General features: G+C 61.9%; 44 protein-coding genes (1 of these 44 running past the window's edge). 28 read left to right on the top strand and 16 right to left on the bottom strand.

Going from position 1 to position 57,671, the window contains the following annotated elements:
• Positions 1-1,086 carry the 3' portion of an HNH endonuclease signature motif containing protein gene (locus tag HMPREF2943_RS11205; RefSeq protein ID WP_070711640.1) on the top strand. 288 nt of this gene lie to the left of the window's left edge, so 1,086 of the gene's 1,374 nt are visible here — the last part of the coding sequence; its start codon lies beyond the left edge, outside the window; the stop codon is at positions 1,084-1,086.
• 86 nt (positions 1,087-1,172) lie between these two features.
• Here HMPREF2943_RS11205 and HMPREF2943_RS11200 read toward each other — a convergent pair whose 3' ends face one another.
• The 4 genes from HMPREF2943_RS11200 to HMPREF2943_RS11185 all read right to left on the bottom strand — a co-directional run bounded on the left by HMPREF2943_RS11200 (position 1,173) and on the right by HMPREF2943_RS11185 (position 7,180).
• Positions 1,173-2,396 carry a pyridoxal phosphate-dependent aminotransferase gene (locus HMPREF2943_RS11200; RefSeq protein ID WP_070448124.1) on the bottom strand — a complete coding sequence of 408 codons (1,224 nt, stop codon included), beginning with the start codon at positions 2,394-2,396 and terminating at the stop codon, positions 1,173-1,175.
• A gap of 10 nt (positions 2,397-2,406) precedes the next feature.
• Complete coding sequence (locus HMPREF2943_RS11195) at positions 2,407-3,018, bottom strand: DUF1707 SHOCT-like domain-containing protein (protein WP_236659372.1); 612 nt, start codon at positions 3,016-3,018, stop codon at positions 2,407-2,409.
• Positions 3,019-3,037: 19 nt separating this feature from the next.
• Positions 3,038-4,267, bottom strand: a complete 1,230-nt coding sequence (locus tag HMPREF2943_RS11190) for a cation:proton antiporter (RefSeq protein WP_070711639.1) — start codon at positions 4,265-4,267, stop codon at positions 3,038-3,040.
• A gap of 69 nt (positions 4,268-4,336) precedes the next feature.
• Entirely contained in the window at positions 4,337-7,180 is a 2,844-nt protein-coding gene (locus tag HMPREF2943_RS11185; RefSeq protein ID WP_070711637.1) for a (Fe-S)-binding protein, read from the bottom strand.
• A gap of 112 nt (positions 7,181-7,292) precedes the next feature.
• On the opposite strand from HMPREF2943_RS11185, the gene HMPREF2943_RS11180 reads away from it, so the two are divergent.
• Genes HMPREF2943_RS11180 through HMPREF2943_RS11170 form a run of 3 tightly spaced genes read left to right on the top strand, consistent with a single transcriptional unit; the run spans position 7,293 to position 8,923 of the window.
• The gene (locus HMPREF2943_RS11180; protein ID WP_049154769.1) at positions 7,293-7,865 is read left to right on the top strand and encodes a DUF6230 family protein; all 573 of its coding nucleotides are present in this window, start codon (positions 7,293-7,295) and stop codon (positions 7,863-7,865) included.
• Positions 7,855-8,319, top strand: a complete 465-nt coding sequence (locus tag HMPREF2943_RS11175; protein WP_246817310.1) for a DUF6114 domain-containing protein — start codon at positions 7,855-7,857, stop codon at positions 8,317-8,319. Before HMPREF2943_RS11180 ends, HMPREF2943_RS11175 begins: the two co-directional genes overlap by 11 nt.
• Positions 8,312-8,923, top strand: coding sequence for a hypothetical protein (locus tag HMPREF2943_RS11170; protein ID WP_070448114.1), 612 nt, complete (start codon positions 8,312-8,314; stop codon positions 8,921-8,923). The genes HMPREF2943_RS11175 and HMPREF2943_RS11170 overlap by 8 nt, the downstream gene beginning before the upstream one ends.
• Before the next feature lie 57 nt (positions 8,924-8,980).
• Here the strand turns inward: HMPREF2943_RS11170 and HMPREF2943_RS11165 are convergent, their stop codons facing one another.
• From HMPREF2943_RS11165 to HMPREF2943_RS11155, 3 genes are all read right to left on the bottom strand, one after another.
• The gene (locus tag HMPREF2943_RS11165; RefSeq protein WP_070711636.1) at positions 8,981-10,918 is read right to left on the bottom strand and encodes an ABC transporter ATP-binding protein; all 1,938 of its coding nucleotides are present in this window, start codon (positions 10,916-10,918) and stop codon (positions 8,981-8,983) included.
• Positions 10,919-12,637 carry an ABC transporter ATP-binding protein gene (locus HMPREF2943_RS11160; RefSeq protein ID WP_070711634.1) on the bottom strand — a complete coding sequence of 573 codons (1,719 nt, stop codon included), beginning with the start codon at positions 12,635-12,637 and terminating at the stop codon, positions 10,919-10,921. It lies immediately after the preceding gene.
• Positions 12,638-12,826: 189 nt separating this feature from the next.
• On the bottom strand, positions 12,827-13,243 hold the full coding sequence (locus HMPREF2943_RS11155) for a methylenetetrahydrofolate--tRNA-(uracil-5-)-methyltransferase (RefSeq protein ID WP_070711632.1): 417 nt from the start codon (positions 13,241-13,243) through the stop codon (positions 12,827-12,829).
• 162 nt (positions 13,244-13,405) lie between these two features.
• On the opposite strand from HMPREF2943_RS11155, the gene HMPREF2943_RS11150 reads away from it, so the two are divergent.
• Genes HMPREF2943_RS11150 through HMPREF2943_RS11140 form a run of 3 tightly spaced genes read left to right on the top strand, consistent with a single transcriptional unit; the run spans position 13,406 to position 16,379 of the window.
• Positions 13,406-14,188 carry a phosphoadenylyl-sulfate reductase gene (locus tag HMPREF2943_RS11150; RefSeq protein WP_070711630.1) on the top strand — a complete coding sequence of 261 codons (783 nt, stop codon included), beginning with the start codon at positions 13,406-13,408 and terminating at the stop codon, positions 14,186-14,188.
• Positions 14,188-15,084 carry a sulfate adenylyltransferase subunit CysD gene (cysD, locus tag HMPREF2943_RS11145; RefSeq protein WP_070564002.1) on the top strand — a complete coding sequence of 299 codons (897 nt, stop codon included), beginning with the start codon at positions 14,188-14,190 and terminating at the stop codon, positions 15,082-15,084. The genes HMPREF2943_RS11150 and cysD overlap by 1 nt, the downstream gene beginning before the upstream one ends.
• Positions 15,084-16,379 (top strand): sulfate adenylyltransferase subunit 1, encoded by a 1,296-nt coding sequence (locus tag HMPREF2943_RS11140; RefSeq protein ID WP_070711627.1) that lies wholly within the window; start codon positions 15,084-15,086, stop codon positions 16,377-16,379. Before cysD ends, HMPREF2943_RS11140 begins: the two co-directional genes overlap by 1 nt.
• Positions 16,380-16,422: 43 nt before the next feature.
• On the opposite strand, the gene HMPREF2943_RS11135 is transcribed toward HMPREF2943_RS11140, so the two are convergent.
• Positions 16,423-17,046 (bottom strand): hypothetical protein, encoded by a 624-nt coding sequence (locus tag HMPREF2943_RS11135; RefSeq protein ID WP_070448097.1) that lies wholly within the window; start codon positions 17,044-17,046, stop codon positions 16,423-16,425.
• 35 nt (positions 17,047-17,081) lie between these two features.
• Positions 17,082-17,966, bottom strand: a complete 885-nt coding sequence (locus HMPREF2943_RS11130) for a hypothetical protein (RefSeq protein ID WP_070448094.1) — start codon at positions 17,964-17,966, stop codon at positions 17,082-17,084.
• A 353-nt stretch (positions 17,967-18,319) separates the two neighbouring features.
• Between HMPREF2943_RS11130 and HMPREF2943_RS11125 the strand changes: the two genes are divergently transcribed.
• The gene (locus HMPREF2943_RS11125; protein WP_246817309.1) at positions 18,320-19,297 is read left to right on the top strand and encodes a hypothetical protein; all 978 of its coding nucleotides are present in this window, start codon (positions 18,320-18,322) and stop codon (positions 19,295-19,297) included.
• Here HMPREF2943_RS11125 and HMPREF2943_RS11120 read toward each other — a convergent pair.
• A complete protein-coding gene (locus HMPREF2943_RS11120) occupies positions 19,294-19,908 on the bottom strand; it encodes an LppP/LprE family lipoprotein (protein WP_070711620.1) in 615 nt (204 codons plus the stop codon). The genes HMPREF2943_RS11125 and HMPREF2943_RS11120 overlap by 4 nt on opposite strands.
• A gap of 51 nt (positions 19,909-19,959) precedes the next feature.
• The gene (locus HMPREF2943_RS11115; protein ID WP_070711618.1) at positions 19,960-20,448 is read right to left on the bottom strand and encodes an LppP/LprE family lipoprotein; all 489 of its coding nucleotides are present in this window, start codon (positions 20,446-20,448) and stop codon (positions 19,960-19,962) included.
• Between the two features lie 111 nt (positions 20,449-20,559).
• On the opposite strand from HMPREF2943_RS11115, the gene HMPREF2943_RS11110 reads away from it, so the two are divergent.
• Positions 20,560-21,138, top strand: a complete 579-nt coding sequence (locus HMPREF2943_RS11110; RefSeq protein WP_070711617.1) for a nucleosidase — start codon at positions 20,560-20,562, stop codon at positions 21,136-21,138.
• Positions 21,139-21,261: 123 nt separating this feature from the next.
• Here HMPREF2943_RS11110 and HMPREF2943_RS11105 read toward each other — a convergent pair whose 3' ends face one another.
• Both HMPREF2943_RS11105 and HMPREF2943_RS11100 read right to left on the bottom strand, forming a co-directional pair.
• Positions 21,262-22,536: an AI-2E family transporter gene (locus HMPREF2943_RS11105; protein WP_201829018.1), complete on the bottom strand. Its 1,275-nt coding sequence runs from the start codon at positions 22,534-22,536 to the stop codon at positions 21,262-21,264.
• Positions 22,537-22,571: 35 nt separating this feature from the next.
• Complete coding sequence (locus HMPREF2943_RS11100; RefSeq protein WP_070711616.1) at positions 22,572-26,015, bottom strand: bifunctional proline dehydrogenase/L-glutamate gamma-semialdehyde dehydrogenase; 3,444 nt, start codon at positions 26,013-26,015, stop codon at positions 22,572-22,574.
• A 509-nt stretch (positions 26,016-26,524) separates the two neighbouring features.
• Here HMPREF2943_RS11100 and dnaK point away from each other — a divergent pair.
• The 5 genes from dnaK to HMPREF2943_RS11075 all read left to right on the top strand — a co-directional run bounded on the left by dnaK (position 26,525) and on the right by HMPREF2943_RS11075 (position 32,694).
• Positions 26,525-28,369, top strand: coding sequence for a molecular chaperone DnaK (gene dnaK / locus HMPREF2943_RS11095; RefSeq protein ID WP_070448082.1), 1,845 nt, complete (start codon positions 26,525-26,527; stop codon positions 28,367-28,369).
• A 3-nt stretch (positions 28,370-28,372) separates the two neighbouring features.
• Positions 28,373-29,062, top strand: coding sequence for a nucleotide exchange factor GrpE (gene grpE / locus HMPREF2943_RS11090; protein WP_070644539.1), 690 nt, complete (start codon positions 28,373-28,375; stop codon positions 29,060-29,062).
• A 134-nt stretch (positions 29,063-29,196) separates the two neighbouring features.
• Positions 29,197-30,402, top strand: a complete 1,206-nt coding sequence (gene dnaJ, locus HMPREF2943_RS11085) for a molecular chaperone DnaJ (protein ID WP_070711614.1) — start codon at positions 29,197-29,199, stop codon at positions 30,400-30,402.
• A gap of 12 nt (positions 30,403-30,414) precedes the next feature.
• Complete coding sequence (locus tag HMPREF2943_RS11080; RefSeq protein WP_070448076.1) at positions 30,415-30,837, top strand: heat shock protein transcriptional repressor HspR; 423 nt, start codon at positions 30,415-30,417, stop codon at positions 30,835-30,837.
• Between the two features lie 336 nt (positions 30,838-31,173).
• Entirely contained in the window at positions 31,174-32,694 is a 1,521-nt protein-coding gene (locus HMPREF2943_RS11075) for an acetaldehyde dehydrogenase ExaC (protein WP_070644555.1), read from the top strand.
• Here HMPREF2943_RS11075 and HMPREF2943_RS11070 read toward each other — a convergent pair.
• Entirely contained in the window at positions 32,691-33,842 is a 1,152-nt protein-coding gene (locus tag HMPREF2943_RS11070) for an alpha/beta hydrolase (RefSeq protein WP_070644541.1), read from the bottom strand. The genes HMPREF2943_RS11075 and HMPREF2943_RS11070 overlap by 4 nt on opposite strands.
• Before the next feature lie 359 nt (positions 33,843-34,201).
• Between HMPREF2943_RS11070 and HMPREF2943_RS11065 the strand changes: the two genes are divergently transcribed.
• On the top strand, positions 34,202-35,011 hold the full coding sequence (locus HMPREF2943_RS11065) for a carbon-nitrogen hydrolase family protein (RefSeq protein ID WP_070448070.1): 810 nt from the start codon (positions 34,202-34,204) through the stop codon (positions 35,009-35,011).
• A gap of 51 nt (positions 35,012-35,062) precedes the next feature.
• Here HMPREF2943_RS11065 and HMPREF2943_RS11060 read toward each other — a convergent pair whose 3' ends face one another.
• Positions 35,063-36,262, bottom strand: coding sequence for an FAD-binding oxidoreductase (locus HMPREF2943_RS11060; protein ID WP_070711613.1), 1,200 nt, complete (start codon positions 36,260-36,262; stop codon positions 35,063-35,065).
• Between the two features lie 168 nt (positions 36,263-36,430).
• Between HMPREF2943_RS11060 and HMPREF2943_RS11055 the strand changes: the two genes are divergently transcribed.
• The 10 genes from HMPREF2943_RS11055 to HMPREF2943_RS11010 all read left to right on the top strand — a co-directional run bounded on the left by HMPREF2943_RS11055 (position 36,431) and on the right by HMPREF2943_RS11010 (position 49,692).
• Complete coding sequence (locus HMPREF2943_RS11055; protein WP_070644544.1) at positions 36,431-37,801, top strand: sodium/glutamate symporter; 1,371 nt, start codon at positions 36,431-36,433, stop codon at positions 37,799-37,801.
• 204 nt (positions 37,802-38,005) lie between these two features.
• On the top strand, positions 38,006-39,409 hold the full coding sequence (locus HMPREF2943_RS11050; RefSeq protein WP_070711611.1) for a TetR/AcrR family transcriptional regulator: 1,404 nt from the start codon (positions 38,006-38,008) through the stop codon (positions 39,407-39,409).
• A gap of 260 nt (positions 39,410-39,669) precedes the next feature.
• Positions 39,670-42,231: an ATP-dependent chaperone ClpB gene (gene clpB / locus HMPREF2943_RS11045; RefSeq protein WP_070644546.1), complete on the top strand. Its 2,562-nt coding sequence runs from the start codon at positions 39,670-39,672 to the stop codon at positions 42,229-42,231.
• 95 nt (positions 42,232-42,326) lie between these two features.
• Positions 42,327-43,178 carry a sulfurtransferase gene (locus HMPREF2943_RS11040; protein ID WP_070644547.1) on the top strand — a complete coding sequence of 284 codons (852 nt, stop codon included), beginning with the start codon at positions 42,327-42,329 and terminating at the stop codon, positions 43,176-43,178.
• Positions 43,179-43,242: 64 nt separating this feature from the next.
• Positions 43,243-44,490 (top strand): type III secretion system chaperone family protein, encoded by a 1,248-nt coding sequence (locus tag HMPREF2943_RS11035; RefSeq protein WP_070711610.1) that lies wholly within the window; start codon positions 43,243-43,245, stop codon positions 44,488-44,490.
• Positions 44,491-44,638: 148 nt separating this feature from the next.
• Positions 44,639-45,184: an orotate phosphoribosyltransferase gene (gene pyrE / locus HMPREF2943_RS11030; protein ID WP_070711609.1), complete on the top strand. Its 546-nt coding sequence runs from the start codon at positions 44,639-44,641 to the stop codon at positions 45,182-45,184.
• On the top strand, positions 45,171-45,851 hold the full coding sequence (locus HMPREF2943_RS11025; RefSeq protein WP_371325751.1) for a TrmH family RNA methyltransferase: 681 nt from the start codon (positions 45,171-45,173) through the stop codon (positions 45,849-45,851). The genes pyrE and HMPREF2943_RS11025 overlap by 14 nt, the downstream gene beginning before the upstream one ends.
• 63 nt (positions 45,852-45,914) lie before the next feature.
• On the top strand, positions 45,915-47,114 hold the full coding sequence (locus HMPREF2943_RS11020; RefSeq protein ID WP_010188694.1) for a glycoside hydrolase family 76 protein: 1,200 nt from the start codon (positions 45,915-45,917) through the stop codon (positions 47,112-47,114).
• Positions 47,115-47,296: 182 nt separating this feature from the next.
• Positions 47,297-48,331, top strand: a complete 1,035-nt coding sequence (gene fbaA, locus HMPREF2943_RS11015; protein ID WP_010188696.1) for a class II fructose-bisphosphate aldolase — start codon at positions 47,297-47,299, stop codon at positions 48,329-48,331.
• A gap of 140 nt (positions 48,332-48,471) precedes the next feature.
• Positions 48,472-49,692, top strand: coding sequence for an FUSC family protein (locus HMPREF2943_RS11010; protein WP_070711608.1), 1,221 nt, complete (start codon positions 48,472-48,474; stop codon positions 49,690-49,692).
• An 11-nt stretch (positions 49,693-49,703) separates the two neighbouring features.
• Here the strand turns inward: HMPREF2943_RS11010 and HMPREF2943_RS11005 are convergent, their stop codons facing one another.
• On the bottom strand, positions 49,704-50,624 hold the full coding sequence (locus HMPREF2943_RS11005) for a hypothetical protein (protein ID WP_070711607.1): 921 nt from the start codon (positions 50,622-50,624) through the stop codon (positions 49,704-49,706).
• A 194-nt stretch (positions 50,625-50,818) separates the two neighbouring features.
• On the opposite strand from HMPREF2943_RS11005, the gene HMPREF2943_RS11000 reads away from it, so the two are divergent.
• The 3 genes from HMPREF2943_RS11000 to HMPREF2943_RS10990 all read left to right on the top strand — a co-directional run.
• A complete protein-coding gene (locus HMPREF2943_RS11000) occupies positions 50,819-51,910 on the top strand; it encodes a hypothetical protein (protein WP_070711606.1) in 1,092 nt (363 codons plus the stop codon).
• A gap of 148 nt (positions 51,911-52,058) precedes the next feature.
• Positions 52,059-53,351 (top strand): adenylosuccinate synthase, encoded by a 1,293-nt coding sequence (locus tag HMPREF2943_RS10995; RefSeq protein ID WP_070711605.1) that lies wholly within the window; start codon positions 52,059-52,061, stop codon positions 53,349-53,351.
• Between the two features lie 598 nt (positions 53,352-53,949).
• A partial coding sequence (locus tag HMPREF2943_RS10990) for a YPDG domain-containing protein (protein ID WP_070711604.1) occupies positions 53,950-57,671 on the top strand: 3,722 nt, incomplete at its 3' end.

The following is a 57,671-nucleotide window of genomic DNA, read 5'->3' as shown; positions in this document are numbered from 1 at the left end:
GAGTTGTGCGGCATTGCTGGTGATGAAAAGGCCGTGGCCCGCTATGCGCGCAAGCGCATTCGTGAGCTCAACCCGCCGCCCGCGCCGAAGCCGGGCGTGACAATTCGCCGCGGCAAGGAACTGTCGAAGCTCACGCTCACGGCCCCGGCCGCGCTCATCGAGGACCTGCGTCCCAACATCGACGAAGACGATCCCGTCGGCTCGTTTACGGCTGCGTTTCGAGAAGGCCGCCTCGCCCGCCCCGTACCCCAGACCCTCGCCGTCATGGAGCTTCCCGAGTACGCCACAATCTTGGGCCGCTTGGGCGACCCGTCCACCCCGCGCCCCGACTCCGTAGAATCGAATGCGTCTTCCTCGGCACCTCTTTCCTGCACAACAGCGTCTTCTGCAGCCACAACTCCTGCTTCCAGCCAGCCCGCCGACGCATCACCGTCTAATGATTCTGACGAGCCTGCCATCGGAGAGACATCCGGCCACGACACCACAGCGTCCGGTGAGCGCACAGCGCCGGACCTTGGGGATATCGTGATTCAGCTATCCAACGGTGCCAAGATCACGGGCAAAGAGCTCATCGAGCGGGAGCTCGCGGAAGAAGGCCTCGTCATGCTCGTCGACCGCGTCAAAGGCCCCGTCGAACTCCACCGCACCCAGCGCGTTGCTTCGGAGAAGCAGCGCATCATGGCCAGCGGCGAGCAACCCACCTGTGCCTGGGGCCGTTGCCTGTGCGGCGCCGACTATTGCCAGATACACCACATCCAAGAATGGAGACACGGCGGCGAAACGAATCCTGAAAACCTCACCCCGCTGTGCAAATACCACAACGCTATTAACGGACTGCCGGGTCGTGGCCGCATCGTGCGGGAAAACGGCAAGGTTAAGTGGGTGCCGGCTGGTCCCCGCGATCCGCGGGAACCGGTACATCCGCACCGCGCACCACGCGCCCAGCGGATTCACGAAAACCGTCAAGACACAGTAAGCACCGTTGCGGTGCCTAGCACAAGCCGTCGCGCCCAGACCGCAAAGCCGGCCGAACCACCGACATCCACACGTTCTGAGCCGGGAAGCCCCGCCCCGCCGGAGCGCTAACGCTTGAGGCAAAGGGGGCGCATCCTGCACGCACGCTTTTGCGCCGAGTGCGCCTCTTTACGCGTGTCCGATCGTGGCAAGCAGGGCTACTGGCGGTAGCTCACCAGGAAGTTGCCGAGCCGCTCAATCGCGTTCTCCAGCTGCGATGCCCACGGCAGCGTAACCACGCGGAAGTGATCCGGCGTAGGCCAATTGAAGCCGGTGCCTTGCACCATGAGGATCTTCTCGGCGCGCAGAATGTCGAGCATGAGCTTCGAGTCATCGTGGATCTCATAGACCTCTGGGTCCAAGCGCGGGAAGCAGTACAGCGCGCCCATCGGCTTTACCACGGACACGCCGGGAATCTCGTTGAGCTTCTCGTAGGCAATATTGCGCTGCTTGAGCAAGCGCCCGCCCTCACCGGTGAGCTCATAAATGGACTGCCGCCCACCCAGCGCCACCTGGATCGCGTGCTGTGCCGGCACATTTGGGCATAGGCGCGTGCCCGCCAGCAAGTCCAAGCCCTCGATGAAGCCACGCGCATGGGACTTCGGGCCCGTGAGCACCATCCAGCCGGCGCGGTAGCCGGCCACGCGGTAGGCCTTGGACAAGCCATTAAACGTGATCGTCAGCAAATCTGGGGCCAGGGAGGCGATGGAAATGTGCTTCGCACCGTCATACAGAATCCGGTCATAAATCTCATCCGCCAGAATCAGCAGGTTATATTCGCGCGCTACATCCACGATTTTCTGCAGCGTTTCACGCGAGTACACGGCACCCGTCGGGTTATTCGGATTAATGACCACAATGGCCTTGGTCTTCTCCGTTACTTTCGCGCGAATATCTTCAATGGAGGGATTCCAATCGTCCTCCTCATCGCACAAATAGTGCACAGGCGTGCCACCCGCCAGCGACGTCGCCGCCGTCCACAGGGGGTAGTCAGGGGCGGGGATGAGAACCTCATCGCCGTCGTCAAGCAGCGCCTGCGTCACCATCGAAATCAGCTCGGACACGCCGTTGCCCAAGTACACGTCATTGACGTCGAAGCTGGGGAAATCCTCCAGCTCATAGCGGGTTACAATCGCGCGCCGTGCCGGGATAATACCCTTCGACGTGGAGTAGCCCTGCGAGGTCGGCAGCGCCGCAATCATGTCGCGCATGATGACATCCGGCGCATCGAAACCAAACACCGCCGGGTTGCCGGTGTTGAGCTTCAGAATGCTGTGCCCGTCGAGCTCCATGCGCTCGGCCTCCGTAGAAACCTCGCCGCGAATATCGTAGGCAACGCCCTGTAGTTTGGTGGATTGATCAAAAATCCGGTTCTGAGTCATGCCGGATATGTTACTTCTGGTTCCACTGTTCCAGCTTGCGTTTGGCCAGATTCATCGCATCCCCAGTAATTTCACTTGCTTGGCGACGCCTCTCCGCCCACTGCGCCTGCTCCAACGCCCGCATCTGCGCGCGTTCTTCAGCGCCGGCGGCTTTCAGCTCGCGCATGCGCTGGCGCTCGATCTGTCGCGGCGACGGACGGTGCCAGGACTCCGGCCCCACCTTGGCCACGTAGAGCATGATCCACAACGCGGGGATGAGGAAGAGCAATCCGGTGCCGGTGAGTGCGGCGGTGACGCCGGACAGAGCAGCGAAGGATGCAATCGAGCCGAAAAAGAGCCCTAGCGAGCCAACCAACGCGGTGGCCAAGCGGGGTTTCCGGGTTGATTGGTAGGCGCGGGCGACCTCACCTTGGGAGTAGATCTTGAGCTCGCTGCTGGCCTTGGTGGGGATATCCATGAAGACATCTGCCAGTTCGCGGCGGGTCGTTGCCTGCATCACCGCGTCGGTGCGCTCCTCAAACTCATCCATGGTGAGGCGACCTTCACCCAACGCCTGGGCGAGGTCATTGACGGCGTCGGTCCGTTCGGCGTCGGAAAGCCGCATGCTGAAAGGATTAGTCACATTGGCTATTTTAACAGCCTTAATCCTCTGCCTTTGCGGGTTCCTTTTCGCGCACAAGGCCGGAGAGGAACGGGAAGATTGCAACGGTGAGCGCGCCGCCGGCGATGAAGATCGAGGCGATCTCAGAATCGACGATGCCCGAATCCACCGCTAGCGTCATCACCGCCACGATAATGGGCAGGCCGGTCGCCGCGTAGAGGGCAACCTGGATGCGTTCGCGGGTGGTTTCGACGTTGGAGCCGGTTTGGTGAAGGTTTTCGCGTAGGAACACCGGCAGGCCGCGGGTCACCAGGATGAGCAGCGGGATGCCGAGGACCTTGATGGGCTCGTCCATGATGACGTTCCAGTCAATCGCCATGCCGGAGACCACGAAGAAGACGGGAATGAGCATGGAATAAAAAACCACGTCGAGGCGGTTTTCCAAGCCTTTATGGAACTCATCGGGAATGATGCGGTTGAGGATGATGCCCGTTGCAAAGGCGCCCAGGACGATGTCGAGTTCGAATACCGCCGTCACTGCCATGAGGATGGCCAACATCAGGATGATGAGACGCATGATGGTTTGGTTGGTGGAGCCCGCCCCGGAGATGAAGGCGTCCTTGAACCACGGCATGAGGGTGGTAATGGCGAAGGGCATAACGGCCACGGTGACCGCGATTGCGATGAAGGCGAGAAGAATCAGCATCGTTGTCCACGTGGAGCGCGTTCCCAACAGGAGCGCCATTGCAGTAATTGGCGCGACCTCACCGATCGCGCCGTGGATGACCACGGAATCGCCCACTCGAGTGCCCAGGAGTTTGTCCTGTTTGAGCATCGGTGTGATGGTGCCCAGAGCAGTCGAGGTCAAAGCGATGGCCATGACGATGGCGCTGGGGATGTCATCCATGAGGAAGTAGGCGCCGACGCCACACGCCACCACGCAGATGAGCCACGTGGATAGCCCTGTGGCGGCTTCCTTCGATTTCAGGGCGGCGAGGTCAATTTCGAAACCCGCAAGGAGGAACAGCGCGCCCACGCCGAGCTCCTTGAGCATGCCAATGCCGGGGTCTTCGTGCGCCAAGCCCAACATCGAAGGGCCGATGAGCATGCCGAAGAAAATAAGCAGCGCCACGGCCGGCATCTTCTTGCCTAGGGCATGGGATACCAACGGTGCTAGCAGCGCTACCGCCATGATCCATGCGAAGGACACCAGCGAGTCGGTGTAATTGCTTTCGCCCGAGGCGAGGACGTAGGTCACGTCAGTGTGCATGGAGTAGAGCGTACCTGTGGGGTATCAGGCACGCCTACCTTGCGCGGCGTTGATGTGGCCGACGTCGCACTAGTCCTCGCTTTCCGACGCCCCTTCCTCCGCAGCCTGCGGCGCAGCCGGAGCCTTCGGCGGGGGAATCGGCGCGGACGGAGCGGCGGGTGCTGCTGGCGCAGTCGGAGCTTTCGGCACCGAAGGAGTATCCGCGGGTGCTTGCGGTGCCGCGGGCGCCGCCGGAGCTGCGGGTGCTTGCGGTGTGTTTGGCGTTGTTGCAGCCTTGGGCGCCGCCGGGGGAATTGCTGGCGCTGCCGGAGCGCCGGGAACGTTTGGTGTTGTCGTAGCTTTGGGCGCCGCCGGGGCAGTCGGTACAGCGGCCGCGTTTGGCGTCGATGGTGCACCGGGTGCCTGGGGTGCGGCAGGTGCTGCGGGGGCGTTCGCTGGTGCCTGGGGCGCGGCGGGTGTGTTCGCTGGTGCCTGCGGTACAGCGGTTGCGTTCGGTGCCGGAGTGTTTGCAGATGGAGCCCCGGGCGCGTTCGGTGCGGGCGGTGCTGCAGGTGCTTTGGTAGCACTTGGTGCCGTAGGAGCAGTTGGAGCTCCTGCCACCTGAGGCGTAGTTGGGGCCTGCGGGGCACTGGGAGCCGTTGGCGAAGCCGCGCTGGGTGCAGTCGGCGTTGATGGCGCCTGCGGTGCGCTCGGCGCGGCGGGTGCTTGCGGTGCGCTCGGCGTGCTGGGGGCAGATGGCGCTGCGGGCGTGCTCGGCGCGTTGGGCGCGGATGATGACGCGGGCGTGCTTGGCGCTGCGGGCGTGCTCGGCGCGGTGGACGGGATGCTGGAAGCCTCCTCCGAGGCGGGCTTTTCTGGGACGGGTTCGCGGCGGGGCGTATCGAGGAAGGCCTTCTCGCGCGCGGCGGGAAGTTCGCCAGTGGGGGCAATGGCGTCGCGAAGCATGAGCGCCACATCGCTGACCTGAGTCTGCGGCGCGATGGACTTCACGCCACCCGTCAGCATGACATTGCAGAACGGGCAGCCCGTCGCAATCTGCTCCGCTCCGGTCGCCACGGCCTGCTCCGAGCGGAACTCATTAACCCGATTTCCCAAGTTTTCTTCCATGAACATGCGCGCGCCACCGGCACCGCAGCAGAAGGCCGCATCGCGGTTGTGGTCCATCTCCGCAAGCGATGCACCGGTCGCCTCGACGAGCTCACGCGGCGGGTCGAAGACCTTGTTGTGGCGGCCCAGGAAGCACGGGTCGTGATACGTGACGGGTCGGCGATTCTCCGGGGAACGTGGCACGGGCACGAGCAGCTTCTCCCGCACCAAACGGTTGAGCAGCTGCGTGTGGTGCAGCACATCGAAATGGCCGTCGAAGTCCGGGTACTCGTTGCGAATCGTGTTGAAGCAGTGCGGGCACGTCGTGATGATTTTGCGCTGGCCCTTCGGGACGCCGGCGAAGGCGTCGTTAAGCGTGGCAACGTTCTGCTCCGCCATCACCTGGAACAGGAACTCATTGCCGGCACGGCGCGCCGGGTCACCGGTACAGGTCTCGCCCGTGGCCAGCACACCGAACTTCACGCCGGCGGTGTGCAGCATGTCCACCACCGCGCGCGTCGTGGCGCGGCCCTTGTCGTCGTAAGCACCCGCGCAACCGACCCAGAACAGGTACTCCATGTCCGAGAAATCAGCGGCGTCCTCGCCGATGATCGGCACCTCGATGCCGTCGCCACGCGCCTCATCAATCCACGCGCGGCGCTCCGAAGCGTTGCGGCCCCACGGGTTGCCCTTCGTCTCCATGTTCTTAAACAGCCCGGTCAGCTCCGACGGGAAGTCGGACTCCGCCAGCACCTTGAAGCGACGCAGGTCCGCCACGTGGTCGATGTGCTCGATATCCACCGGGCACTGGTCCACGCACGCACCGCAGTTGGTACAGGACCACAGGACGTCATCATCAATCGTGCCCGCCATCGCCAGCACGTTGAGCCCCTCGTGTGGGTTGTAATTATCCAGCGCGCTCTGGCGCAGGTCCATCATGAGCTTCTTCGGGCTCAGCGGTTTGTTGGTGTTCCATGCGGGGCACAGGTCCTGGCAGCGGCCGCATTCGGTGCAGGAGGAGGCGTCGAGAAGCATCTTCCAGCTCCCTGGCTCGAGGTCCTCCAAGTCCGGCGTGGGGAGAGCGCCCAGCGCCTTCTCGCCGTCGGCGTTGCGTTGGAAGAAGATGTTGAAGAACGCCATGAAGCGGTGCCACATCACGCCCCATTGGAAGTAGTGGGCGATGCACGCGATGAACACCAGGCCCGTGAGCAGCTTCACCAGGGCAAAGAATTGCACCATGCTTGGCGACGCCTGCATAACCCCCGCCACACGCATCGTCAAGAAATCAGCCCACGGGGAGCCACCGCCGTACGTGGCGATGGCGGCGGCCTTGACGGCGAGCATGCCGAGGCCTTCGAGGAAGACGATGGCCTCCACCAGGCGTGCGGGGAAGACCTGCGAATTGTAGAAGCGGCTCCCGCGATCGGTGTGGCCGAGCTTCAGGCGCACGCCGATGAGGAAACAGATACCGAGCACGGTGCCGATGGCGAGGACCTCTTCGATGAAGTGGTACACCGGCCAGTCGCTGAGCCACGGCCAGCCCTTATCGGGCGCGAAGGTTTGGATATAGGCCTCGAACCACACGATGGCGCCGAAGAGGAAGCCCACCATGACGAGCCAGTGCGCGGCGTTGACCAGCGGCCGGCCTTTGAAGTGGGTATGGCCGAAGACTTCGATGAGCACGCGGCCGAGGCGCGCCATGGGGCGGTCGGTACGGTTCAGCTGTGTGGGCCCGCCGGAGCGGATGAACCGAAACAGCACCGTGAGGCGGTAGAAAAAGTACAGCCACACCGGGACCGATGCGGCGATGGCAATCCAGCCGAACATGAGCGCTCCTTTGATTGCTGCTGTGCGTGCTTCCTACCTTAAATCCTCGCCGTCTAAATCAGTGAGTCAGGATTCAGCTATCATCTTGAGGGCTAAGAATTCAGGAGGCGTTGTGGGCAGAATCAATGTTCCGAAGGCCGCAGTGGGCCTCGTTGCGGGCTTCGCAGCATTCGGAGTGGCCGGAGTTGCGGTTGCGCAGGGCGGTCTGACGGCGAATCTGGCGCTCTCGGGTACGTTCTTCAACGTCAACATTCGTCACTTGGAAGGCGATGGCTTTTCCTTGTTTGTGGATAGCGACAAGAAGGGCGAGGAGGATGTTCCCACCGCGCGGCTGAAGATGGAACACGCCGTGGCCTCGGATTTGTGTCTTTATGTCACCACTGACCTGCCTGCGGTGGGGGAGTCCACGCTCGCGCTCAAGGCGAAGGGCGATAACAGTGTGGAGGCCACTGGTCTCCTCGTTGGTGCGTCGAATATCGAGGGCTCGCTGGTCATGCAGGACGCGAACGTGGGCATCGACGCCAGCCAGCTGTCCCAGTCCGCCGACCCGGGGACGTGGGGCCTCTATGCCAAGCAGGTTTCGCTGACTGCCGACGACGTCCGTGCCACCTCCATTGGCGCGAAGACCTTGTCAGCGAAGAACGTGGGCGTCTCTGTGGAGCGGGGCCGCGGCAATGTCTGCTGATCACGCTGGGGATTCCGACGCAGCACTGCATGGAGCGGAAGCGCCGGATTCTCTCGATGTCGACCAGGCTGTAGCTCCCACGGCAGCCACAGGCGGGGTGTGGGCGCGGTTTAAGGCGTGGCGTGGCCGGCGGCCGTTCTTTCCGGGGTTGCTGCTCATTCTTTCTGGCGTTGTCATTGCCTTTCCCGCCTATTTCACGGTGCAGATTTCAGACCTGCTCGTCATGATTTCTACCGTGTCGGGTGTGTCCACGCTGCTCATCGGGGCGCTGTTGGTCATGTTTGGCCTCGGCGCGTGGTTCCGTCCCACCACGGCGACGTACCTGGGAGTGCTCGGCATCATCGTGGCGGTCATCGCTATTCCGACCTCCAACCTGGGTGGCTTCCTCATCGGCTCAGTGCTCGGGATCATCGGTGGCGCGCTGACCTTGGCCTGGGAGCCTAGCGATGGTTAATCGCCGTCGTTTGCGTTGGCATCAGAGCGTGGTTCGCCCTGCGCGCGTGAAGGCCGGGGCAGCCGTGCTCAGCGCGCTAATCCTGGGGAGTAGTGCGGGACTAGTTGGGGCGCAAGTTGCGCCCGCACAACCTTATTTCTCCACCGTGACGGCTGATGAGGTGACGCTGACGGGGAACGTGAAAGCCTCGCTGGGCACGATGCCCACCCGCGACGGGGAGGTGCGCGTCCTCGAGCTCACCGGGGACCGCCTCGTCGTGCGCGATTTGGCTATCACGCTGCCGGGCAACGCCGGCGATGGCCTGCTCACCACGGACGACGCCTTGACCGAAGTGGAGGGGTCAGTGCGTATCGTGGCGACGTCCCTGACCTCCACGCCCACCGTCGAAGGCGTGCGCACCGTGCCCGTCACGGCGGATCTCACCAGCGACGATATCAATGCCGTCCTCGATCAGCTCGGTATACCCCAGCCGAATCCTGTCCCTGATACTGAGCTTCCCGACGCCCTCATGGAGCACCTTTCCTTAAGCGACGTCACCCTTGAGTTGGCGAACCTCACGGGTGACACGTTCTCGGCCCCGACAGTGTCCATTACCGTCGAGTAACGGCGATGCGCCGGGGGCGTGGCGTCCTAGCTCTGCGTTATGCGCAACTGCGGCGCGTTAGTCTTCGCGGAACTGGTTCAGGCGCCAGTAGGCGCCGTGGGCGTCGAGAAGCTCGGCGTGGGTGCCCTGTTCGACGATGCGGCCTTCTTCCATGACGATGATGAGGTCGGCGTCGCGAATCGTGGAGAGGCGGTGCGCGATGATGAAGGAGGTGCGGTCCGCGCGCAGCGCATTCATGGCTTGCTGAACGAGCACCTCGGTGCGGGTATCCACGGATGAGGTGGCCTCATCGAGGATGAGCAGCGCCGGCTGCGCCAGGAAGGCGCGGGCGATGGTAATGAGCTGACGTTCGCCGGCGGAAATCGCGCCGCCATCCTGGTCAATCTTGGTGTCATAGCCGTCGGGGAGGGAATGGACGAAGCGGTCCACGTAGGTGGCCTTCGCGGCGGCAATGACCTCCTCGTCGGTGGCGTCGAGGCGGCCGTAGCGGATGTTGTCCATGATGGTGCCCTCGAAAACCACGGCGTCCTGCAACACCATGCCCACCTGGGAGCGCAGCTCGTGGCGGGACATCTGCGCGGTGTCGACGCCATCGAGGCGGATGGTGCCCGAATCGATGTCGTAGAAACGCATGATGAGGTTGACCAGCGTGGTCTTGCCAGCCCCCGTGGGGCCGACGATCGCCGCGGTCTGCCCCGGCTCCACGCGCAGGCTGAGGTCCTGGATCAGCGGCTTGTCGGGGTCATAAGCGAAGTCGACGTCTTCGAATGCCACGAGCCCCTTCGCACGCCCACCCAAGCGGGAGGTGGGCTCCTCGGCGGGCTCTTCTTCGGCGTCGAGGAACTCGAAGACGCGCTCCGCCGATGCCACGCCCGACTGCACCTGCTGCATCATGCCGCCGAGCTGGCCCAGCGGCTGGTTGAACTCGCGGGAATACTGGATGAAGGCCTGCGCGCCGCCCAACGTCAGCGAGCCGGAGGCCACCTTGAGCGCGCCCAGCACCGCGATGACCACGTACGACAGGTAGGAGATGAACTGCATGATCGGCATCATCATTCCGGCCAGGAACTGCGCCAGCGACGCGGAGCGGAACAGCTCCTCGTTGCGCTTATCAAACTCCTCCGTCATGGAATCGATGCGCCCGAAGACCGTCGCTAGGTCGTGGCCGGAGAAGGCTTCCTCGACCTGTCCGTTGAGATCACCGGTGGCTTTCCACTGCGCCTTGAATTGCTTCTGCGCGCGCGAGCCAATGACCGCAATCACCACCGCGGTCAGCGGCAGCGCCAGCAGCGCGACGAGGGCTAGCTGCCAAGACACGGTGAACATCATGACCGTGATGCCCACGACCATGAGCAGGTTATAAAACAGCTGCGAAATGGCCTGCTGCAGGGCGGACTGGATGTTATCGGCATCGTTGGTGGTGCGCGAGAGAAGGTCACCGCGCGACTGCGTGTCGAAGTAATTGAGCGGCAAGCGGTTGAGCTTGGCCTCGATGTTCTCGCGTAGGTCGAAAACCACCTTCATCACCAGAGAGTTGAGCAAAAAGCCCTGCCACCACTGGAAGAGAGAGGACACCACGTACATCGCAATCACGATGCCAATAATCGTGCCCAGCTTGGAAAAATCAATGCCGAAGCCGGGGTGCAAGTCCATTGCTGAGGCCATGTCGGCGAACTTTTCCTGCCCACCCGCGCGCAGCGCCGCGATCGCCTGGTCCTTGGTTACACCAGCGGGCAGCTGGCGGGAGATGACGCCGGAAAAAATAACGTCGGTGGCCATGCCCATGACCTTCGGCGCGGCCACGGCGAGGAACACGCAGATGATATTCATCGCCGCAATTGCCCAAAGCTGCGCCTTGAACGGCGCGAGGAGACCAAAGAGGCGCTTGGCGGAGGGCCAGAAGCTCTTGGCTTTGCGCGGGGCGTTCTCGCCGGTCTTCTCCTCGATCTCGGCAGTGGTGTCTTCACTCAACGTAGCGTTGTCCTGCTCAGTCATTTATGCCACCTCCGAGGTCTTCTGGGATTCCACAATTTCGCGGTACGTCTCGGAGGTCTCGAGCAACTCCCCGTGCGTGCCGCGGGCGACGACGCGTCCGGCGTCCATGACCAGAATCTGATCTGCATCCACAATCGAGCTCACGCGCTGCGCCACGATGATGGTTGTGGCTTCGGCGGTGTACTCGCGCATTCCGGAGCGCACGGCGGCATCCGTGAGCACGTCCAGCGCGGAGAAGGAATCATCAAAGAGATACACCAACGGGCGGGCAACGAGCATGCGCGCGATGGACAGGCGCTGGCGCTGCCCACCGGAGACGTTGGTGCCGCCCTGGGAGATGTGCATGTCGAGGTCCTCAACAAAGTCCGCCTGGGCCACGCGCAGCGCGTTCCACAGCTCCTCATCGGTGGCCTCCGGCGCACCCAGGCGCAGGTTGGAGGCCACGGTGCCGCTGAACAGGTAAGGCTTCTGCGGCACGAGGCCCACACGCTTGACGACGTCCTTCCGAGCCATCTCGGCGATATCGGTGCCGTCGAGAAGCACGCGGCCCTTCGTCGGGAGATAGAGGCGCGGGATGAGGGAGAGCGCGGTGGTCTTGCCGGAACCGGTTGCGCCGATGAGCGCGGTGGTGGTGCCGGGGGTGGCGGTGAAGGAGACGTCGTGAAGCACGGGCGCTTCGGCGCCGGCGTATTGGAAGGAGACGTTGTCGAATTCGACGACGCCCTCGGAGTGCTCCGGGGTACGGGGTTGAGCCGGCTCGGTGATGGAGGGTTCGTGTTCGAGGACATCGGTGATGCGGCGCGCGCAAATGATGGCGCGGGGGAGGATCATCGCCATGAAGGTGCCCATCATGACCGCGGCGAGGATCTGCAGCAGGTACTGCAGGAAAGCGGTCAGCGAGCCGACCTCCACGAGGCCTTCGTCCACGCGGTGGCCACCGAACCAGAGGACCGCGCCGGTGGCCACGTTGAGAATGACGGTGATGATGGGGAACATGAGGATGAACAGCTGGCCGACCTTGAGGGAGAGGTTGGTCAGGTCGCGGTTGGCGGTGCGGAAGCGCTCGGCTTCGTGCTCCTCGCGAGTGAAGGCGCGGACGACGCGGATGCCGGCGATTTGTTCGCGCAGGGTGCCGTTCATGACGTCGAGCTTGCCTTGCCAAGCGCGAAAGAGCGGCATGAGCCGGACGATGATGAGGGAGATGGCGGCCAGCAGCACGATGACGGACACCGCGACGAGCCAGGACATGCCGGCGTCTTCGCGGATGGCCATGATGATGCCGCCGATGGACATGATGGGGGCAGTGACCATGAAGTTGAGGATCATCATGTAGACCATCTGGATCTGCTGGACGTCGTTGGTGCCGCGGGTGATGAGGGTAGCGGTGCCGAAGTTGCTCATGTCTTCGGCGGAGTAGCGGGTGACGCGGCGGAAGATATCGGAGCGCAGGTCGCGGCCGAGGCCCATGGCGGTGCGGGAGCCGAACCAGATGGCGGCGATGGCGGCGATGACTTGGGCGAAGGCCACGATGAGCATGATGCCGCCGGTGTGCCAGATATAATCGATGTCTACTTGGGCCACGCCCCTGTCGATGATCTTCGCGTTGAGCGAAGGCAGGTAGAGCGTTGCCGCGGTGGATAGTGCCTGGAGGAGCAGTACCGCGATGACGTAGCCGGTATAGGGCTTGGAGCGGGATAAAAGGATGCGAACGAGTTCCATGTGCCAGCGTTTCGTGCATGTTGGCGGCCGCGCGGTTGCTGCGCTGGGCCGCTGAAGGGCATTGACCGCAAAAGTCTATCCGTTATGGTTGCGCGGGCGCTAGCCCGCGCGTCTAGCGAGTGCGGTGGTGCGAGGACTGGCAGCAGGCTTCCCTTTTAACGCGCGGGCGCTAGTCCGCGCGCTCGCGCGCTAGAAGCACACCGGTGCGCGCTGGGCCTGTTCCGTGACGGTGGCCCAATCTTCTACGTCGGCGGTGGGGTGGCAGAGGCCCTCCCATGTCGTGATGGCCACGCCGCGGGCCATGAGTTCCAGTAAAACCAAGTGGCGGTCGCCGGAGGCGGAAAGCTGGTTGAGATCCGAATGGTTGATGTCCGCGTCCGGGCCATTACCCACGCGCACGTTGCCGATAAGCCGCAGGCGCGGCGTGGTCCCCTTCGGGCATGGCGCGGCGATAGATTCTGCGCCGGAGAGCCCAGCGAAGCGTCGCAGCAAACCGAAGGGCGCAGGGCGCTGGCAGTACAGGTCCACGCACAGCCCGGCCCCGATGAGTCGCTCGGCGGTGGAGAGCGCTGCGGGGCCGTCCCCGACGATGGCTACACGCTGCATAAGAACCCCTTCAGTTCGGTAAAAATAGACTGTCTAGTCTGTAAATCTAGTCCGCTCGGTTCAGTCTGGCTAATTTTTATTCTCCCTACTACCCAAGCTCACAGCCCTCGCGCCCCTTAGTGGGGCTGCACACAAGCACAGCTGCCTTTAATGTGAGGAGTCATGACCGAACCGATTAACCTGCTGGACCGCGGCGACTACCGCGACCCCAGCATTAGCCCCGAAGGCACCCGCGACACCGCGCCGCTCGAGCCTGCCGTGGCCCAGCGCAACCAGGAACTCGTCGACAAGTGGGCCGATAAGCTCCACGATGCCTCCGCCGAAACGATTACCGCGTGGGCCGCCGAACACGCGCCGGGCCGGCTCGCCGTCACGATGTCCATGGAAAACACCGTGTTAGCCGAGCTCGCGCACCGCGCCCACTTAGACGCCGACCTGCTCTTCATCGACACCGGCTGGCACTTTCCGGAGACGCTCAAGGTGGCGGGGGACGTCGCCAAGCGCTATGCGGACCTGCCGCTGGTGACCGTGCGCCCACTGTTGAGCCCTGAGGAACAGGACAAGATTTACGGCCCGCGCCTCTATGCACGCGACGTTGCGGCCTATAACCGCATGCGCAAGGTGGAGCCGCTAAACATGGCCATGGACCCCTACGTCGGGTGGGTCACCGGCCTGCGCCGCGCCGATTCCGAGCACCGCGCCACCGCTCCGGCGCTGAGCCTGGACCGCACGGGACGGCTGAAGATTTCCCCGATTATTACCTGGGACCTCGATGACACCGACGCCTACATCAAGGAACACGATCTCATCATTCACCCCCTCACCCTGCAGGGCTACCGTTCCATCGGCTGCGCGCCGTTGACCTTCCCGGTAGGCGAGGGCGAGGATGCACGCTCCGGGCGTATTTTCGCTGACGGCAAGACAGAATGCGGGTTACACGAATAATGACTCTTTCACCACACCTTAAAGATTTAGAGAACGAATCCCTCCACATCCTGCGCGAAGTCGCCGGGCAATTCGACAAGGTAGGCCTGCTCTTTTCCGGCGGCAAGGACTCCGTCGTCGTCTTCGAGCTCGCCCGCCGCGCCTTTGCGCCGGCCACAGTGCCCTTCGAGCTCATCCACGTGGATACCGGCCACAACTTCCCGGAGGTCATTGACTTCCGCGATCAGCTCGTCGCCGAGACCGGCGCCCGCCTGCACGTGGCGCTGGTCCAAGACTGGATCGACCGCGGCGACCTCCAGGAGCGCCCCGACGGTACCCGCAACCCGCTGCAGTCCGTGCCGCTGGTGGAGACCATCGCGGAGCGCGGCTATGACGCCGTCCTGGGTGGTGCGCGCCGCGATGAAGAACGCGCCCGCGCCAAAGAGCGCATCTTCTCCATCCGCGATTCCTTCGGTGGCTGGGACCCGCGCCGCCAGCGCCCCGAGTTGTGGGACCTGTACAACGGCGGCAAGATGGCCGGCGAAAACGTTCGCGTCTTCCCCATTTCTAACTGGACTGAGTCCGATATTTGGGAATACATCGGCGCGCGCAACCTGCAGCTTCCCTCCATCTACTACTCCCACCAGCGCGAGGTATTTAACCGCAACGGCATGTGGCTGACACCAGGTGAATGGGGCGGACCGCGCGAGGATGAACCGTTGGAGACCCGCACCGTGCGCTACCGCACCGTGGGGGATATGTCCTGCACCGGTGCCGTGGAATCCACCGCCGCCTCGCCGGATGAAGTGCTCGCGGAAATCTCCATTTCCACCCTGTCCGAGCGCGGAGCCACCCGCGCCGATGACAAATTGTCCGAGTCCGCCATGGAGGACCGCAAGAAGGAAGGCTACTTCTGATGACGACCACCACCCTTGCGCCGAATGTCGGCGCCCTCAAACAGCGCGATACTCTGCGTCTGTGCACCGCCGGCTCCGTCGATGACGGCAAGTCCACCTTCGTGGGCCGTCTGCTTTATGACACCAAGTCCGTGCTCGCGGACCAGGTGGAGTCCATGGAGCGTTCCTCCGCCGACCGCGGTTTTGACGGCATGGATCTCTCTTTGCTGGTGGACGGCCTGCGTGCCGAGCGCGAGCAGGGCATCACCATCGACGTGGCCTACCGCTACTTCGCCACCGATAAGCGCACCTTCATTCTCGCCGATACCCCAGGACATGTGCAGTACACGCGCAATACGGTGACCGGCATGTCCACGTCCCAGGTGGTGGTGCTGCTTGTCGACGCCCGCAATGGCGTCGTCGAACAAACCCGCCGCCACCTCAACGTCGCAGCACTCTTGGGCGTGCGCCACGTCATCCTGGGCGTGAACAAGATCGATCTGGTGGACTATGACGAAGCAACCTTCCGCGCGATTGAGACGGAGTTCAACGACATTGCGGCGCGCTTGGGCATTACGGACTCTGTTGCCATCCCGATTTCTGCGCTCAAGGGCGATAACGTGGTGGAGCGCTCCACCACCATGGATTGGTACGAGGGGCCGACGGTCCTTGAAACGCTAGAGACCGTCCCCGTGGCCACCGGCCGCGCCGATGACTTGGACTTCCGTTTCCCTATCCAGTACGTCATTCGCGAACACGCCTCTGACTACCGCGGATATGCCGGCCGCGTGAAGGCCGGGCACGTGGCGGTGGGGGATGAGGTAACGCTCCCGGGCGGGCGCACCTCGACCGTCACCGCGATTGACACCACCGATGGCTCGCTTGCTGAAGACGAGGCGGCGCGCGCCGGCGACTCCGTGGTTCTGCGGCTGGCCGATGACATCGATTTGGCTCGCGGCGACCTCATCGCCGGCACGCAGCGCCCGGAGGAGGTGCGCGAATTCGCCGCCACCGCGGTGGTCCTCACGGACAAGGAGCTGCGCGCGGGACAGATGGTGAAGCTGCGGTATGGTGCGGCGCTGGTCAAGGCCCGCGTGGCGTCGGTGGAGCGCATCCTCGACCTCGATGGCGTGGCCGATGTTGAGGCGCCGGAATCAGCAGCCCTCAATGACATTGCGTTCATCACCATCCAAACCCAGGCGGAGCTTCCCGTGGAGGATTATGCCGCTCGCGGCGCGGTGGGCAATTTCTTGCTCATCGATCAGTCCAGCGGCAACACCCTTGCCGCCGGCTTTGTAGGCCAGCGCCTGCGCTAGTCCCCCCTTAACCCGCGGCTTTATGGCCGCGGGTTTCGGCGTTTTAGGCGGTCTTTTCGGCCTGCTTGCGGCCCAAGGTCTTGCGCAGGGACCAGATGAACTCCGCAATCATCAGGTAGACCGGGGTACCGCCGGCGACCATAAAGAAGAAGGCGCCGGCGGAGCTAGCCTCGTCGACGTAGTCATCAGCGCCGTACAGAAGCTCGATACTGCTGGCGTTGCCGACCTCCGCGAGGGCGCCGAGGCCGCGAATGGTGGAAATGATCCACATGAAGGCCAGCAGACCCCACACGATGCACCACTGAATCGACTGGGCACGCTGACGGGAGGGCTCCACGGGGAAGGAGAAATCAACGTTGAAGCTGGAGGAGCCGGAAGCCTGGGCGCTCGAAGGCTGCGGCATGAGCTGCACGCCCGAGCCGGAGTTGGCGATCTCACGGATGCGGGCGACGTCCACCTCGGGGCCGAAGGGATCCGCGAGTGCTCGGTCATACTGCTCGCGGCGGTCCTGGCGGGAGAAGATGCTGTGGGCGGTGGAGAGTTCGTCGTAAAGCGCGGCGTTGGACGGGTCCGTCGCGGAAAGGCGGCGTTCGATCTCCGAGGCCAAAGTCGCAGAATCAGCGGAAGGGTCAAGGTTGAGGGAGCTATAGAGGTTGTAGTGTGCCACGAGGCGAAAAATCCTTTCCAAACTAAGTTGTTGCCCTAGCAGGGGTCGCTGAAGTCTGCATCGTTATTGAGCGAACGGGCGTTGCCACCGTACCGCGCCTTGAGTTTACAGACCTCATCCACGCTGTGGCCGGCGTCGTAGTAAATGGCAAAGACCTCCTTACCATCGACTTCAGAGCGCAAGGAATTGCAGGCCAGTCCCGGCATCGACTTAGCACCAGGATGCTGGGCGAGTGCCTGGTCGACGTACGGTGTTCTGAGTTCGCCGTAGGGCACAAGCACACTGTCAACAATGAGGATGTAGCTTCCGTCACAGAGGTCGCCCAAGTAGCCTGGTTTTAGCTCTTTCTCTTGGTCAGCTGCGGCCAACTCTTCAGAGGAGCAGAGGGGAACGTCATCGACATATTGCTCTGGAAGGCCATCCTCAATCAATTCCTTTCGGTCATAGCAGTCCATGTGTGAGTCTGAAAATTCGCCGTCGGCCTCGTGCGGGATCCATGAGTTGCCTGCCCAGGAATGGAGGTAATACAGCGAGCTGTTTTCTTGGGCGAGGAGCAGCCAGTCATCGTCGCAGAAGACGGTCATTGGGTTATCAATCTTGTCCCGGAAAGCGTCAGCCATTTCGCCACATTTTTGTTCTCGGGTGTATTCGGGGTCGTCGACGAACGTGTAATTCTTTTTGGTGGTTTCAGTAGTTTCCTCCGAACTCGGTATCTGTTCGCTTGGGGCAGCTTCGGGTGAAGACGCCGCGGCCGAGTCGGAGGAAGGGGTCGAGTTGGTGTTTGCGGCTATAGCCCACGTGATGCCCGCAGTCAGCGCAATGATGCCGACAATTGCGGCGATGATGACAGCGATGCGCTTCGGGGCGGTCGCCGGTGAGGGCGAGGAAGGGGGAGCGCCCCAGCTGTTGTTGTCAGTCATGTGATGGACTCCTTTGCATCTGGAAGAGAGAAAGCCTTGAGAGGAAACTGCAAGGTTACATTGAGAAACTGTGTCATACTATATCCGTACGGCTGTCAGAAATAGCTGCAGAAAGCAGGTAAGACAGGGTAGGGGTAGGGATCAATTGTCATGCTTAATCCAAACGCGGTATATAAGTTGCTACTATTTGAAGTAATTCACTGTGGATGGACCTCACGTGAGGGGTCGTGGAGGTATCGATTAGTCTTTCGGCGCCCCGCAGGCAACCAATGCAGAACCGGCTGTGCCTGGCTTAGTCCCACGCGTGACTCAGTGCGATTCCCCTGAACGGGGGAGAAGGGATAGAAGACTTGGTGCTTGATCGCCCCCTCAATGCAGCGGAACTGTATGCCACGCACAACCGAGTGAGCGTCTCACCAGATGTGGTGAGGAGGTTAGGCACTGCGTTGGGTTATGAGGCCATCGAGGCGTTTGGTGAGAACACCACCAAACGGCTCGCCACTGTCTTCGACCTCGGGGACATCATTGATCTGCTGCTATTGGGTCAGCTTCCCGATCTAGAGGTAGCCCCGGCTATGGAACAACAAGTGGAGGCGGACGTAGCCCGGAAGTTGGTGCGCCGCATCAGCGCGGGTGACTACCTCACCCGGCAACAGGTGCATGACCTTCTCCCGCGCGAGACTGTGACGCTTTTTCGCATGGGGCATCCCCGGCTATGGGCTTTTGCAGTGCGCCAGCGCCTGCCGAGAAACGCCGAGAAAGCCATTCCAGAGTCCTTCCACCGCGACATCACAGGCCCCTACACCACTCCGGAGGAGGCCTGGTTGGGCATGTACGTGGCCGATGCCACGCACTTAGGAGAGCTGGACGCGCGAGTGGAGGGGGCAGGGCTTGACGAAGACAGGCAGCAGCGCCTCCGCCTAGGCATGAGCCTGGCTGATACCTACCGTCAAGTGTGGAGCTCCGCCCGCGGGCATTGGCGGGTCAGCCCCAACACCACCTACATCGTGCCCTCCCGCCTGGGCTATTGCCCCTTCGTCTTCCGCGTGGCTGAGGGCGGGTGGCGCTGCGATTCCTTCGACGGCGGACAGGATAGGTACATGGCCACCGAGGGCTATTGGATCGATGTGGAGCGCGAGCGCCTCATTCACCTCGGTGCGCCGGACCCGGAGGATAGTTGGCTCCCTAAGGTGAGCGTCGCCGCCGAGCCGCCCAGCGAGGTGGATATGCAGGTGGCCCGAACGCTGTCCGGAAAGCTAATTGCGCTGGGCGCGGCGCAGAAGAACATCACGATTCGCCTGCGGCAGAAAAACCGGACGTTGCGCTTCTAGCTGTGCGGCGGGACATCACCGCTCATGATCACCTTCTGCTGGCCTTCATCCCAGCGGAAGCCTGCGTGCGTCTCGCCGGTGCGCCCGGCGGTGGTTTCGCCCTCGCGCGCCCAGTGGTAGGTTACGGCGATCTCGGCGTCATTTACGCGTTCGATGGTGGGGAAGAAACCATAAGGCTCGGCGGTCGCGGTGCCGAGATATTCGCCCTTGTGGAACAGCATGATGTGGTGCGGTGAGGAGGCCGTAGCCCCCTCGATGGCAATGATTAGCCAGCTCAAATCCGCGCAAGGGTCGAACTCTGAGGAGGAAGGCCGCCCCCAACCGAAGCCATTCCACGGTGCGATGGTGCCAATGCCTGATTGATAGGCCTCTTCAGCGTCAATATCCTCGCAGGACTCTGGTTCTTCGGTCTTCGGGGCAGGTGCCTGGTTGCTCGTTGGCTCCGGGCTTGCGGCCTCTTCCGTGGGGCTTGCGGCAGCAACGCTCGTTGGGTTGTTGCGGACCGCGCTAAACATTGGGGTGTCCACCTCGCCCTGCTCGCCCTGAGAACAGGCGGCGAGGGGGAGGCACATGAGTGCAGCGCCCACGAAGGCAGAAGCAGACCGGAGCATGGGTGTTCCTTCCATAGAATGTGCGCCTCATCTTGAGGCGCACGGTTTATCTTAGCTAGGCGGAACGTCGCCGCTCATGATGACTTTGTTCTGGACTTCATCCCAGCGGAAGCTGGCCTTTGACGTACCCGTCGGTGCGGCATTGGCGTCGCCATCTTGTGGCCAGTGGTAGGTCACGGAAATCTCGTTGTGATTGATCTGCTCGACGTCGGGGAAGAAACCATAAGGCTCAGCAGTGGCGGTGCCGAGGTACTCGCCATAGTGGAAGAGCATGATGTGGTGCGGCGAGGAGGCCGTGGCTCCCTTGATGGAGATGGTCTGCCAGCTTAAGGCCGCGCAAGGATCGAAGTGGGAAGAATCAACCAGCGCCCACTCGTGGCCATGCCATTGAGGAACGTGGGCAACGTTGTCATCGAAAGCCGCCTGGGGGTTGCCGGCCTCGCAGACTACGGGGCTGGCCTGGGCTTCTTCAGGGATGGCGCAGGCGATGAGCGGCATGCACAGGAGTGCCGCTCCGGCGAAAACTCGTGGTGTGAACATGGTGTTCTCCTTTCTGAGGTCTCGGTGTGGTTCCGAACCCTACAAGCGGCCGCTCCGCTCAGAACAGAGTTGTGGAGAGCATTCCTCGAGACAGCGGGTAGTCTCGCAGGCATGGAGAATCTGTCTGGTCGTACACTGTTCGTCGCCGCCGTGGATGCTGAAGCCACACACGTTCCCGAAGGAGCGTCGCTGCTCATCACCGGTATTGGTACGGTTCCCGCCGCCATCGAGCTGACCACGGTGCTGGCCTCGGCACAGCAACTGCCGGAGCGGGTTATCAACATCGGTACTGCGGGCGCGCTTCGCGACGATCTTTCAGGCGTCTTCGAGGTCTCCCACGTGCGCAAGCATGACTTCCACCTCGAGGTGCTCAGCGATGTTTCCCGCTATCTCCTTCCCGAGGTTATCGAGCTTGAAACCTCCGGTAAGCTGCCGACCGCAACGCTTGCCACGGGTGACGCCTTTATTTCGGATACCCCGACCCGCACGCGCCTTGCCCAGGACTCTGCGTTGTGCGATATGGAGGGCTACGCCATCGCGGCGGTGTGCCGAAAGTTCGGTGTACCGTGCACGCTGCTCAAGCAGGTTTCGGATACCGCTAATGAGGAGTCCTATGGCTCGTGGGCCACGGTGCTCGACCGCGCGGCGGAGGAGCTGGCTGTAGCCTTCGACACGGTGTCCGCGGATTAGACCCCACATACGGAAAGTGCCCTAGTTGCCAAAACCATCGCTCCCGCCGCGGGTGGTGGGGGAGAAGTTTGGCAACTAGGGCAGTTGCACGGCCAGGGCTAGAGCCATGCACCGGTTGTGTGGCTAGCGGGCGCCGCTGGCCTCTAGGTTCTCGTAGAGCTCCATGACGTCCTCATGGCCCTCCGCCGTGGAAATCTTAATGTTTTTAGCTTCGATTTCGCCGGCACGCAGGCTGGCCATCTCCTGGTGGTAGCGGAAGACCACGGCAATGGTGGCAGCCACCGGCACAGCCAGGAAGGCGCCGATGATGCCGGCCAAGGCGGAGCCGACCGTGACGGAGAGCAGCACCATGGCGGCGTGCAGGCCCATGGCCTTGGATTGCAGCATCGGCTGGAGGACGTTGCCCTCCACCTGCTGGACGATGATGATGAGAGCCAAGGCGAGCAAGGCCTTCGTCAGCCCATCGGAGACCAGCGCGATGATGACGGCCAAAGCGCCCGCAGTGACAGCGCCAATGACCGGGATGAAGCTGGCGAAGAACGTAACTACGCCGATGACAAGGGCCAGCGGTACCTGGAGAACCCAGAGGCCGAGGCCGATGAGGATGCCGTCGACGGCCGCGACGGCTGCTTGCGCCTGAATGAAGCCAGATAACGTGTTCCACACGCGAGTCAGCAGCTCGGTGGCGTGCCAGCCGGCGGAGTAGCCGGTGTAGGTGCGCAGCCACGGCAGGAACTTATCGCCGTCCTTGAGGATGAAGAAGGCCACGAAGAGCATGATGGCGAGCGCCATGGCGATGGAGCTGGCCATCGATACACCGGAAATCACCCCGGTGGCGATGTTGGAAGCTTGGCCCTTGATGAAGGTCATGGCGTCATCGAGGACTTCCTGGACTTTCGCGGCATCAATATCGAAAGGTAGGTCCTTGGCCATATCGACGAGCTTGTTCAAGCCGCCTTCAGCCTGATTGACCAAGGACGCGCCCTGAGAGGAGACGACCGGGGCCATCGCCGCGAAGACGCCGCCGATGATGGCCAAAAAGCCCAGCAGCGTGGTGATGGAGGCCAGCGCGCGGGGGAATTTGTGCGCGCGCAACCAGTTGGTCACGGGGAAGAGCACCGTGCACACCAAAATGGCCAGGATGACCGGCAGCAGGCCCACCCAGATGAACTTCAGCAGGTAGCCGGCCAGGCCGACGCCCGCCACCACGATGATGAAGATCAAGCACACCTTGGCCAAGGAGATGGCATCGCGCCCGAGGACGCGAGACTTGTCATCGGTCTTCGACACCGGGAGGGTAGCTTCTTCATTAATGGGCTCCGCGGCGGCAGAAGCCGCCGCATCAGAGGCCGTGGAGGACGTGCCCGAGCGGGCACCGTCATCATTGTTGTTTGTCATGCGCTCCATCTTCTCATATGAGCGCAGAAAACGAACTATGCGCGGATGCTGCTTACCTGGCGGATGATGCCGAAGCGGTGCATCGTTACCGAGACTGCCTGCTCGAGGAGGAAGGGCAGAAGCTCGCGGCGGCCATCAGCCAGCACTGGCTGATCCAAGACCACGGAGTTGGATTCCACCGCCGCCTCAAAGACGCCCGGCTCGACAGAGCCCACTGCACGCACGCGGCCGGACTCTAGACGAGCGACCTCCCGGGCGAAGGCATCCGCCGACACGCTGTCAACCTTAAAGCCCAGACCACGCAGCTCCGCGGCCTTTTCCGGGGCGGCACTGAAGCGCACCGGGGAGTCGGTGCGGGTGGCGGCGAGGGCGAGACGGGAGACGTCGCGAAGCTCGGCATCGGAACCAATGCGTACCTGCAGCGGCGTGAGCACTGGGCGGTAGCGGAAGACGTTGGCCTCGCTGACCAGACCTGCGCGGTCGTGCTGGCGGCCAAACTCCTGCTGCCAAGCCAACTCGTCGAGCTCTGCTGCGCGCCACAGCCAAGCGGTATCCTCCTCCGAGAAGCCCAGCTCGCCGAAGGCACGCAGCTGGGCCGCCACCGGCTGGGAGATATCCACGTCGAAGGGGCGCAGCGGCCCCTCGGACCAGGTGCCGAACTGGGCCACGTAGTTCGGGCCACCGGCCTTGGCGCCCGGGCCCATGACGGACTGCTTCCAGCCGCCGAAGGACTGCCGCTGCACAATCGCGCCGGTAATGCCGCGGTTGACGTAGGCGTTGCCCACTTCGACGCGCTCGAGCCAGTAGTCGATCTCCTCATTATCCAGCGTGTGGATGCCGCCGGTCAGGCCATAACCGGTGGAGTTCTGCCACTCGATGGCCTCCTCCAGGGTCTCCGCATGCATGATGCCGAGCACTGGGCCGAAGCACTCGTTGACGTGGAACCAGGATCCCGGGCGCACGTTATCGCGGATGCCCGGCGACCACAGGGTGCCTTCCTCGTTGAGCTTCTTCGGCTTCACCAGCCACTTCTCACCTGGCTCCAACTGGGTCAGGCCACGCAGCAGTTTCTCGCCCGGGGCTTCGGCCAGACCATTCATCGTGGTGGTGATGTCGTAGCCGGGCCCGGTGATGAGGGTCTCGACGGCGTCGACAAGCTGCGAGCGCAGGCGCTGCGATTCGCCTGCCGCGCCGACGAAGATAACCAGGGAGGACGCCGAGCACTTCTGGCCGGAGTGGCCGAAGGCGGAGAGGTACAGGTCTTGAATGGCCAAGTCCGGGTCCGCGGACGGGGTAATGATGAGCGCGTTCTTGCCCGAGGTCTCCGCCATGATGTTGAGCTCCGGCTTCCAGGATCGGAAGAGCTTGCCGGTATCGGAGGCGCCGGTGAGGATGACGGCGTCGACATCCGCGTGGGAGACCAGTGCGCGGCCGGCATCGCCCTCATCGGTGAAGACGAGCTGGACCAAATCCGGGTCGAGACCTTGTGCCTCGAGGCCAGCGCGGAAGGCCTCCACGACGAGCTTCGCGCAGTGTACGACCTGCGGAGCGGGCTTGATGATGACGGCCGAACCCGCAGCAAGGGATGCTGCGATGCCGCCAGTGGGGATGGCCACCGGGAAGTTCCACGGCGGGGTCACCACGGTCACGCGGTAGGGCGTGAACTCGGCGGCGTAGCTCTCCAGCAGGCGCGCGGACTGGGCGTAGTAGGTGCAGAAGTCGATGGCCTCAGAAATCTCCGGATCGGTTTGCGTCACCGTCTTATTGGCCTCGTAGGCGGCGACGGAGATGAACTCGCCGCGGCGGTTGGCCAGCTCATCAGCCACCGCCTCCAGCGCGCGGGCGCGCTCCTCGGCAGGACGCGCGCCCCATTCAGCACCCAGCTCGGCGGCGCGGGCTACGTGCTTGTCGACGACCCCGGTGTCCGTCACCTCGTCCACCTCGTGCTCACCCGGGTTGTTGGCTAGCGCCTGCAGTGCCCACTCACGGTTGGCTTCCAGAGCTGGGTCGGTGTCCGGCTCGTTAGCGAAGCGCCCGGTGCGCGGTGCCTGGCGGCCGGCTGCCTGCTCGGCCTCCTCCAAGCGGTTCTGGGTGCGGCGCGGGCCGGCGAAGGTATCCCAGCGCTGCTCGACGGCCTCGCGGAAGACCTCCTCTTGGTCCTTCAGCGCCTGCTCCTCCGGGGCGAAGAGAGCGTAGAGGAAGTTTTGCGGCGCAGAGTTCTCCTCCAAACGGCGCACCAGGTAGGAGACCGCGACATCGAAGTCCTCCATGTGCACCACCGGGGTGTAGAGGATTTGGCGGCCCTCGAAGGCCTTGCGTACCGCGGTCTGCTGGGCCGGGGACATGCCCTGGAGCATCTCGGAATCCATCATGCGCATGACGCCGCGCTTGGTGCCCAGCTTGTAGGCAAAGGCCGCGGTGTAGAGGTTGTGTGTGGCCACGCCGATGCGCACGCAGTCAGCGAACTCGGGGCGCAGGATGTAATCGAGCAGGCGGTAGTAGTTGGCGTCCACCTCATCCTTGGTGGCATAGGGCGCTGCCGGCCAGCCGTGGATTTCACCCTGGACGTGCTCCATGGACAGGTTCGCGCCTTTGACGATGCGAATCTTGATGTGGGAGCCGCCCTCGGCCACGCGCTGTTTGGCGAACTCGGCGAGGTGGGCCAGGGCGTCGAAGGTATCCGGCAGGTAGGCCTGCAGGACGATGCCGGCCTCGAGGTTGGTGAACTCCGGCTCGCTGAGAAGCTCGGTGAACAGGCGCACCGTGAGGTGGAGGTCGTGGTATTCCTCCATGTCGAGGTTGATGAAGACCTTATCGGGGCGGCGCGCGGCGGCATCATAGAGCGGGCGCAGGCGCTCCTTGAGGCGGACCAGGGAGCCCTCGATATCCCACGGGTTGAGCTGGGCCACCATGGAGGAGGCCTTAACGGAGACGTAGGTCACGCGCGGGTTCTTGATGAGCTTGAGGGTGCGCTCGGCGCGGGAGCGCGCTTCGTCGTCGCCCAGCACCGCCTCACCGAGGAGGTTGAGGTTGAGCTGCTCGCCGGACTCGGCAGCCTTGTCCAGGGTCTTGTTCAGGGCATCGCTCTCGGCGTCGAGGACCAGGTGGCCCACCATCTGGCGCATGCGCATGCGTGCCAGCGGCATGACCAGGTTGGGCAGGATGGGCCCGAAGAACCCACCCAGACCTACGAGGGAACCGTTGATGAGGCCGAGGAAGGAGGCGTCATAGGTGGTGGTAACGGACTTCAGTGCGTGGGCGGCTACCTTGTCATCTTCGGGGCGCATGACGCGGTCGACGAAGTCCATGGTGAAGGCTACTCCGTCCGGGTTGCGCAATAAGTCTGCGAGTTGTTCTGTGGCCGGGTCCTGCTCGTCGGCGGTGGAGGCGAGCCAGGAGTGGGCTTGGGCCGCGGCGGCGTCGATCAGCGCGGCGTCGATGTCGGTGGATTCGGGCACGGGGGTGTGAGCGTTTGTCATGGGGATTCCTTCTGTGTTGGTGGTGGATAGGACAGGTGGCTAAGCCGGGTGGACCGGCGGGCGGTCACCAGCACGACGGGTGCGCAGCACAGGAGAAATCATCGAATCCGTGTCCCTTTTTTCACTGGGTACTTCAAGCGCGACGGTGAGGGCCTGAATGATGTGTCGCGTCGAATGTGCGGACAGTATATGAAATCCTTATCACTCATTCCAGCACGGGGGCGGCTATGTCACGTTTGGCTAGCCCCGTTTCCTGAGAGCTATGAGTTGCATGACATTTCCCGTTGGTGGGGTGCCGTTGAGCTGGGGGAATGGAGGGACGAAAAAGAAAGTTGAGTCAGATGGGAACAACTTTGTTGTTGCTGCCGTTGTGTAGGTTGAGTGACCGGCGCTCAGGTTTGGATGACTTTGAGTGTTGCTTCTGTTAGAGTCGCTGACTGGACGCGACAGAAGTTGAGTCGCACATTATCAACTTAAGAACAAACCCAACCAAGCAAGGAGAAAAGATCATGGGACGCGCAGTAGGAATTGACCTCGGTACCACCAACTCGGTCGTATCCGTACTGGAAGGTGGCGAAGCCACCGTTATCGCTAACTCCGAGGGCTCTCGCACCACCCCGTCCGTCGTGGCTTTCGCTAAGAACGGCGAAATCCTCGTCGGCCAGTCCGCGAAGAACCAGGCGGTCACCAACGTTGACCGCACCATCCGCTCCGTCAAGCGCCACATCGGCACCGACTGGACCATCGATATCGATGACAAGAAGTACACCCCGCAGGAGATTTCGGCCCGCACGCTCATGAAGCTGAAGCGCGACGCCGAGGCTTACCTGGGTGAGGACGTTACCGACGCCGTTATTACCGTCCCGGCTTACTTCGAGGACTCCCAGCGTCAGGCCACCAAGGAGGCCGGCCAGATTGCAGGCCTCAACGTCCTGCGTATCGTGAACGAGCCGACTGCCGCCGCGCTTGCTTACGGCCTGGAGAAGGGTGAGCAGGAGCAGACCATCCTGGTCTTCGACCTGGGTGGTGGTACCTTCGACGTCTCCCTGCTGGAGATCGGTGACGGCGTGGTCGAGGTTATGGCTACCGCTGGTGATAACGCGTTGGGTGGCGATGACTGGGATCAGCGCATCGTCGACTGGCTCGTAGATAAGTTCAAGGCTTCCCAGGGCGTTGACCTGACCAAGGATAAGCGCGCTGTCCAGCGTCTGCGTGAGGCTGCTGAGAAGGCCAAGATTGAGCTGTCCTCCTCCCAGTCCGCCAACATCAACCTGCCGTACATCACGGTGGACTCTGAGAAGAACCCGCTCTTCCTGGATGAGACCCTGTCTCGCACCGAGTTCCAGAAGATCACCCAGGACCTGCTGGACCGCACCAAGACCCCGTTCAACCAGGTCATCAAGGATGCTGGCCTGTCCCTGTCCGAGGTTGACCACGTGGTGCTCGTCGGTGGTTCCACCCGTATGCCGGCCGTGTCCGACCTGGTCAAGGAAATGACCGGCAAGGACCCGAACAAGGGCGTTAACCCGGACGAGGTCGTGGCAGTCGGCGCTGCTCTGCAGGCAGGTGTGCTGCGCGGTGAGGTCAAGGACGTGCTGCTTCTCGACGTCACCCCGCTCTCCCTCGGCATCGAGACCAAGGGTGGCGTGATGACCAAGCTCATCGAGCGCAACACCACCATCCCGACCAAGAAGTCGGAGACCTTCACCACGGCTGATGACAACCAGCCTTCCGTGCAGATTCAGGTCTACCAGGGCGAGCGCGAGATGGCTTCCGCCAACAAGCTGCTCGGTTCCTTCGAGCTCGGTGGTATTGCTCCGGCACCGCGCGGTGTACCGCAGATTGAGGTCACCTTCGACATTGACGCCAACGGCATCGTCTCCGTCTCCGCTAAGGACAAGGCCACCGGCAAGGAGAACACCATCAAGATTCAGGATGGTTCCGGCCTCTCCCAGGAGGAGATCGACCGCATGGTCAAGGACGCCGAGGCACACGCCGAAGAGGACAAGAAGCGCCGCGAGGAGCAGGAGACCCGCAACCAGGCGGAATCCACCTCCTACCAGACCCGCAAGTTCATGGACGAGAACTCCGACAAGCTGCCGGAGGACCTCAAGACCCGCGTGACTGAGGCCGCCGATGCCGTCGATGAGGCGCTGAAGGGCGATGACATTGAGGCAATTAAGTCGGCCGTCGAGAAGCTTGGCACCGAGTCCCAGGAGCTGGGCAAGGCTCTGTACGAGGCCCAGGCTGCGGAGGCAGGCGCCGAGGGTGCCGCTGCTGGCGAGACCGCTGGTGACCCCAACGTCGTCGACGCCGAGGTTGTCGACGAGGACGACGAGAACAAGGAGAAGTAAACCATGACCTCCCCTCAGGACCCGGGCAACCCGGCCAACACCGACCCCGAGGCAACCTCCGCTGAGGCTGCGGAGGCTGCCGCCGCAGAGGCTGCTTCGGCCGACGGCGCCGTGGATGAGGCTGCTGAGGCACAGGCTGATGCTGCCACCGCGGGCACCGCTGAGGCAGAGGCTGCGGTTGAGGATGCCGCTCACGACATCGCTGATGAGGACGCCAGCGCTGAGAACTCCCTGGAGGCTCAGCTGGCTGAGCGCACCGAGGATCTGCAGCGTCTCAACGCGGAGTACACCAACTACCGCCGTCGCACTGAGCGTGACCGTCAGGCCGTGATCGAGACCACCAAGGCCAAGGTCCTGGCAGATTTCCTGCCTATCCTTGATGACCTGGAGCTCGCACGCCAACACGGAGACCTCAACGAGGGGCCGCTCAAGGCCATTGCGGACAAGCTCACGGGCGTGCTGACTACTAACCAGCTGACCCCCTTCGGCGCCGAGGGCGATGCCTTCGACCCCGAGGTGCACGAAGCAGTCCAGGACCTCTCGACTGGTGACGAGCAGGTCATCGGCACGGTCTTGCGCCGTGGCTACACGGTGGGCGAGCGCGTCGTGCGCACCGCCATGGTGATTATCGCCGACCCTGCCGAGTCAGCCGATACCGCTGATAGTCCGGATAGCTCGGATAGCGCAGAATAGGTATCGCAGGTGGCGTCAGGGCTCAGTGTTCCTTGGCGCCACTCTTCTTTTCACTACTTAATTAGCATTTTTACTTAGCAAAAAATCTTAAAACCTAACCGTTTATCGACTCTCCTGAAAGGAGGAGATGCCCAGTGAACGCTAAGCCAGAATGGGCAGACAAGGATTATTACGCGGATCTGGGGGTCTCCTCGTCCGCAACCGCCGAAGAGATTAAGCAGGCTTATCGCAAGCTGGCCCGCCAGAACCACCCCGACGCCAACCCGGATAACCCCGCGGCGGCGGAAAAATTCAAGCAGGTGGCGGAGGCCTATGATGTGCTCTCTGATAAAGCTACCCGCAAGGACTATGACGAGTTCAAGGCCATGATGCGCGGCGGTGGCTTTGGACGGAGAGGAGGCGCCGGGTTTCCCGGCGGGTTTCGATCCACGCACATGGGTGGACCGGGTGCGCAAGAATTCGACCTCTCGGACATCTTCGGAGGATCCGCTCGAGGAGCGTCTCAAGGCGGCGGTCTTGGGGATATCTTCGGTAGCGTTTTCAACCGCGGCGGTGGTGCTGGCCACACAGCTCGGCCGTCGCGGGGGGCCGACGTCGAAACGCAAATAACCCTCGACTTCCGCGAGGCAGCGAAGGGAACCACCATTCCCTTGCAGCTCAGTGGCGAAGCTCCCTGCACCACGTGCCACGGTTCCGGCTCGAAGAGCGGAAAGCTGACGACGTGCTCGACGTGCGACGGCACCGGTTTTACCTCTGAGCAGCGCGGTACCTTCGGCTTCTCGGCGCCGTGCGCTGACTGCGATGGCACTGGCCAGCGGGCCGAGGACCCGTGCCCGGATTGCTCCGGTTCCGGAACGGTGCATCGCACCCGCTCGATTACGGTGCGTATCCCCGCTGGAGTGATTGATGGCCAGAAGGTGCGCCTCGCTGGTCAGGGTGAAGCTGGTCCGAACGGCACGCCTTCCGGTGACCTCTTTGTGGCGGTCACGGTAAAGCCTGACAAGGTATTCACCAGGGAAGGCGATGATCTGCACGTCACCGTCCCGGTGTCCTTTGCGGAGCTGGCTTTGGGAGACACCATTACGGTGCCGACCCTCGATTCGCCCGTGCGCGTGAAGGTGCCGGCGGGCACACCCGATGGCCGCACGTTGCGCGTGAAGGGCCGCGGCGTGGCCAAGCGCGGCGGCAAAGCCGGTGACCTCATGGTGACCGTGCAGGTCACCGTGCCCTCCACGCTGGATGCGGCGGCTTCCTCGGCGCTGCGCAGCTACGCGCAAGCGGAGAAGGACTCCGGCTTCGATCCGCGTGCCGGTTGGGCCGGTAATACGGTAGCGCGCTAAAGGAGGTGTGAGATGAGCAAGGACAGAACAAGCCGAAGTGATGCGGCGCAGCCCAAGGCGATGTATGTCATCTCCGTGGCTGCAGAACTGTCCGGCATGCATGCTCAAACCCTGCGCACGTATGACCGGATGGGGCTGGTTTCCCCGGCCCGCACCTCCGGGGGCGGGCGCCGTTATTCGGAGAGCGATATTGAGCTCTTGCGCAAGATTCAGGCGCTCTCGCAGGACGATGGCGTGAACCTGGCCGGTATTAAATCCATCATCGAGCTGACTGCGGAGCGTGACCGCCTCGCCGCCGAGCGCGATGAACTGCAGGCAGAAGTTGAGCGCCTGCGCAGCCAAGCCCGCCCATCGCGCGGTGAGCTGGTCCATGTGCCGCGTTCGACCTCCGTGGTGATGTGGACGCCGCGTCGTAATCGACGCCGCGACAGCTAGAAGTTTCCCCCTCCTTCGCGGAGGGGGTTCTTCCGTTTTGGGCCCATCTACAGCCCGCTCAGCCGGAAACTCTGCGCTCGTTGCTTAACACGTGCCCTTGTTGCCAAAGTTCTTGTTCAAAATTGCTCTGGACCGTGAAACTTTGGCAACGAGGGCAGTTTGGGTAGCAACTTTCCTGGGGAGGATAGCTTTCGAAAACGTGAGTTTTGCAAAACTTAACACTACACTCGCACTCAACGTTGTGCGACCTATCACATTCCGAGGTGAATGTGTCTGAGACACCTTAGGTGAAGGCCCGACGGAGACCTATAAGACGACAAGAAAGGTGCGATGACCATGACTTTGTATGCGAACCCAGGAACCCCTGATGCCATCGTGAACTTCCGTGAGCGCTATGACAACTACATCGGCGGCGAGTGGGTACCACCGGTTGATGGTGAGTACATGGACAACATCACCCCGGTTACCGGAGAGGTTTTCTGCCAGGTCGCACGCGGCAAGGAAGCAGACATTAATCTGGCCATCGACGCCGCAGAGAAGGCCTTCGAAACCTTCGGTAAGAGCACCCCGGCCGAGCGTGCGCTCCTGTTGCACCGCATTGCGGACCGCATCGAGGAGAACCTGGAAAAGATCGCCGTCGCGGAAACCTGGGAGAACGGCAAGGCCGTGCGTGAGACCCTCGCTGCTGATATCCCGCTGGCAGTCGATCACTTCCGCTACTTCGCCGGCGCGATTCGTGCTCAGGAGGGCCGCCTGTCCCAGATTGACCAGGACACCGTGGCGTACCATTTCCACGAGCCGCTGGGTGTGGTGGGGCAGATCATCCCGTGGAACTTCCCGCTGCTCATGGCGGCGTGGAAGATTGCTCCGGCGCTGGCCGCGGGCAACACCATTGTGATGAAGCCGGCTGAGCAAACCCCGGCCTCCATCCTGCTGCTCATTGAAATTATTGAGGACCTCCTGCCGAAGGGCGTGCTCAACATCGTCAACGGTGTCGGTGAGGAAGCGGGCGTGGCTCTGTCTACCTCGGATCGCATTGCCAAGATTGCCTTCACTGGCTCCACCCCGGTGGGCAAGATTATCAACAAGGCCGCTGCAGACAAGGTCATTCCTGTCACGCTGGAGCTCGGCGGCAAGTCGCCGTCCATCTTCTTCGCGGACATCATGGACAAGGACGATGCCTACCTGGAGAAGTGCGTCGAAGGCTTCGTCATGTTCGCGCTCAACCAGGGTGAGGTCTGCACCTGCCCATCGCGCGCTCTCATCCACGAGGACATCGCGGACAAGTTCCTAGAGCTGGCCATGGAGCGCGTGAAGAAGATCAAGATCGGCCACCCGCTCGACACCGAAACGATGATGGGCGCGCAGGCTTCCCGGGAGCAGATGGACAAGATCATCGAATACCTCGAGATCGGCCCGAAGGAAGGTGCGGAGACCCTCATCGGTGGCCATGTGAACAAGGTGGAGGGCCTAGAGAACGGCTACTACATTGAGCCGACCGTCTTCCGTGGCACCAATGACATGCGCATCTTCCGCGAGGAAATCTTCGGCCCGGTGCTCTCCGTGGCCACGTTCAAGGACTTCGAGGAAGCCATCCAGATTGCTAACGACACCAACTTCGGCCTGGGTGCCGGCGTGTGGTCGCGCCACCAGAACATCTGTTACCGCGCCGGGCGCGAAATCCAGGCCGGCCGCGTGTGGGTCAACCACTATCACGTGTACCCCGCGCACAGCGCCTTCGGCGGATACAAGGAGTCCGGCATCGGCCGCGAGAACCACCTCATGATGCTCGCTCACTACCAGGAGACGAAGAACATGCTGGTGTCCTACTCCGAGGAGCAGGCTGGTCTCTTCTAAAAGCGTTGCGCGATGATGCCCAGACCCCGCAGAAATGCGAGGTCTTTCCAATAGGAACCATGATCCCCCGGCAGGCCGTTCGCGTCGGGCAGAGGGGCGGCGCCAAAAGCAGGGGAGGAGGGATCAGGGCCGTGGATTCCGCCGCGCGGTCCGGTGGCAATCGCGATGGGGTCCTCGGTATTCCGCGCGCTCCACACCCGGCCGTGCAGCTGCGAGGCACTAGCCACGGAAGCGCCCGGGCTGCCGACGAGCACGATGTCATCCGCAACATAGTCCTGCTGCGCCGCCTTGCCCACCACCACAGAGCCATAGGAGTAGCCCAGGAGGATATGCTGCGCGTGCGGAAAGCGCTGCCGCAAAGCGCGCTGGAAGCGGCCCAGCTCAGCAGCCCCGCGGCGCGCCGGGTCTTCGTGTGCAGCGCGGGGCAGCGAGGCCGGGGCGGAATAACCAATCCACGCCACCGTGGGCCCATTGGTGGCGCGCGCGATGGCGCGGGCGCGCTCCACGGCGGTGGGCCAGCTCGCTGTCTCGGAAGAACCTACCCCACCCACAAAGGTGCTTACCTGGGCGGCGTGGGTCCCGATGCCTTCGGGGTCCACGAGTGCCACCAACCGCCCGGGGCCGGCCTCCAGCACGGTGATATCCGGGTTAGCCGCGGCCAGGGAACGAACCTCCTCGCTAGCCATGGTCAGCTGGACCTGGTGCAGCTCAGTGAGAGTCAGGTCGCTGAAATCCTCCAAGCGGCTCGGTGGCTGGGCCATCTCCGGGGTGCATAAGGCGTTTAATTGGCGGGCGCAGGCCCAATCGAGGACGTCGGCCAACGCATCTAACTGCCCAAGCGCCACGCTGGCGGGCTCGGCAAATGCAGGGATCGCGGCGAGCTGCAGGGCGCGTGCGCGCAGCTGTTCAATTCTCTCCTGTAGGGGCGCATAGAGGCTCAGGATCTGCGCGGCCAGGCGCATCTGTTGCGCGGGTTCTAATAGCGTGTCGGTGGCGCGCTGCAATGCGTGCCGTGCGGCATCGGCAGCAGCTCCGGATAGCGCTAGGCCTGCCCAACGATGGTGTGAGTCAGTGACATAAAGTTCGAGTTCAGAAGCAGAATTTACCATCCAGTCAGCCTCCGCACGTAGTTCTTCCGCCGCGCTCATTCGCTTCCCTCCAGTCGTAAGGAAAGCTCAGAATCAAGACTCTGGGTCACACCCACGAAGCGCTCCAGCTCTCCTAGGCGCGCCCGTCGATCTCCTTCGCTGGCTCTTCGCACCTCCTCCCACCGCGCGCCGAGAAGAGCTAGCGCGCGAGCCGTACGGGGAGGCTCTTTCAAAGAAGGCGTGGCGGCGGGCGAGACGTGGCCGAAGAGGGAACGGATCTGCTGAAGGGCAGCATGGTCGATGTCGAGGTGGTTCATAGCATCGAGAGTGCGCTAACTGTCCAATCGCCGTAAAGAGCAGCAACCGCGAATCCACGAAATCTGTGGATAACTAGTCCGGGCTCGTCTACCGTGGGCCGCATGAAGGTAGCAGCAGTTCAATTGACCAGTACCGGAAACGTCGAGGAGAACCTCGTAGTAGCGCTCGACAAGATCCGGGAAGCCGCGGCCAACGGCGCGCAGCTCATCGTCCTGCCGGAAGCTACCACCCAGAGCTTCGACTCCGGGCGCCTCGATACACACGCAGAAGGGCTTGATGGCCCCACCGCCACTGCCGTGCGCGCGCTGGCAGAAGAACTCGGCGTGTATGTGGTGCTGGGAATGTTTGCCCCAGCGGATACCGTCCAGCGTGGGGAGAAGACCATTAATCGTGTGGCCAACGTTGCGCTCATCGCCGGGCCTGGTGTTCTCGGCGGCTACGAAAAAATCCACACTTACGATGCTTTCAAGTACAAGGAATCCGATACCGTCCGGCCGGGCGAGTCACTCGTTGCCTTCGATGCCGGTGACCTCACCGTGGGTGTCGCCACCTGCTATGACATCCGCTTCCCTGAACAATTCAAGGAGCTCGCCCGCCAGGGTGCTCAGCTCATCGTCGTGCCCACCAGCTGGGCAGATGGCCCGGGCAAGCTGGAGCAATGGCGCCTGCTCAGCGCGGCGCGCGCGCTTGATTCCACGGCTTATATTCTGGCCGCAGGCCAGGCCCGCCCCGGTGGGGAGGCGAAGGCGGGGCAGACTTCCGGCCCCACCGGCATTGGGCACTCCGTCCTCGTGGCGCCGGATGGCACACGTCTTGCCGAAGCCGGCTATGAGCCGGAAATCCTCTACGGCGAGGTGGAGCCAGACTCCGTGGCGAAGGTCCGCGAATCCCTCCCCGTCCTAGACGCCTAAGCCCCGATTGCACGCCTAAGCTCCGTTTGTACGCCTAGGCGCTCAGCGCGCCTAGGCCCACTGGGATTTCTTCCACGCCGCCCAGGCTTCCCAGTCATCGCCCCAGCCGTCGAGCTCCGCGGCGGAGGCCGCCCACTCGTGGCCACGCTGCCAGCTATCCATGGTGATAGCCTCCTCCGCGACGCCACCCGCGAGCAAGGCCGCGCGCGCTAATTCCACGCGGTCGGCCGGACCGATGAGTACAAAGCGGCGGTCAGTCCCTTCGGCGAGCACCGGTTCCATCGGCTCCTTGGCCACCACAGGCTTAAACCCGTGGGCAGCCGGCTGCGCCCCCAGCAACCACGGGTCCTGTCCCTCCCGCACGATGTGGCGCAGCTTCAGCTCCGGAAGCAAGGCCTGCAGGTTAGCCTGAAATTCCGTGTCATAGTGCTCGCCCGGCGAAGGTGCTACAGCATAGACCTGGAGACCGGAGGGGAGGGTGTTCTCTAGGGCGTCGAGAAGCAGCGCCCGGGCACCCGCCCATCCCGTACCGAAGGAAATGAGGGTGGTTCCGGAATCGAGTTGCGGCGGCTCACCGGCGGGCATGCCCAACGTCCACCAATCACCCGGCTGCGCCTTGGCCAGCATGGAGGAAGCCTCACCGGCCAGCGCGAGGTGGAATATCAGTTGCCCGGAATCACCAGCAGGCGCTGCCGGGGTCAACGGACGCCAGGTTCCCGGCGTGAGCTGCGAGGTCACCGGCACGTGCTGGCCCGCGCGGTAGTCCAGCGCCATACCGGACTCCAACCGGACTACAGCGGTGTTCCGGTTGGGCTTTTCCACCGCCACCACCTGGGCGCTATGAGCGGGAGGAAGACCGGCGACATCCGCCTCCTGTGCGGCGGTACGCATGATGGAGCACACCTGGGAAATGGTGCGCGTGGCGACGTCATGCTGGTACGGCGTGAGCCCCAGAACCCCCAGCCCGTGAACAAGTGATGCCTCAAATTTCGGATAGACCTCAGGCGGGAAACCGAGGCGGCGATGATCACGGCCCATGCGTACCAGGCGCTGGGCCACGTCCCCCTGTACCTCATCGCCCTCCACATTCTCCAGCACCCACGCCAGCGCCGGGGCCATGGAGGGGTGCGTGTCTTTCATCGACAGAGCAAAGACCTGGCGGGACTCGGCCACGGTGGCGAAAAAGTGTCCGTGTACTGCGTCGCGATAGTCTTCCGCGTGCTTGCGTAGGTGCTCACCCAGTTCCCTCATGCCCGCCCATCCTAGCCCCTGGGGGTAGAGCCACATCACCCTCGGGTTATATGCCAGGGGTGGAAAAGCGGGAAGGGGGTTGTAGTGTAATCAACGGTTCATTTCCCGAAAGAGGGTGAGTCTCGTCTCAAGGACGCCGCCGAGTGCGGCATGGAAGGAAGTTTTCGCATGGAAGAATTCTCTGCGTTCACAATCATGACCGACGTGGGCTGGATTTCTTTGCTCATGGTTATCGGCAACGTTCTGCGCCACCAGATCAAGTTCGTGTTCCAGGACTTGCTCTTGCCTGCCCCCATCACGGCAGGCCTACTCGGCTTGCTCTTAGGCCCTAATGTCTTGGGCTGGATCGGTTTCTCCGACAACCTCGGCGATTACACCTCACTGCTCATCGCTGTGGTCTTCGCCTCTATGGCCTTCTCCATGGAGATGGGCGGCAATATGGGCAAGGGTGCCCGCAACATGTGGGGCTATTCCACCATGATGTTCACCGGCCAGTGGGGCCTGTTCATCGTTTTGGGTCTTCTCCTGTTCAAGCCAACCTTTGATACCCCAGACTGGTTCGGCATGATGCTGCCCGTTGGCTTCACGGGTGGCTTCGGTACCGCGGCGGCTGTCGGTAGTGCCTTGGAAGGTGTGGGTGCTGAGGCGGCGTCCTCCTTGGGCTTTACCTCCGCCACCGTGGGTACGCTGGCCGCCATCATTGGCGGTATCGTCGCCGGTAACTGGGGCATCCGTAAGGGCAAGGTTTCGTACGTGCCGAAGAAGCTTCCGGAGGAACTGCGCCGCGGCTACATCTCGCGCCTGGAGGATCGTCCTTCCCTGGGCCGTGCCACGACGAACCCCTCTGCCATCGAGCCCATCACCCTGCACGTTGGCTTTATTGCTTTGACCGTGATGACCGCTTATGGCATCAACAAGGGAATCTCCTCCATCTGGGAGAATGTTTCTATCCCGCTGTTCGCCATGTCCATGGTGGTGGGCCTGCTCTTCCGTGCGGTGATGAACATGGTGGGCGCCAAGGACTACCTGGATAAGGACACGGTGAGCTCGGTGTCCGGTGCGGCAACCGACTACCTCATTGCCTTCGGCGTGGCGGCCATCGTCCCGGCTGCCGTCGCGGCCTACTGGAAGGCTCTTCTCCTGCTCTTCGTTCTGGGCACCATCTACTGCATCTTCTTCCTCATGTGGTTTCCTGCCGAGTTCTTCGGCGAGCGCTGGATTGAGCGCGGCATCTTTGGCTGGGGCTGGGCCACGGCTACCGTGGCCACCGGTATTGCGGTCCTCAAGATCGTCGATCCGAAGCTCAAGTCCGGCACCCTGTCGGAGTACGGCATGGCCTACATTGGCTTCGGACCCTTTGAGATTTCCTGGACCATCATCGCGCCGCTGGCCGTTATGTACGGCTTTACCGCCGGCTTCGGCTGGATCTCCCTGGGCATCGCGGTGGTCATTTACCTCGTCTTCAAGTTCACGGGAATGATGCCGCCGCGCGGCACCATCTTCAAGGAAGGCATCGGACACGTCGGCTCAGAGAAGTAGACGCTGACCTTTCCCGCGTGAAACCCCAGGCCACGGCCTGGGGTTTCTTCGTTCACAGGGTGGCCCGCATTACGGGAGTCAGTGCCTAGTGAACACATTGCTCTTTAACCAAGAATGGGGATAAAATTCAGGAAGTTGTTAGCGTGGCGCTCTCCCATTCTTTCTTTTTATTCTTTCGTCGGCAGCGCAATCTTAGGAATCCATATGCATATTCTTTATGAAGGCTCACCTCGTGAGGTCATCCTCGAGTCTGCGCTTCATATCGGAGCAGCCGAGGGCGATGAGGCTATTACCGTGGAATCCGTGGCCAAGCAGGCGGAGCTTCCCGTCGCTGAGGTACGCGCGGAATTTCCTGATCGCGAGGCAATCGTGCACGCGCTTCCTGATTACGTAACTGAGCGGAAAGTTAAGTTCCTCGAGGAAACGCTCGACGCTGCTCCTGGTTACGCCGATCTTTTTACTAAGCTGACCACTTTTACTGAGGCCTACTACGAGTACGCCGAACGTGAGCCGGAGCTGTTCCGCTACCTCTTTGAGAAGAAGGCCTATGTCTCCGAGGATGAATGGCGTGCTCTTTTGCAGGGAAACTTATCCCACAATCGCACCTTGGACCTGATCTATGAAAACATCTCGCTCATCGCGGCCGAGGAGAAGCTTAAGGTAGGAAGCGATGTGTGCTTTCAAACGGTGGCGCGGCTGAGCGCGGCCACCTTGGCTACCGTCCACGGTATGGCGCACCTGAGTGTTTTGGGTGTGCTGCGGCACCAGCACTCGGTGGTGCGACGCTTTAACCTCCGTGAGGTATGTAAAGCACTCATTGGAACCCTGTTCAAGGCTGCGGAGTTCTTGGAGATTCCGGATGTGCGTAGCCCGATGCAGGAGTACCGCGCGTTGCTCGCCGGGTTTGTTCCGGACCGCGATATTTCGTTGGACATCTCTGCGATTGAGGACGTGCAGGAACTTTCCACAGAGCGGGCACGCATGGCTGTTAAGGAACGTGCCATCCAGCTGGCAGCGCGGGAAGGGCTGCAGTGCGTGACCATTGAGAACGTGGCCGAGTATTTCGGTGTCTCCGATGTTGTCGTTGCTTCGCTGGTGGACAATGACTTCGTGTTGCGTGAATCCGTTGAGCGGGAAACCGACTGCGAGCTTGAAGCCCACAGTCTCTACCTGCTGGAGCGGCTGCCGGAGGGTGCATCGGCCGTCGACAAGCTCCTGTGCGTTGCGGTGGCCTATTTCCACTATGCGGTGACCTTCCCCGAACGCTATAGCGCCTGCATTGCTGCTGCCTCCGGCTCCGTGGTGCCGTTGAGTGAGGACGGTGAGGAGCAAACCCAGATGGGTGAGTCCTTCGCGCTGCTGATGCAGTTTGCCCGTGAGGCGCTGCGAGAGGCCGGCTATGCGCCCGAGGACCGCTTGGTCTACATCAAGAACCTCACCCTGTGGGCTGGCGCTGATGGCATGTGCCACTTGGCGTCGATGGGTGAGTTTCGAGATATCGACCTCGAACAGAAGTGGTCCCTCTATTACTTTGTCACGGCCGTGGTTCTCGCGTCCTTTTCCTACGACCTTCCAGAGGAGCAACCACAAGCCTCTCAGTCGGCTTAAGCATTTACCGCACCGGTCCCTCCGCACCGTTGCACCCAGCAGGGCGGTGGGGCTGGTTTTCTTATGCCTATGGCCTGCCAAGCGGGCAGAAGAAAAACTTGAGTGAAGCCCTATCAACCCGGTCGGGGGTGGTTGGTTTAAAAAACTTCTAGTTGAGTGGAACAGACTCAAGTTCTGTAGCGTTATAGACAGTGAAGCTTCCTTCCCTGCTGTAGCCGCAGGGAGGTTTGGATAAACGCTAGGAACGGAGAAACACAACAATGAGTTCTTTTAACCCCACCACTAAAACTCAGGAGGCCCTGCAGCAAGCACTGCAGACGGCTTCCGCCAACGGTAACCCGGACATCCGCCCGGCACACCTCTTAGCAGCCATCCTTGAGCAGAAGGACGGCATTGCCGCCCCAGTGCTCAAGGCCACCGGTGTGGATCCGGAGACGGTGCTCAAGGAGGCACGCCAGCTTATCGGCGCCCTCCCGAAGGCCGAGGGCGCCAACATGGCGAACCCGAACTTTAACCGCGACGCCCTCAACGTCCTCACCCGCGCCCAGGAGCTGGCCGGCGAGCTTGGTGATGAGTACGTCTCCACCGAGGTTTTGCTTGCAGCTATTGCGGGCTCGAAGACGGATGCCGCGGAGCTGCTGACCTCCCGGGGTGCCACTTACGACGCGCTCAAGGGCGCTTTCCCCTCCGTGCGTGGTGCAGCCAAGGTGACCTCGGAGAACCCCGAGGAGCAGTTCCAGGCTCTGGAGAAGTACGCCACGGACCTCACCGCCCGTGCCCGCGAAGGCAAGATTGACCCGGTCATCGGCCGTGATCAGGAGATCCGCCGCGTGGTCCAGGTTCTTAGCCGCCGCACGAAGAATAACCCGGTGCTCATCGGTGAGCCCGGTGTGGGTAAGACCGCCATCGTGGAGGGCTTGGCCCGCCGTATCGTGGCGGGTGACGTACCGGAATCCCTCAAGGGCAAGACGCTGCTGAGCCTGGACCTTGGCTCCATGGTCGCCGGCGCGAAGTACCGCGGCGAGTTCGAGGAGCGCCTCAAGGCCGTGCTCGATGAGATCAAGGCTTCCGATGGACAGATCATCACCTTCATCGATGAGCTGCACACCATCGTGGGCGCCGGTGCCACCGGTGAGGGTTCCATGGATGCCGGCAACATGATTAAGCCCATGCTGGCCCGCGGCGAGCTCCGTCTGGTGGGTGCCACCACCCTCGATGAATACCGCAAGTACATCGAGAAGGACGCCGCCCTGGAGCGCCGCTTCCAGCAGGTCTACGCCGCTGAGCCCTCCGTGGAGGACACCATCGGTATCCTCCGTGGCCTCAAGGAGCGCTACGAGGTGCACCACGGTGTGCGTATCCAGGACTCGGCCTTGGTCTCTGCCGCTGAGCTCTCGCACCGCTACATCACCAACCGCTTCCTGCCGGATAAGGCCATCGACTTGGTCGATGAGGCAGGCTCTCGCCTGCGCATGGAGATTGACTCCTCCCCGCAGGAGATTGATGAGCTGGAGCGCATCGTGCGCCGCCTCGAGATTGAGGAGCTGGCTCTGAAGAAGGAATCGGACGCCGCCTCGAAGGACCGCCTGACTGCCCTTCAGCAGGAGCTGGCTGATGAGCGCGAGAAGCTCGGTGAGCTCAAGGCCCGCTGGGCCAATGAGAAGAAGGCCATCGATGATGTGCAGACCATCAAGGAACAACTGGAGGACCTGCGCCGCCAGGCAGAGATTGCGGAGCGCGATGGTGACCTAGCACTGGCCTCCGAGATCAACTACGGCAAGATGCCGCCGCTGGAGAAGGACCTGGCTGCCGCCGAGGAGAAGGCTCAGCAGCAGCACAACACCATGCTCAGCGAGGAGGTTACTCCGGATACCATCGCGGAGGTTGTCTCCGCCTGGACCGGCATCCCAGCCGGCAAGATGCTGCAGGGAGAGACCGAGAAGCTGCTCAACATGGAATCCGTGCTGGGACAGCGCGTGGTGGGCCAGAAGGAGGCCGTCACCGCGGTCTCTGATGCCGTGCGCCGCGCGCGTGCCGGTGTGGCTGACCCGAATCGCCCGACCGGTTCCTTCCTCTTCCTAGGCCCGACCGGCGTGGGTAAGACGGAGCTGGCGAAGGCTCTGGCGGACTTCCTCTTCGACGATGAATCCGCCATGGTTCGCATCGATATGTCCGAGTTCGGTGAGAAACACTCCGTCGCCCGCCTCGTCGGTGCCCCTCCGGGATACGTGGGCTATGACGCCGGTGGCCAGCTCACGGAGGCGGTGCGTCGCCGTCCGTACACGCTGGTGCTTTTCGACGAAGTCGAGAAGGCCCACCCGGATGTCTTCGACGTGCTGCTCCAGGTGCTCGATGAAGGCCGCCTGACCGATGGCCAGGGCCGCACCGTGGACTTCCGTAACACGGTCATCATCCTGACCTCGAACCTGGGTGCCGGCGGCACCAAGGAGGAGGTCATGGAGGCAGTCAAGCGCAGCTTCAAACCGGAGTTCATCAACCGTCTTGATGATGTGGTGATGTTTGAGCCGCTGACCTCGGATCTGCTCTCCGGCATCGTGGACATCCAGCTCAAGGGCTTGGCCGAGCGCCTGTCCGGCCGCCGCCTGACGCTGCAGGTCTCCGACGCGGCCAAGCTGTGGCTGGCGGAGCGCGGTTATGACCCGGCCTATGGTGCCCGCCCGTTGCGCCGCCTGATTCAGCAGGCCATCGGCGACCAGCTGGCCAAGAAGTTGCTGGCCGGTGACATCGTGGACGGCGATACCGTGCACGTTGACGTCGCCGACGGTGGCGAGCGCCTGGAGCTAGCTGCCCGCACCGCCTAAGGCACCGACTAAACCGGTGAGCGCGATTAGCGCTCACCGCGCTCACCGCGTTCATCGGTCGCCACTCTTCGCTCATGCCCCTATGATCTAGGGACATGAGCATTTTGATCTCCCCTCACGAGTTGAGTGAGAAGATTTACCGCGGTGATAAGACGACCATCCTCGCTTCCCTCTGGGCACCAGGGGAAGGCGAGGCCTTCAATCAGTTTTCCTCCCTCCACATTCCGACTGCCCAGTACGCCGACGCCGCTTCAGCCTTCGTGGGCCTGCCCGGCTCCAAGGTAGGGCGCAACCCACTCCCGCAGACCGAGAAGATTCAAGAGTGGATCGACCTCTGGGGTCTAGAGGAGGACAGCGAAGTCGTTGTCTACGACGAAGGCCGCGGACTCTTCGCTGGCCGTGCGTGGTGGACGCTGCGCTGGGCGGGCATCCACAACGTCCGCATCCTCGACGGCGGCCTGTCAAACTGGCGTGCCCAGTCCCTGCCCACCCTTACCGGCCCGGGTAACTTGGGCATGCCCTCGGACTTTGAAGTGACCACGGGGTCGATGCCCACGGCCACCATCGACGAGGTCAAGGAGCATAAGGGCCTGCTTCTCGACGTTCGCACGCGCAACCGCTTCGCCGGCCGCCGCGAGAACCTCGACTTGAAGGCCGGCCACATCCCGGGTGCAGTCAACCTTCCGGAGCGCCTCTTTCACACGCAGGACGTCACCGTGTGGAAGTCCAAGGAAGAAATCCTCGAAATCCTTGAGCAGCACGGCGTGACCAAGGAAAACGTGGACGGCGCCATCATCTACTCCGGCTCCGGTAACCACTCCGCGCTTACCATCGCCGTGCTGGAACACGTGGGCTTTACCGGCTTGCGCCACTTCGTGGGTGGATGGTCGCAGTGGTCAGCCAACCCGAAGAATCCGGTGGAGCGTGGCGACCGCGAGCACGTCTAGAATCCGCGCGTGACCAGCGCGTCAGCGCAGATCGAGCGCGCTGGGCGATTAGAGTCAGGCAGTGATGCCTTTCGTACTCTTATCCCTCGCCGCCGTCGCGCTCGTGGCTGGTCTCATCGTGCTCTGGTTGGATCACCGCCAGCGCGCCGCGCTCTCCGCCGACGAAACCACCACAGCGGCCGATACCGCTGCGCCTGAACTCACCCCTGACTCCCCCTCAGAGCCCGCGCTCGCCGAGGAACCCGCGCTCGCCGAGGAACCTGAGCCTGCTCCAGAGCCCGACATCATTACCGAGCCGGAGCCAGAACCCGTGGCTGAGCCAGACCCCGTGGCTGAGCCGGCAACCGAGCCAACTGCGGATGCCGCTGAAGAACCGGCCGCCGCTGAGCCCAGTGAGGAACCGGCCGCCGAACCGCAGGCTGCCGCACCCAGCTTTGCGGAGCGCGCAGAGCGCGCCAAGTACCTCGTGCCGGGCAGTGCCCGCCGTGAGCGCAAGGCCTTTGGCCAGCAGCGCGGCTGGGAATACCTCAAGCATGATTCCTACCTGGCGGATGAGTGGACCCGCGGCGCTGCCGCCCGCGGCCACGAACCCCGCGACATCGTCGCCGGAACTGTCCGGGGGCACGAGACGCTGCTCTTCGATATGGGTGCTATCCCCGTCATGGCTATGCGCACCGGCGCGGCCTCCGATATCGTGGTGGATTTCCGCCGCGCAGGCGAGGAGATCGAAAACCTCTCCGAGGATCTGTTGTACGTGCGTGAGGAGGAAGGTTTCGAGGTTTTCGCCTCCGATGCTGGCGTGGGCCAGCGCTTCATCGATACCCGAGTGAGTACGGCGTTGAATCATCTACCCGCCGCGGTGACTGCCGTGTGGCTGGAAGGGGAGTGGGTGCTGGCCCAAACTACCCGGCAGGCCCGCAGCGCTGAGTGGGAAGAGCTGCTCGAACCGCTGTCGCTGCTCGCCGATGCTGCTCGCGTTCTTCCACCGCGCTCCGAAGCCGCTCAGGTCCTGCGCGTCGATGAGCTGGACCCCAGCCGCGACATCCCGGAACCTCCGCAGCCGGAACCCACCGGGCCCACGGCGGTTCCGGACCGCGATGATTCCCTCGACGCCCCCACCATCCAGCGCCCCACCGAGCCGGTGGTCATGCCGAGCCGCACCACCAGCGAGGCCCGCGGCACCATCGACCACTCCAGCCTGGGTGCGGATGAAGTCGACGCGATTGCCGATGGCCACGAGCGCCCCACCTACGAAAACAATCAGGCCCGCCTGCCGCGCCGCTTCGATGGCGGCTCCTCCATCTTCGACTAGACCCGCCAGCCCGCCGCCGCGGCGAGGCGCCGCAGCCAGGTGTCACAGCCGAGCACCAGCACTAGTCGCGGGCAACCGTGCGGGAAGAGGGTAAACTACAGAGCGGATTTTTCACGGCCGAACAGCCACAGACTTTAAGGAGCGAGCGATGAGCCTGGATCAGCAGAAGAAGCAACGCCTAGCAGAACTGGTGAAGGAGCTGGCCGTCGTCCACGGCAAGGTCACGCTGTCCTCCGGCAAGGAGGCTGACTACTACGTGGACCTGCGCCGCGCCACCCTGCAGCACGAGGCCTCGCGCCTTATCGGCTCGCTGCTGCGTGAGCTCACCGCTGACTGGGATTATGCTGCCGCCGGTGGCCTGACCATGGGCGCGGATCCAGTCGCGCTGTCCATCATGCATGCCGATGGCCGCGATATCGACGCCTTCGTTGTCCGCAAGGAAGCCAAGAAGCACGGCATGCAGCGTCAGATTGAGGGCTTCAACGTCGAGGGCCAGAAGGTGCTCGTTGTCGAGGACACCACCACGACCGGCAACTCGCCGCTGACCGCCGTGAAGGCTCTTCGTAAGGCAGGCGCCGAGGTGGTCGGAGTGGCCACCGTGGTGGACCGCAACACCGATGCCGGCGCAGCCATTGCCGCCGAGGGCCTGGAATACCGCTACCTGCTGGGCCTTAAGGATCTTGACCTTGCCTAAGCCCGAGGAAGAGGCGGCAGCCAAAGGCCCCACCGAGTGGAACGAGGGCCGCCACGGTGTTGGCCCGTGGGAAGGCCCGCTGCCCGAAGGCCCCGAAGCGGAGAAATACGATCCCGAACTGCTCGCGGAGGGGGATCGCCGCAATGTCGTCGATGCCTACCGTTACTGGACACGCGAGGCGATCCGGGAGGATATCGATAAGCGCCGGCATGCGCTGCACATCGCCATCGAGAACTTCGAAAACGATTCCAACATCGGCACCGTGGTGCGCACTGCCAACGCCTTTGCCGTCGACACCGTCCACATTGTGGGACGCCGCCGCTGGAACCGGCGCGGCGCCATGGTCACCGACAGGTACCAGCACCTCATGCACCACGCGGATGTTACTGAGCTGATGGCCTGGGCGGCGGACCAGGAACTGACCGTCGTGGCCATCGATAACACCCCCGGGTGTGTCCCCCTAGAAACCGCTGAGCTGCCTGAGCGCTGTCTGCTCCTCTTCGGACAGGAAGGCCCAGGCGTCAGCCCGGAAGCCCAGGACGCAGCAGTAATGACCTGCTCAATCGCGCAATTTGGTTCTACTCGCTCCATCAACGCGGGCGTGGCCGCAGGCATTGCCATGCATGCATGGATTCGGCAGCACGCCGATTTATCAAAAGCTTGGTGAGATCCCGCGCACTGTGTTTACATCTAGGTAACGAATTCACATTGTGAGAATGATGAGACAAAAGTGTTAGAGAAATGGTCCCACCGCGCCGACCTTGCGGAAACAGCCATCAATGAGCGCCACGCGCAGGCCGTGTGGGGCTTGCCCCGTACCAACCTTGCCGTGGTGAGTTGGCCACCCACCACCAAGGAATCACTCTTTGTGCATTGGCATTATTGGTGGCAGGCGCATTATCTGGACTGTCTCGTTGATGCGGCCCTGCGCAAAAACACCAAAGCCCGCCGCGCGCGCATCGCTGACACCATCCGCGGCATCCATGTGCGCAATCTCCGTGCGCTGACGAAGAACCGCTACTACGACGACAAAGCATGGCTCGCCCTAGCCATCGCCCGGGCCGGTGAGCTCAAGAAGCAGCGCCCCTACAAGAAGTTGGGCACCCTGCAGCACAACATCCGCGATGGCATCGACACCCAGGTCGGCGTGCTGCCCTGGCGCGAAGGCGAGACCTTCCTCAACGTCCCCTCGAACGGGCCGGGCGCCATCATGCTGGCCCGCATGGGGCGCGTGGACGAGGCCCGCCACATCGTGGACTGGATCTACGATCACTTGATTGACGACGATGGCTTCGTCATGGACGGCATCCGCATGCGTATGGATGGGCAGGAGATCGTCCGCAACATCCACCCCTACTGCCAAGGCGTGGTGCTCGGTGCCTGCTTGGAAATCGTGCTGGCGCTGCGGGAGAAGACCGGCCTGCGCTCCGTGGAGGATATCGACTCCGTCCACGAGGCAGAACTCGCCGCGGACATGATGGATTACACCACTCGCATCCGCGGCCTAGTCCAAGCGGTGGCCACGGGCATGGCGACGTACACGGGCGTCATCGACTGGCAGACTGGCGACGGCGACGGCGGCCTCTTCAAGGGCATCCTTGCTCGCTACCTCGCGGACGTGGCGGTGCGCCTGCCGGGCGATTCCCCGGCCAACCGCGCGACGAAGAAGCTGGCCGCTCGCCTCGTGACGGCCTCGGCGGAATCCGTGTGGGAACACCGCCTAGAGGTAGACGGCCTACCCATCTTCGGTTCCGATTGGACCGCGGATGCGAAGCTTCCCCATAACTACGGTTTCGGCCCCTCGTCATTGAGCCAGAAGATGGGCATTATCCGCGTGGCTGAGCGCGATTTGTCCGTTCAATTGTCCGGTTGGATGTTGTTGGAGGCCTGCACCCGGATTGTGAAGTACAAGTCAGAATCCAAGAAATAGCAGCGTTTCCCCAGGTGGTCGGGGGATTCCTGCCCATGCGGAGCGGTGTTTAAGTGAGGTCACATCGCATCTCGCGGCGGAAAACCACAACAACAGGCATACTTGGGTGTTGGAACGTGTTGTTTCGCTGGTTTGTGAGACGGCACGGCTTACTGCACAGCAACTCCAAAGGATGGAATTTCATGCCTATTGCAACCCCTGAGGTTTATAACCAGATGCTGGATACCGCCAAGAAGGGCGGCTTCGCATTCCCGGCAATCAACTGCACCTCCTCCGAAACCATCAACGCCGCTCTCCGCGGCTTCGCCGAGGCTGAGTCCGACGGCATCATCCAGTTCTCCACCGGCGGCGCCGAGTTCGGTTCCGGCCTGTCCGTGAAGAACAAGGTTGCCGGCGCCAAGGCACTGGCTGCCTTCGCTCACGAGGCTGCACAGCACTACGGCATTAACGTTGCGCTGCACACTGACCACTGCCAGAAGGAAGTCCTGGATGAGTACGTGCGCCCGCTGATCGCCTTCTCCCAGGAGCGCGTTGACCGCGGCGAGCTGCCGCTCTTCCAGTCCCACATGTGGGATGGCTCCGCTATCCCGATCGATGAGAACCTTGTGATCGCTCAGGAGCTCCTCGAGAAGGCCCACAACGCCAACATCATCCTTGAGGTTGAGATCGGCGTCGTTGGCGGCGAAGAGGACGGCGTTGAGGCCAAGGCCGGCGCGAACCTCTACACCTCTCCGGAGGACTTTGAGAAGACCGTTGATGCCCTCGGTACCGGTGAGAAGGGTCGCTACCTGCTGGCCGCTACCTTCGGCAACGTCCACGGCGTGTACAAGCCGGGCAACGTGAAGCTGCGCCCGGAGGTTCTGGATGAGGGCCAGAAGGTTGCTGTGAAGAAGCTCGGCCTGGAGGAAGGCTCCCAGCCCTTCGACTTCGTCTTCCACGGTGGCTCCGGCTCCGAGAAGGAAAAGATCGAGGAGGCCCTGCGTTACGGCGTCATCAAGATGAACGTTGACACCGATACCCAGTACGCCTTCACCAACCCGGTTGCACGCCACATGTTCGCTAACTACGACGGCGTCTTCAAGATCGACGGCGAGGTGGGCAACAAGAAGGTCTACGACCCGCGCTCCTACCTCAAGAAGGCTGAGCAGGGCATGGCTGACCGCGTGGTTGAGGCCTGCCAGGACCTGCACTCCGTGGGCAAGACCGTTTCTAAGTAAACCCACACCAACTGGATGACGCTGCTGAGCAGCCGCCGGCGCTGAGCGGCGTCATCACATGCCAACAAGCCATCCCTCACCCACGAGGGGTGGCTTTGTTCATCCAAACCCGCCGCCAGAACGCGTAAAATACCGGAGTCATGGAAGCGCAAGAGTCATCGTCGAGTTCGTCAAGTACCGTCAAGCGCGTTCGCAAAACTACCCGCGAGCAGCTGCGGTTGGTGGATAAATCCCTCAAGGCGCGCCTCACACGCATCCGTAACCGGCTCGTATTCATGCTTCAGTGCACGATAGGTGCTGGTTTGGCCTTCTATGTTGCGCACGATTTCTTCGGCCACGAGCAACCTTTCTTTGCCCCGATGGCAGTCATTATCATTCTTGGGCTATCCGGCAGCGATCGCCTCAAGCGCGCGGTGGACATGTCCATCGGCGGCATCGTGGGGGTTCTGGTGGGCACGCTGCTTGTCGACGCCCTCGGCACCGGCCCCATCCACATGACCATCATCATCGGCCTTGCCCTGGTGATCGGCTCCTTTGTCACGGGCTCGCAGATGGTGAGCAACCAAATCGTCATCGCCGCCATCCTTATCGCCACCATCCTTCCCCCGGAAGAAATGGGCGGCATCTCCCGTGCCATTGACGCCATCATCGGCGCGGTCATTGGCCTCACAATGATCGTGCTGATTCCCTCCTCGCCCTTGCGCGCGGGCCGCTCGGAAGTCTCGAAGGTCTTAGGCATTACCTCCCTGGTCCTTTCCGACGTTGCCAAGGGGCTGGAAGAAAATGATCCCGAAACCATCACTGAGGCCCGCGACGCCGTGCGCGGCACGCAGGATGACATTAACAACATGCTCAACGCCACCAAGGGCGGCGCGGAAACCGCACGTTTGTCGCCCTTCCTGTGGAGCACGCAGCGCACCGTGCGCTCCCTGGAGCGCATCCTCACTCCTGTTGACAACATGGTCCGCGGCACCCGCGTGCTCTCCCGCCGTGCGCTTGTTCTCGCCGAGGACGGTGACCAAGCCACCGCCGAGCAAGTTGAGATCATCGACGAACTTGCTGAAATCACGATGGAGCTCTCTGACCTCTATACCCACCAAACAGCGCATGAGCGCCGCGTGGATGAAGCCCAAGCAATTCCGGAAATAGTCAACCGCTTACGCCAGCTGGGCGCCCGCTGCTCGATGGACATCGCCGGCGAGGAAGCAGTGCTCTCCGCCTATGCCGTACTGGCCCAGACGCGCTCCATCATCGTGGACCTGCTCATGGTGTGCGGCATGTCCCGCGAGTCAGCCGTGGCACAACTCGTGCCCACCTCCAAGCACCCGGCCTACCCGCCGGAGGTCTGGGAAGAGGACTAGGGCTGTACTGCCTAGGGACGCACTATCTGTAGGTCCCGCAGGTGGCGGTAGAACGTCACGCGCTTGACCGGCCGCTTGGCGCGGACTCCATCAACGCTGACGCTGAGCGAAGGCCCGCCAGCCTGTACCGCCCGGCCTTGCATGACGCTGGCGGGGTCGAGCTGCCCAGGTTGAGCAGGCTTGCGCAGGCGCGCGAAGAGCCCTCGGTGCGGTGCTGCGTCCGCCTCAAAACTGGTAACCGCCTTCGCTGCCACGATGCCCGGCGCATCCGTCATTGGTACGAGCTTCGCGCCGAAGACATCCTTTTCGCGGTCGGCGCGCAGCAGCACGGCATCGTCGACGATGATTTCCCCGGTGATCTCCTCATTCGACCATTCCGCAATCGTTGCCGAACCGGCCACGGCAAGGCCCGCATCATTGCGGATGAGCGGCACCGGCTTGGCCGGGGCGGTCAGGGCAAAGGAGAGCGCCTCTTCGACAACCGCGACCTGGTCGGCGAGACTCTGGTCGGTTTCGTGTGTTTTCAGGCCCCAGTTCATCGCAGCGGTGGAGTACTCGCTGGTGGGGACGAAGCCCACCTCGGCCCACAGGTAATCCGCTCGCATCATGCGGGTCAGTACAGCGCTAAGCGCAGCATCGTTGCCGATCACCACGATGCGCAGCGACTCGTGCAGGAATGGGGCTTGCGGTGCTGGCCCCGGTGCGCCGAGATGGCTCACATCTGGCTGCGCGGCAATCTCATCCAGCGATGGGGTGGGGTCCTCCGGCAGGATTTCCTTGGCCAGTGCATCAATAGCCTTCAGCTCTTGCCGACTGGGAACCTCCGCGACGCGGAAGTACTCGATACGTACTCCGTGCCGGGCAGTCTCAGTGAGTGCAGTGGTATGAGCGTCGGTGAGGTGGCCGCCGCAGTCTAAAAGTGCACAGATCATACAAGAAGCATAGAAGCGTCGGCAGAGCTTGGCTAAAAAGCGCCTTCAGCGACGCACGAGTAGCGGAGCTTTCCCCGGAAAAGTAGTGCACGTCACATTCCGCCAGTAGGCTCCAAGGCAACGCCAAACTTCCTAACACTCAACTCTTTCCTAATATTCGACTCTTCTTTGTCTAACAGCTGGAGGTAATCACCATGTCCGCCCGTATGACAACCCTTGCGCTTGTTTCCACCGCTGGTCTCTTGATGAGCTCGTGCAGCTTCATCGGCGGCTCCCTGACAGAACCCGAGGAGCCGGCATTCACCGAGGCCGCCGCTGAGTCGACGACGAGTTCTGCGGCGACTACTTCTTCTAAGGCCACCTCGACGTCCAGCAGTGCATCCTCCTCAAGCGCTAACGCTGACTGCGACGAGAAGCAAGAACTCGAGGACACCAAACTCAGTAAGGTCCTAGAGAATGAAGAAGCCTACGTGAAGGGATCCACTGAGAAATTTGAAGACGTGAGCATCGGTGAGGATGAATATGATCCCTGTAAGTTCCTCAGCTACGTGGTGCTGGAAGGCGAGTTTGATGGGGAGGATGTCAAGGTTCCCGTCTTCTTTTCCAAGGGCGATCTCAGAGACGAGGATGCCCTCTTCATTACGTCCTCTTCTTTAGAGGTGAAGGAGGATGGTGAGGGGTATACCTATGAGTCCAAGACCGAAGGCGACATCGTCGGCGTCGAGGGCAAAGTAAACAGGCGTCCGGGCACCGAAGCCACGTCCATGGAAAATTCCTTCGACGGCGTGAACTCGGACATCTTCTTCATTGACGTCAAGTCAGAGCCCACCGACTCGGCGGATCTAGCCCAGGATGAGGAGGATCTCCGCGGCGAAACGCTCTTCGATATTTCCGCTGATGGCTGGAACTTGGTGTGCGGTATTGATGCGTCTGAAAAATCCATTGACTGTGCACATGGCGATGGCGGAGCCTGGGTCGTCAAAAGCGATAAGACTAACCTGCCGGAAGATATGGAATTCGATGTGGTGAGCCTCCGTCCGCTGGAGGGAGAAACCAGTTTCAACCAGGGCGGTGTCGACAACCTCCCAACTGATGGCAAGAAGATCGAAAGCAACGGTCTCTACCGAATTGGCGTCGATGGCATCGAAGCCCAAATTGCCGTTGTTGACGATGGCGTCATTATCAGCACCCCAAACAATTCGAGGCTGATGTTCACCAATGACACTATCTTCATCGAAGAGAAAGACAAGGGCGACGGTGCTAATTCAAACACCGAAACCGCTTAGGAGGGCTTAAAGGAGATTCGAGACGAACCTCTCCCCGGTGTGCCGGCGCATCATTTCCTGACGAGCTTGTCACAAACTCAACACTGCACCACCATGGCGGGTAAAGTAGGTGCGTATTTGACTTCAATAAATAGGAAGTGACACCAACATGGCAGCGATCGTCATCGTCGGCGCCCAGTGGGGCGATGAAGGCAAAGGCAAGGCTACTGACATCCTCGGCGGCAAAGTCGATTACGTAGTTAAGCCCAACGGCGGTAACAATGCCGGCCACACCGTCGTGGTCGGCGGCGAGAAGTACGAGCTGAAGCTCCTTCCCGCCGGCATTCTTTCTGAAAACGCCACCCCGGTCCTGGGTAACGGCGTGGTGATTAACCTGGAGGCCCTTTTCGATGAAATCGATGGTCTCGAAGCCCGCGGCGCTAACGCTTCGCGCCTGAAGATTTCCGCCAACGCGCACCTCGTGGCGCCCTACCACCAGACCTTGGACCGCGTGCAGGAGCGCTTCCTGGGCAAGCGCGCCATCGGCACCACCGGCCGTGGTATTGGCCCGGCCTATGCCGATAAGGTCGCGCGCATCGGCATCCGCGTGCAGGACATCTTTGATGAGTCTATCCTGCGCCAGAAGGTTGAATCCGCCCTGGACATTAAGAACCAGATGCTGGTGAAGATGTACAACCGCAAGGCAATTGATCCGGAGCAGGTAGTGGAGTACTTCCTGAGCTACCGCGACCGCCTGCGCCCGATGGTTATTGAGGCTGAGCTGGAACTGAACCAGGCACTGGATGAAGGCAAGCACGTCCTCATGGAGGGCGGCCAAGCTACCATGCTGGACGTTGACCACGGCACCTACCCGTTCGTGACCTCCTCGAACCCGACTGCTGGCGGCGCCGCTGTGGGCTCCGGCATTGGTCCGACACGCATTACTACCTCCCTGGGCATCATCAAGGCCTACACCACCCGCGTGGGCGCTGGTCCTTTCCCCACGGAGCTTTTCGATAAGTGGGGCGAGTACCTGCAGACCACCGGCGGCGAAATCGGCGTCAACACCGGCCGCAAGCGCCGCTGCGGCTGGTACGACTCTGTGATCGCCCGCTACGCCACCCGCGTCAACGGCTTCACGGATTACTTCCTGACCAAGCTGGACGTGCTCACCGGCATCGGTGAGATCCCCATCTGCGTGGCCTATGACGTCGACGGCAAGCGTTACGACGAGATGCCGCTGACCCAGTCCGAGTTCCATCACGCCGAGCCCATCTTTGAGACCATGCCGGCCTGGGATGAGGACATCACTAACTGCCAGACTTTTGAGGACCTCCCACAGAAGGCACAGGATTACGTCCTGCGTCTGGAGGAACTCTCCGGCTGCCGCATCTCCTATATCGGTGTCGGCCCCGGCCGTGACCAGACCATCGTGCGCCATGACGTCATGCAAGACCAGTAAGGCGCCAGCCAGTCAAAGGTAAACGAACCTTAGGAACCGCCTAACGGCAATGACGCAGCGTAGTAACAGCGCAACAACCACCGCCCTGCTTCTCCCGCAGCATTGTGCACACGATCATCGACATGCACGATGCTGGAAGGAGCGGGGCGGTTTGTGTTTCTATGGCGGTATTTGCGCGCCAAATACGCCCTGCTTGGCGACGCCTCCCGCGCCCCCAACTTTCACCGCCCTGTATAAAACACCCCCGTTAGGAGTACATTCCTGGGGCAAAAGTTACGAAAGTGACGACGTGACTTAATTAACAATCTGGACGCGTGTCGCAGTCGCATCGAAAAGGGCAGGTCAAACATGTGCTTTTTCTGGTCGGCGACAGAAAGCTCCATTCATCAAATTTTCAGGATGACGTACGGTTTCTTTAATTCGTAAACGGGGCTAACATTAGATCCGAGTTTGTTCATAGACCTTTGGATCCTCTGACCTTCTTCCAAAGTGATAAGTGTGAGCTGCTCTCGGTTGCGTAAGCCGGTTAGTCCCTTACGCGGTCACGTATCCCTAGCGTGATCAATACTTTCAAGTCTTAAGGAAAGGACTTCTTGGTATGAACAAGAAGGAAATCAAGCGTACTGCTGTACGTCGCCGCGGCACTACCATTGCTGCCGCTGCGCTCTCTATTGCTATGGTGGGCCCCTTCGTCCACGCAGTAACTCCAGCATCCCCGTTCGCAGCGGTTGCCAATGCGCAGGAAGATCAGCCGGCTGCTGAGGCTCCGGAAACTGGAGCGGGCAAAGATCAGGCTATCTACTCGCCGGGTAAGGCAAGCCAGAAGAGCACCATCTCCGGTTCCGTGAAGGAGATCGTCGAAGCCAAGGTTGGTTTCGGTAATGTGCAGGACTCCGGTAAGCCGCTGAAGGGTGTTAAGGTCTACGCCCAGTGGTATGAGGGTGAAAACACCCAGCACTCATCCCCAGTGTATTACACCGAGAGTGATGAAAACGGTAACTTCACCCTCAACATGGCTCCGTACACCGATGCTCTCGGTAAGACCCGTCACTTTGATGCGGATGCATCTGTCGGTCTGACCACTGGTGATGACCGGGGCAAGCGTGATCAGAAGCGCGAAAAGATCCGCGTCTGGACGGAGCTTCCGGAAGACATAACGGACAAGTACCGTCTGGTGCACCAGCCGGCGGCTGGTATCTTCCCGGGCATCGGCGCAAACACGACGCCGACCACTCAGGGCGATGCTCAATGGGGTGGCAACAAGATCACCGGCATGACCATCCAGTATGCCCAGAAGGACAAGCTGCCGCAGCACCTGCCAAAGAATAAGTGGGCCGAATCCGAGGGGACCGAACTGTACGGCTCGTACTTGGGACGGGCGTTCTGGAACCTTGACGTTCTGCAGGGTGGTCTGAATCACAACACTGTGAGCGCCTTTGGCGGCAAGGACATTCCTGCTGCGGGACTGAAGGTTGTTGGCTCTTACCTGAAAGATGAAGCCGTGCAGGCGATCCACGACCATGTTGCCGAGACGTACGCGGGTAAGACCTTGCGTGGCAAGGGTTGGACCGTTGACGACGAGCAGGGCCTTCAGAAGTGGATTAATGAGCAGGTGGCAGCGGATCCAGAAGGCTGGATCGCAGAAACCCTGACCACCACCACCAGTGCTGATGGTCGGTTCTCTCTGAAGTGGAAGGGCATCTACGGCCAGGCCTGGGACCGCAAGGGTACGGTGCCTGCAGAGAAGTTCCACACGGTGGCTGCGTCTCGTGATGAGGGCACCTTTATCAACGGCAACCACACATCCAAGCACGTGAACATGGACTGGTCCTACGTCCAGGTCCTTGACAAGGACGGCAAAGAGCTGTCGGATAATGTTGGCATGCTCTACCCGTGGTCTCTGGGGCAGTGGGCCGGACCGTCCGCGGGTGGCGCTAACGCACAGCTTTTCGGTGGCGATGGTGTCGAGATCAACGAGCTTGACGATAAGTACCTGCGCTGGAATGTCGCGCTTGCTCCGCAGGCCCTGAAGTTCGATGTGGTGGATAAGAACACCACCGATAACTGGGCCAAGATCGGAGACAAGGTTCAGACCGATACTGCAGGCCTTCCGCTCTCGGATAACCTGAGCTACTACATCGAATGGTACGACAAGGACGGCAATGTCGTTAAGACGTGTGAGCCCGCTAAGGCTGACTCCGCAAACAAGATTCCGAGCTGTGAGTTCGAGGTTCCAAAGGGCGCTAAGACTGGTGATACCTTTACCGCTCGTCTGAAGGCTACTAGCGGTAACCCGGATCCGGCGAACGACATTGTTCTAGCAATGGACGCTTTCGCGGTGTCTACGACTTACCTGGGCTACGACCCGGCCGATGCCACGGTTAGCGAAGAGGCTACCTCTGAGCCGAAGTTCGACAACCCAGCTTCCGAGACTAAAGAAGAGAAGCCGGAGCAGGCCAAGTTCGAGCTCGGCAAGCTGCCTGAGGGTGTCAATAAGGACCAGGTTAAGGTCGATCCTGAGACCGGTGTCGTGACTTTCACCCCGAACGCTGAGCAGGCTGGTAAGTCCTTCGCCTTCCCGGTTGTGATGCGTGACGAGGCCCTGCAGGTCCCGAAGCTTGATGAAAACGGTGACCCGGTCCTTGGTGAGGACGGCAAGCCAGCTACCCAGGGCCGTGTCGTCGCCCGAGGAGTAGCCCCATTCAATGTTGAGAAGCCTGGTGATCCGGAAACCAAGCAGAACGAGGAGTTCGAGCCTGGTTATGAGGATGGTTCTGGTAAGCCGGGTGAGGATGTCATGGTTGATAAGCCGGTCTTTAAGGATAAGGACGGCAAGGACACCACTCCGCCGGAGGGCACTAAGTTCGAGAAGGGCGAGGGTGCTCCGGAGGATGTGACCGTCAACGAGGATGGTTCTATCACTGTTCCGGTTCCGGAGGATGCGAAGCCGGGTGACGAGATCAAGGTTCCGGTTGTTGTGACCTATCCGGATAAGTCTACGGACACTGTTGACGTCACCGTCACGGTGACTGAGAAGGATACTCAGCCGGAGGTTCCGGGTGCGGATGTGAGCGTTGATGCTGTTCCGGATACGAAGGTTCAGCGTGGTGAGAAGGTTTCCATTCCGGTTAAGTCCACTGAGGGTTCTGAGGTTTCGGCTATCGGTTTGCCGGAGTTTTTGAAGTACAACCCGGAGACTAAGGCTATTGAGGGCGAGGTTCCTGCTGATGCTGACTTGACCTCCTACGATGTTGAGGTTAAGGCGTCTAAGGATGGCAAGGAAGATTCGGATGAGTTTAAGCTCACCGTGACTGAGCGCATGATTGCCGATCCGGACACTGATGGTGACGGTATCCCGGATTCTCAGGATCCGGATATTGATGGCGATGGTGTCAATAACTCCGATGAGAAGGCTGCTGGTACGGATCCGTACAACCCGGATACCGACGGTGACGGCATCAAGGATGGTGACGAGGACGCCGACGGCGACGGTAAGACCAACGCTGAGGAGTCTGATCCGACTAAGGACGAGTCCAAGGATTCTGACGGTGACGGTATTCCGGACATCATCGATAAGGATGATGAGGATGGCCCGAAGGGTGACAAGGACGGCGACGGCATCATCAATGAAGAGGACCCGGATGCTGATGGTGATGGTGTCTCCAACGATGATGAGAAGGAAGCTGGTCTTGATCCGCTGAACCCGGATACTGACGGTGACGGCATCAAGGATGGTGACGAGGACACCGACGGTGACGGTAAGAAGAACAAGGACGAGTCTGAGGTTCCTGAAGGACCGGTCACTGACAAGGACGGTGACGGCCTTGGCGATACTGGTGTTACGGATAAGGATCCGGAAGATGGCCAGGCGGATATTACTGATGGTCCGCTGACCAACGACACCGATAAGGATGGCATCCCGGATGCTGTTGATCCGGATATCGATGGTGATGGTGTCAACAACTCTGATGAGAAGGTTGCTGGTACCGATCCGTACAACCCGGATACCGACGGTGACGGCATCAAGGATGGTGACGAGGACGCCGACGGCGACGGTAAGACCAACGCTGAGGAGTCTGATCCGACTAAGGACGAGTCCAAGGATTCTGACGGTGACGGTATTCCGGACATCATCGATAAGGATGATGAGGATGGCCCGAAGGGTGACAAGGACGGCGACGGCATCATCAATGAAGAGGACCCGGATGCTGATGGCGATGGTGTCTCCAATGATGATGAGAAGGCCGCTGGCCTGAATCCGTTGAACCCGGATACCGATGGTGACGGCACCAAGGATGGTGACGAGGACACCGACGGTGA

The sequence above is a fragment of the Corynebacterium sp. HMSC072D12 genome, assembly GCF_001813925.1.
Lineage (GTDB): Bacteria > Actinomycetota > Actinomycetes > Mycobacteriales > Mycobacteriaceae > Corynebacterium > Corynebacterium aurimucosum.
Note: the sequence above shows the minus strand (reverse complement) of the source record. Positions and strands in the feature narration are given on the sequence as shown.

Bases quoted from the DNA above. Each gene is read 5' to 3' on its own strand.
- HMPREF2943_RS11200 (WP_070448124.1), bottom strand. From the start codon at position 2,396: ATGACTCAGAACCGGATTTTTGATCAATCCACCAAACTACAGGGCGTT.
- HMPREF2943_RS11190 (WP_070711639.1), bottom strand. From the start codon at position 4,267: ATGCACACTGACGTGACCTACGTCCTCGCCTCGGGCGAAAGCAATTAC.
- HMPREF2943_RS11185 (WP_070711637.1), bottom strand. From the start codon at position 7,180: ATGTTCGGCTGGATTGCCATCGCCGCATCGGTCCCGGTGTGGCTGTAC.
- HMPREF2943_RS11175 (WP_246817310.1), top strand. From the start codon at position 7,855: ATGTCTGCTGATCACGCTGGGGATTCCGACGCAGCACTGCATGGAGCG.
- HMPREF2943_RS11170 (WP_070448114.1), top strand. From the start codon at position 8,312: ATGGTTAATCGCCGTCGTTTGCGTTGGCATCAGAGCGTGGTTCGCCCT.
- HMPREF2943_RS11165 (WP_070711636.1), bottom strand. From the start codon at position 10,918: ATGACTGAGCAGGACAACGCTACGTTGAGTGAAGACACCACTGCCGAG.
- HMPREF2943_RS11160 (WP_070711634.1), bottom strand. From the start codon at position 12,637: ATGGAACTCGTTCGCATCCTTTTATCCCGCTCCAAGCCCTATACCGGC.
- HMPREF2943_RS11155 (WP_070711632.1), bottom strand. From the start codon at position 13,243: ATGCAGCGTGTAGCCATCGTCGGGGACGGCCCCGCAGCGCTCTCCACC.
- HMPREF2943_RS11150 (WP_070711630.1), top strand. From the start codon at position 13,406: ATGACCGAACCGATTAACCTGCTGGACCGCGGCGACTACCGCGACCCC.
- cysD (WP_070564002.1), top strand. From the start codon at position 14,188: ATGACTCTTTCACCACACCTTAAAGATTTAGAGAACGAATCCCTCCAC.
- HMPREF2943_RS11140 (WP_070711627.1), top strand. From the start codon at position 15,084: ATGACGACCACCACCCTTGCGCCGAATGTCGGCGCCCTCAAACAGCGC.
- HMPREF2943_RS11130 (WP_070448094.1), bottom strand. From the start codon at position 17,966: ATGACTGACAACAACAGCTGGGGCGCTCCCCCTTCCTCGCCCTCACCG.
- HMPREF2943_RS11120 (WP_070711620.1), bottom strand. From the start codon at position 19,908: ATGCTCCGGTCTGCTTCTGCCTTCGTGGGCGCTGCACTCATGTGCCTC.
- HMPREF2943_RS11115 (WP_070711618.1), bottom strand. From the start codon at position 20,448: ATGTTCACACCACGAGTTTTCGCCGGAGCGGCACTCCTGTGCATGCCG.
- HMPREF2943_RS11110 (WP_070711617.1), top strand. From the start codon at position 20,560: ATGGAGAATCTGTCTGGTCGTACACTGTTCGTCGCCGCCGTGGATGCT.
- HMPREF2943_RS11105 (WP_201829018.1), bottom strand. From the start codon at position 22,536: ATGACAAACAACAATGATGACGGTGCCCGCTCGGGCACGTCCTCCACG.
- HMPREF2943_RS11100 (WP_070711616.1), bottom strand. From the start codon at position 26,015: ATGACAAACGCTCACACCCCCGTGCCCGAATCCACCGACATCGACGCC.
- dnaK (WP_070448082.1), top strand. From the start codon at position 26,525: ATGGGACGCGCAGTAGGAATTGACCTCGGTACCACCAACTCGGTCGTA.
- grpE (WP_070644539.1), top strand. From the start codon at position 28,373: ATGACCTCCCCTCAGGACCCGGGCAACCCGGCCAACACCGACCCCGAG.
- HMPREF2943_RS11080 (WP_070448076.1), top strand. From the start codon at position 30,415: ATGAGCAAGGACAGAACAAGCCGAAGTGATGCGGCGCAGCCCAAGGCG.
- HMPREF2943_RS11075 (WP_070644555.1), top strand. From the start codon at position 31,174: ATGACTTTGTATGCGAACCCAGGAACCCCTGATGCCATCGTGAACTTC.
- HMPREF2943_RS11070 (WP_070644541.1), bottom strand. From the start codon at position 33,842: ATGAGCGCGGCGGAAGAACTACGTGCGGAGGCTGACTGGATGGTAAAT.
- HMPREF2943_RS11065 (WP_070448070.1), top strand. From the start codon at position 34,202: ATGAAGGTAGCAGCAGTTCAATTGACCAGTACCGGAAACGTCGAGGAG.
- HMPREF2943_RS11060 (WP_070711613.1), bottom strand. From the start codon at position 36,262: ATGAGGGAACTGGGTGAGCACCTACGCAAGCACGCGGAAGACTATCGC.
- HMPREF2943_RS11055 (WP_070644544.1), top strand. From the start codon at position 36,431: ATGGAAGAATTCTCTGCGTTCACAATCATGACCGACGTGGGCTGGATT.
- HMPREF2943_RS11050 (WP_070711611.1), top strand. From the start codon at position 38,006: ATGCATATTCTTTATGAAGGCTCACCTCGTGAGGTCATCCTCGAGTCT.
- clpB (WP_070644546.1), top strand. From the start codon at position 39,670: ATGAGTTCTTTTAACCCCACCACTAAAACTCAGGAGGCCCTGCAGCAA.
- HMPREF2943_RS11040 (WP_070644547.1), top strand. From the start codon at position 42,327: ATGAGCATTTTGATCTCCCCTCACGAGTTGAGTGAGAAGATTTACCGC.
- HMPREF2943_RS11035 (WP_070711610.1), top strand. From the start codon at position 43,243: ATGCCTTTCGTACTCTTATCCCTCGCCGCCGTCGCGCTCGTGGCTGGT.
- pyrE (WP_070711609.1), top strand. From the start codon at position 44,639: ATGAGCCTGGATCAGCAGAAGAAGCAACGCCTAGCAGAACTGGTGAAG.
- fbaA (WP_010188696.1), top strand. From the start codon at position 47,297: ATGCCTATTGCAACCCCTGAGGTTTATAACCAGATGCTGGATACCGCC.
- HMPREF2943_RS11010 (WP_070711608.1), top strand. From the start codon at position 48,472: ATGGAAGCGCAAGAGTCATCGTCGAGTTCGTCAAGTACCGTCAAGCGC.
- HMPREF2943_RS11005 (WP_070711607.1), bottom strand. From the start codon at position 50,624: ATGATCTGTGCACTTTTAGACTGCGGCGGCCACCTCACCGACGCTCAT.
- HMPREF2943_RS11000 (WP_070711606.1), top strand. From the start codon at position 50,819: ATGTCCGCCCGTATGACAACCCTTGCGCTTGTTTCCACCGCTGGTCTC.
- HMPREF2943_RS10995 (WP_070711605.1), top strand. From the start codon at position 52,059: ATGGCAGCGATCGTCATCGTCGGCGCCCAGTGGGGCGATGAAGGCAAA.